We start from the raw sequence: 57,671 nt of genomic DNA on the forward strand, positions 1-57,671 counted from the left end.
TTATACCGCCACAATAACCGGTGCCTTACCTGGTGTTCCTATTACCTACAGTTTTTGGGTGTTAAATTTAGATACTACAGATGCTCCTGATATAGGCATTCGTTTAAGACCTGATATTTTGGTAGAATTCAGAGATGTTAACAATAATGTTTTAGCTTCAATATCTACTGGAGATATCCCCCCTTCTGTTAATGGTGACCCAGCAAATAGCTGGCATAACTTTACAGCAGATTTAACATTAAATGTTAGTGAATTTTATGTGTATTTTATTAATAATGAAACTGGTGGACTAGGAAATGATTTAGCCATAGATGATATTGTTATTTCTCAAACATTATGTGATACTGATGGCGACCAAGTTGCAGATGTATTTGATTTAGATTCTGATAACGATGGCATCCCAGATGTTGTTGAAGCTGGTTTAGGAACTTACAGCGAAGGAACAGCTACACTAACAGAGGTAGCCTCTTGGGTAGACGCCAATGCTAATGGTATGCACGATGCTACCGAAGGAAACATACCCCTTGATTCTGATGGCGATGTAGTTCCTAACTATCTTGATTTAGATAGTGATAATGATACTATTTTTGATGTTGACGAATCTGGTGCGGGTAACACAGCCGAACCACTCTATCAAAATGGTGATGGTGACATTACAGGGGATGGCGTTGGAGACGGTCCTGACACAGATGCTGTTAGAGAAACCGATATTGATTCTGATGGAACACTAGAATACTTTACCGATGGCATTTTAGATATCTATGATTTTTTTGAAGGTAGCTCTATGGCTACTGGCTATGGAAACAGTAACCAAGGATTAGGAAACACATATTATGTATTAGATAGCGATGGAGATGGCACTCCTGATTATATGGATATAACATCTGATGGAGTTACTTTTGATATATCGCACACCTTATATGCCAACTTAGATGCTGATAATGATGGTATAATTGACGATGGTAGCGACGCCGATGGTGATGGTATTATAGATTTGTTTGATACAGATGATGCTGCCTTTGGCTCTCCTAGAGATTTAAACCAAAAATTTCAACTGTATTTTGATGGAAGAAATGATTATGCCGATGAACCTACTATTATAGACAATACTTGGAATGAAGCTACCTTAATGAGTTGGATAAAAATTGATCCATCATCTACTGGTGATCAAATCATTATAGGGCAAGATGAATTTTACATTCAACTAAACGCCGATAAAACCCTTACCGTTTATGCAGACGGAAACACCTTAAACTACAGCACACCATTAACCACAAACCAATGGATTCACGTAGCTGCAACCTTTGAATGCGACTGTTTAGATACTGGTTTCAACCTCTATGTAAATGGTGTTTCAACAGCAAGTGCTACCCCTAGTTCTGGTAGTTTCAACGCAGACACCTCTAGTTTTACAATTGGAAGGCAACCAGATACAAATAGTAAATATTTCCACGGATCTATCGATGAAGTTAGAGTTTTTAATAAAGCTTTAACCGAAAATGAAATTCAAAAAATAGTCTATCAAGAAATTGAAGATAATAGTGGTTTTATTAGAGGAAGCTTCTTACCAAAAGATATAACCCATTTTGATTATGTAACCGAAACCTCAACCCCTTTAAACTGGACCAATTTAGTACGCTATTACAAACTAGACACCTATAAAGATGATATTATTGACGATTTAACAACAACAAGCATTGATGTTGGTAGTGGCGCAAAAATTTACAATACAAAAATAATTGAACCACAAACTACACCTTTGCCCTTTATTACCAAAACAGGATGTAGTGGAGATTGGACAGATTCTAACAATTGGCTACATGGCGATGTTTGGGATATTGATAACACTCATTCAGATTGTGCTATTGTTCATATAAAAGGAGATATAGAAACCAACACAGACCACAAAACCACAGGATTAATAATAGACTCTGGTAGCAATTTAGATATTTTAGACAGTTCTGAATTAAATGTAAGTTGGTATTTAAAATTAGATGGAAAAATAGATTTAGAAGGAGACTCTCAATTAGTACAAGGCGCAGAAAGCACCTTAGATGCTACAAGCGAAGGTACTCTTGAAAAAGATCAACAAGGAACTGCCGATACTTACACTTACAATTATTGGTCATCTCCTGTTGGAATATCAAATAATACAACAAACAATAACCCTTATAATGTAACACAAGTATTTAGCAATGTAACGTTTGCTACATCAGGGTATAACGGAACTCCATCGCCACTAACTATTGCAGATTATTGGATTTGGAAATTTAATAATTTACCAACGGGCGACTATTCTTCATGGCAACATGTAAGAAGCACAGGGACACTTAAAATAGGTGAAGGCTTCACTATGAAAGGCCCTGGAAGTGGCCCTATTTCTGCAGAACAAAATTATGTACTAGAAGGCAAACCAAACAATGGAGACATTAGTTTAGACATTGATGCAGGTAACGATTATCTAGTTGGAAATCCCTATCCATCAGCCATTGATGCTGAAAAATTTATTTTAGATAACGGCAATACCATTGCTGGGTCTGGCTCTACTACCGGAACGTTATATTTCTGGGAACATTGGGGCGGAGGCACTCATAACTTAGGAGATTACCAAGGTGGATATGCCACTTACTCGCTTTCTGGCGGTGTTCCCGCTGCTGCTATAGGAACTAATCATCCTGATGTTGGCACAGGTGGCACGCCTACCAAAACACCAGGTAAATATATTCCTGTTAGTCAAGGATTTTTTGTAACCGCTGAAAATAGCGGAACTATTAAATTTAAAAACAGCCAGCGAGTATTTCAAGTTGAAGATGGTTCTAATTCGCTTTTCATGAAAGCTGAAAAAGAAAAACTGGCAACCACATCAAAAAGTACACAAAACAGTGATGACAGATTAAAACTTAGACTTGGTTTCTATTCTGTTAACACCATTCGTAGGCAGCTTTTAACTACTGTTGATAAAAACAGCAGTATTGGGTATGATTGGGGATATGACGCCCTTTACAATGACACCCAAGTAGATGATATGTATTGGATAGTTGATGATGAAAAATATGTAATTCAAGGTATAGACACCATTACACAAAGCACTGTGTTACCGCTAGGAATTCACACAAAAAATGATGGTATTAATAATATAACTATTGATGATTTAGAAAATACTCAAGACAATTTAGAAATATATTTACATGATAAAGAACTAAACGTTTATCACGATTTAAAAGCAAGCGATTATGAAGTTTTCTTAATAGCTGGAGAATATTATAACAGGTTTGAAATTACATTTTCTAGTTCTAGTACTCTTAATACTGAAGAAGTTAAAAACACACCTTTACAAGTTTATTTTTCAAACGAAATAGACAGTATTGTAATTCTTAACCCAGAAGAAAAAAATATAAAATCTGTTGAAGTACTAAATATGTTAGGACAGTCTTTATTTAAATTTAATACTAATACAACATCAAATCATATAAAGTATAAAGCAAGCCAATTTGCAACAGGTTATTACATTTTAAATATAGAAACAGATTTTTCTAAGATATCAAAGAAAGTTTTAGTAAAGAAGTAATTTATTTGTTTAGTTTATTAGTTAGTTGAATTTAGTTAGTGTAGAACCCCAAATCTACCATAATCTTTACTAAACATTAGAGCCCTAAAATTTAGGGCTCTTTTTTTATTGTATTGCTGTAATTAAATCTTCTAATGAGAGTTTAGATTGTTCACCAGATACCATATTTTTTAAAGTATAAGTATTAGATTTTATTTCTTCATCTCCTACTAAAACAACAAATGGTATATTACGTCTGTTAGCATGTGTCATCTGTTTTTTCATTTTAGCAGCATCAGGGTATAATTCCGCATTTATACCTTCATTACGCAATGTTTTTATAGCTTTTAGACAAAATAGCGCCTCTTTATCTCCAAAGTTTATAAAAAGTACCTCAACATTTTTATTTACCGTCTCAGGGAATAAATTCAATTCTTCTAAAACTAAATAAATACGGTCTAAACCAAAACTTATACCAACACCACTAACATCTTTCATTCCAAAAATACCAGTTAAATCGTCATATCTACCACCGCCACCAATTGAACCTATTTTTACGCTTTTTGGTGCAGATACTTCAAAAATAGCACCGGTGTAATAATTTAATCCGCGCGCTAGAGTAACATCTAATTGTAAGGTTGCTGTTGTTAATCCTAGTTCAGAAATAGCATTATTTATAAAGGTTAATTCTTCAATGCCTTTTTTACCTTCTTCAGAAGTTGACAAAATAGATTTTAAACTGTTTATTTGAGATTCAAATGTACCAGACAAAGTAAATAATGGCTGAAGTTTAGATATTCCTGTTTCTGAAATACCTTTAGATAGCATTTCTTCTTTCACCTTCTCCTCTCCTATTTTATCAAGTTTATCAAGAGCTACTGTAAAATCAATTAATTTATCAGAAGCGCCAATAACTTCGGCAATACCAGATAGTATTTTTCTGTTATTAATTTTAATAGTTACACCTTCTAATTTTAACTTTGAAAAAACGGTATCATACAATTGAATAAACTCTACCTCTTGCCATAAACTTTTGCTACCAACTACATCGGCATCACATTGGTAAAACTCTCTAAAACGTCCTTTCTGTGGTCTATCGGCACGCCATACGGGTTGAATTTGGTAGCGCTTAAACGGAAATTCTATTTCGTTTTGGTGTTGTACTACGTAGCGTGCAAATGGCACTGTTAAATCGTAGCGTAGGGCTTTTTCGGAGATTTCATTTGCTAACCCTTGTGAATCTAACTTTTCATAAAGTTCTTTTAAAACAAAATTTGAAGCATTTTCAGATATTCCAGGTAAAACAAACTCTTCAAAGTATTCAAACTCTTTTTCACAATAAAAGGCTGCTATAAACCCTTGATTTTTTAAGATATATTCTATTAAAATATCTCTATATTCTCTAATATTCCCCTTACCATTAGCTATTAAAAATCCTTCTATATTACTTTCAATAAAACTCATTACAATAGGGTATTCTGACTCGACTTTGGTGTTTAAGTAAGAAAAGAAATCCTTTAACATAGAACCAACTTCAACATGAATTCCTTTATTTCCTATTATTTTTGAGATACTTTTTTCAAAAAAATCCCCAGAATTAAGAATCTTAAAAATCAATCTATCTCCTTCATCGCCATATTTCCCCATTAAAGTGCTAGAGTTTTCAAAACTTGGTGTTTCAATAGGTTGAAATCCAAATGTTTTAAACGCACTACGAATAGTATTAAAAATGTAATTACGCTTTGCTACTTGTTCTGGATTAAAATCTCTGGTGCCTTTTGGTATGCTTGGTTTTTGAGCCATATTTAATTACCTGCAAACAGGTGGTCTTTAAATTTTAAAATATCCTCTCAACAATATTACATCTGTAATGTTGGTATGAGGAACAACAAAAATAATATAATTGATTATGTGATTGCGTGCTTTTAATACAAAAAAGCCAACCTTTTTAGTTTATTAACTTATTAAAATAACGGTACAACTCGCCTTTAGTAATGGATGCGCCTTGTTCTATCATTTTAAATTTGTCAAGGTTTTTATCTTCAGAGTAGTCTTTATCTGCTTGTAAAAACTCAACTCTATCATCCATTAAATTTTCGCGAAGCCAATTATAACCTTCTTGTGTTGTAATATCTATATCTTCATTTTTAACATTTACAACAATGGCATGCATTTTATCTTCTTTTAAATGAAATAAATACATGTGTTGCGGAGCAAAGTGCTCTAAATATTCGGCTTTGTTTAAAACACCTTCCCAAATTAAATCACTAAAAACATCAAGTTCAGTTTCTGCTAATTCTGGTTTATTTTGTTTTAAATTGTCCCACTCATCGGCTGTAATTTGTTGTGTTGCCAAAAAATTTATGAATTCTTGGTGTAATTCTTCAAATTGCTCTTTTGTAAGTCTTGCGTATTTCATTCCCTTCATAAATTATAACAAAAAAACCGCTTAGAAGTATCTAAACGGTTTTTATATATTAAAAATTTGAAATTATTTTGCTTGTGGAATAACTTCAAATGGTAATTCTACAGATACTTCTCTATGTAAACGGATAACGGCAGTATACTTACCTAAACGTTTTACATTACCACCAATTACATTGATGAATTTTTTATCTATATTATGACCTTCTTTTTCTAAAGCAGCTGCAACATCAATGTTATTTACAGAACCAAATAATTTATCGCCTGCTCCTACTTTAGATGCTATTTTAATTTCTAATGCTTTTAATGCTTCAGCAATTTTATTAGCATCATCAACTATTTTCTTTTCTTTAAAAGCTCTTTGCTTTAAGTTTTCTGCTAATACTTTTTTAGCAGATACAGTAGCTAAAATAGCTTTCCCTGTTGGGATTAAAAAATTTCTACCGTAACCGTTCTTAACTGTTACAACATCGTCTTTAAATCCTAAATTCTCAACGTCTTGTTTTAATATAAGTTCCATTGTTATCGGTATTTTACTTTAATAAATCTGCTACGTATGGCATTAAAGCTAAGTGGCGTGCTCTTTTTACAGCTACAGACACTTTTCTTTGGTACTTTAATGATGTTCCTGTTAAACGACGTGGTAAAATTTTACCTTGCTCATTTACAAACTTTAATAAAAAATCTGGATCTTTATAATCTATGTATTTAATACCAGACTTTTTAAAACGACAGTATTTCTTTTGTTTGCTAGTTTCAATATTAAGAGGAGTTAAATATCTAATTTCTCCGTCTTTTTTACCTTTTGATTGTTGCTCTAAAGTTGCCATAATTAAGCTTTTTGTTTAAGTTTTTCTCTTCTTCTTTCTGCCCAAGCTATTGCGTGTTTATCTAACTTTACAGTTAAATAACGCATAAAACGCTCATCACGTCTAAACTCTAACTCAAGGCTATTAATTACTTCACCAGCAACGGTGTACTCAAATAAGTGATAAAACCCACTTTTTTTGTTTTGAATTGGGTAAGCTAATTTTTTTAGTCCCCAATCTTCTTTAGATATCATCTTAGCGCCGTTAGAAACAAGAAAATCTTCGTATTTCTTTACTGTTTCCTTTATCTGATCTTCAGATAAAACGGGATTTAAGATGAAAACAGTTTCATAATGATTCATAAAAATCTATTTAATTGTTAAAAATTGGCTGCAAAAATAGTTATTATATACATATAAAACAACAAAATATTTACTATATTGTTTGCGGTAATTACGCTGTTAAAATTTTGTTAAAAACGGTTGTTTATCGATGTTTTTTGGTTTTTGGCGGAATTTTTCGTACTATTGTCGATATCTTAACCGAAATAATACAAATGTTATGACTTTAAACTGTGTAGTAGTAGACGATTCAGCAATACAACGTCTCTCTATTGTTAAGTTAGTAGAGAATCATCCTTCACTTAACTTAATAGCAGAGTACAGTAGTGCTTTAGAAACTAAAAATGGTTTAAATACGCATCAAGTTGACCTTATCTTTTTAGATATTGAAATGCCCGTTTTAAACGGATTTGAACTTTTGGACGTATTAAACAAAAAACCTCAAATTATTTTTGTAACCGGTAAAACCGAATATGCTTTTAAAGCATTTAATTACGATGCTACCGATTATTTACACAAACCAATTACCCGAGAACGCTTTAATGCTTCTGTAGAAAAAGCTTTAGAACAACATAGATTGTTAATGAACCAAAACGAAGAAGAAGGTGAACATATCTTTGTTAAAAGTAACCTTAAAAAACGTAAGGTTTATATTAAAGATATTAAATGGATTGAAGCTCTTGGTGATTATGTAAAATTAGTTACAGAAGAAACAAGCTTAGTAGTGTTATCTACAATGAAAGCTTTTGAAGCAGAATTACCAGAAGGTAAATTTTTAAGGATTCATAAATCATATATTGTAAATCTTGATAAGATTGACAGATTTAACAGTAAAAATGTTGAAGTTGGTGCTTATGAAATTCCTTTAAGTAGAAATAAAAAGACACAATTGGTTGACGCTTTAAATAATATTTAAAACATTTAACTAGAAGTTATCTACATTTAAAATTACCCTAACCGACCGATAATCTTTTATACTCAAGAAGCTATTATTTATTTTAATGATAGCTTCTTTAGTTTTTGATAGCGATTGTTTTTTAGGAATTTTTACCAATATATTTTTATGAAACTGATTTCTAATTCTAGAAATTGGTGGTGATTCTGGGCCTAAAACAGCTGCTCCAAAAAACTGTCTTAGTGATTTTGCATACCAAATAGAAGCCTCTTCTACCCTATTATAATCTTTATGTTTTAAAGTAATTTTTATCTGTTTATAAACGGGCGGATATTTAAAATTAAACCTATCATTCATTTGCTCATTATACATATCTGTATAATTATTGGTAGATACTTGCTGCAATATATTATGATATGGGTTATACGTTTGAATAAGCACTTTACCTCTCTCTTGAGTTCTACCGGCTCTACCTGATACCTGAACCATAAGTTGAAAACTACGCTCATGAGCTCTAAAATCTGGAAAATTTAGCATGTTATCGGCATTCATAATACCAACCAGTTTTACATGTCTAAAATCTAATCCTTTAGTAAGCATCTGCGTACCCACTAGTATATCTATTTCTTGCTGCTCTAAGGCGGTTATTATTTTTTCATAGCCATATTTACCTCTGGTGGTATCTAAATCCATTCTAGCTACCTTAGCATCAGGAAATAACAATTTAGCTTCTTCTTCAATCTGTTCTGTTCCAAAACCTTTACTATCTAAATCTGGACTTCCGCAAGCCATACAAGTTTGAGGCATAGACATATTATATCCACAATAATGACAGCGCAACTGGTTTCTATATCTGTGATATGTTAAACTTACATCGCAATTAGGGCACTGTGGTGAGTGCCCGCAAGTATTACACTCTACAATTGGCGAAAACCCACGCCTATTTTGAAATAAAATAATTTGCTTACCTTCTTCTAAAACTTCGATTATTTCTTCAATAAGTCTATCGCTAAAATGCCCTTTCATACGCTTGCGCTTATGCTTATCTTTTATATCTACCAATTCAATATCTGGCATTAGCACATTATTATACCTATGCGTTAATTCTACCAAAGCATATTTATTTTGTTTAGCGTTATAATAACTTTCTAAACTAGGTGTTGCAGAACCTAACAAGGTTTTTGCTTTATGAAATGCTGCTAAAACTACAGCCGTGTCTCTTGCATGGTAGCGTGGTGCAGGGTCAAATTGCTTAAAAGATTGTTCATGTTCTTCATCAACAATAATAAGACCTAAATTATTAAACGGTAAAAATATAGATGAACGCGCACCTAATACTATTTTCGCCTTAGAGGAATTATCTAATACGTTATTCCAAACCTCAACACGCTCATGTACAGAATATTTAGAATGAAAAATAGCAACCTGATCTCCAAAATAATTTTGTAATCTATTAACCAACTGTGTTGTTAAAGCTATTTCTGGTAATAAATACAACACTTGTTTACCGCTTTGTATAACATCTTCAATAAGTTTTACATATATTTCTGTTTTACCAGATGATGTAACCCCATGAAGTAGTGTTACATTATTTATTTTAAAAGATTCTTTAACCTCTTTTAATGCAGTTTCTTGATATTCATTTAAATGTTTAGATACCTCATTATCCTCACCTTCATATTGTACCCTATCGGTTTGTATATGATACTCTTCTAGTATTTCTTTTTCTACTAAAGTTTTGATAATTTGCGAAGAACCACCGCTTTCCTTAACTAAATCAGAAACCTTTACAGGTTTTTTAGTTGTTGCCGAAATTGAAAACAACGTCATTATAACTTCTCGCTGCTTTGGTGCTCTACTCATTTTTTCTAACAAGTCTTGTAATGCTTTTTCAGAAGAAAAATTGGCATGTAACTTTACATACCTTACTAATTTTGGTTTATATTTTTCATAAACCTCTTCTTCTACAGAAACAGCTCCTTTTTCAATAAGTCTTTTTATAACAGGAAGAACATTTTTTTTATCAAGAATATTAGAAATATCATGAATTTTTAATGAAGACTGATGGTGCAACGCTTCGTAAATTAAAAATTCATCATCTTTTAAAACTGATTCATCAATGCGCTTAACAAGGTTTTTAGTAACTACCGTTTCACTCTCTAAAATAAAGGCACTTGGTAAAGCTGCTCGCATGACATCGCCCATAGTGCACATGTAGTATTTAGAAATCCACTCCCATAAATTTAATTGAATACCATTTACAATAGGCGTTTCATCTAAAATTTGTTGAATCTCTTTAGCTTCATAAACGGTTGGCGCATTATTATGAATATTATAAACCAACCCAGTATAGATTTTAGATTTCCCGAAAGGTACTGCTACACGCATCCCTTTTTTTAAAAAACTAGCTTCTGCTGAAGTTATACTATAGGTAAATAACTTTTGGAGCGGAATTGGCAGGATAACATCTATAAAATGGTGCATAAACTAAAATCTTTTACGCAACTTGTTTAAAGATGCATTTAACTCATAGCCCAGAAGTAAAATATTGGCATTTAGCCAAAGGTAAAACATTAAAATTAACAGTGCACCTATAGAGCCATAAAGCTTATTGTATTGCCCAAAATTCTCAATATAAATACCAAACAAATAAGATGACAATATTATAAGTAATGTTGTAAAAAGTGCTCCTATTGAAAAGAATTTTGAGTGTTTTCCTTCTTGAGTTCCATAATAGTATAAAGTAGCTGTTGCTAAATAAACCATTACTATAAAAAATACATATTGCGCTAAATTAGCCCAAAACACATTTTGAGAATCTACTGCAAAAGCATTAAGCAAGCCCTGTACTACATATATTTGAAAATATCCTAAAAAGGCTATAGTTAAAATAATTAAAAAGGCGAGAATTAAGGCAATGCCTAAGGCATACAAATATTGTTTAAAAATATTTCGTGTTAATTGTTCATGATACGAATATTCAAACCCTGAAAAAACTGCATTTACTCCATTTGCCATTAAAGCTATAGATAAAATAAAAACTGAAGATAACAATCCGCCTCTTTGGGTTTGATCTATGTTTTCAAAAATATTATGTAAAAAAAAATCTGATGTATTAGGAGGTAAAAACGATTCTAAAAAAACTAAAAAATCTGTTTTAAAACCTTCAATAGGAATGTATGGTATTAGTATTAAAACAAATAACAAAAAAGGAAAGAGCGCCATAAAAAAGCTAAAGGCAATAGCACTAGCTCTAGTAGTTAAGGCTCCTTTTGCTATACCAATAATGTATAATTCTAATAAATCGTACAATGATAACCCCTCTAAACCTGGAAGCTTAATTTTTTTAAAAAACCGCACCAAGACATTTATAACAGGAATTTTATCTAGTTTGTCTTCAATGGGTTTGGTCATAAATAACTTATCTTAATAGGTTAAGTTAATACAAAGTTATTAAATTATGACAGTAGAATAACTATTGAAAAAGAAACTATTTTATGGCTTTTAAACTTAAATCCATATTATGAACAGAATGTGTAAGTGCACCACAAGATATATAATTAACCCCACACTCTGCATAATGCCTAATAGTATCTTCATTTATATTTCCTGAAGATTCTGTTAAACATTTATCACCAATCATTTCAACTGCTTTCCGAGTATCTTCGTAATCAAAATTATCTAATAAAATTCTAAAAACGCCTTCGTTTCTTAAAATTTCTTCTACTTCACTTAAATTTCTGGCTTCAACCATAATATCTAAGTTTTTACCAGTTTCTTTTAAATATAGTTTAGATGTTTCTATGGCTTTGGTAATACCTCCTGCAAAATCAATATGATTATCTTTTAGCATAATCATATCATACAATGCAAATCTGTGGTTTTCTCCGCCACCAATTTTAACTGCCCATTTTTCTAAAACTCTAATTCCAGGAGTAGTTTTTCTAGTATCTAAAATTTTGGTATTTGTACCTTTAACCAAGTTTACAAAATGTCTAGTTTTAGTAGCAATTGCACTCATGCGTTGCATAGCATTAAGTACAGTACGCTCTGCTTTAAGGATAGATTGTGATGGCCCTTCAACATACATAACTACATCTCCATACGTTACTTCTGTGCCATCTTCAATACGTACATCTAATTTTAAATTCTTGTCTACGTATGCAAAAATTTTCTTTGCAAAGTTAACGCCGCCTATAACGCCTTTATCTTTAACTAAAAGTTTAGCTTTACCTCTAGCGTTTTCTGGAATACAAGCTAATGAACTATGGTCGCCATCTCCAACATCTTCTCGTATTGCGTTTGCAATTATAGCTCTTATTTCACTATCAAACTGCTCCTGTGTAATCATATTTTTTGTTGGTTTGCAACAAAAATAATAAATAGATTTACTTTTTTAAATTTTAGATTTACGAAATTACTATTTATTTCCATTTTAAATTAATATTTCGTAAACTGAAACCAGAATTTTTAATATTATGACTATTAAGCTAATTGCCATTGGAAAAACAGATAACCATGAATTACAGACACTTATAAACAATTATATAAAACGTTTAGGCTTTTATATTAGGTTTTCTTTTGAAATTATTCCAGATATAAAAAATTCTAAAAATTTAAGTGAAGAACAGCAAAAACTAAAAGAAGGCGAACTGATTTTAAGTAAATTAGCCCATTCTGATACTTTAGTGCTCTTAGATGAAAAGGGAAAACAGCAATCTTCTGTTGAGTTTTCTAGATATTTACAAAAACACATGAATTCTGGTATAAAACAACTTGTTTTTGTTATTGGTGGTCCTTACGGATTTTCTGAGGCCGTTTATAAAAAAGCAAATGGTAAAATATCATTATCTAAAATGACATTTTCACATCAGATGGTTAGGTTATTTTTTATTGAGCAACTTTATAGAGGTTTTACAATTTTACGTAATGAACCTTACCATCATAGGTAATTTAATCTCAGTCTCAGTTATCAGTTTTCAGTTTTCAGTTATCAGTTTTCAGTGTGTTTACTCAGGCAACTTTAGTTTTTGTTACAGCAAAAAAAAGATGATTAAAACTTAGTTCTAATCATCTTTTAATGCAATTATTTGGTTACCTACCGTAAGGCTTCCATCAATTTTAATGCGTTTTATAAACTTCTTTTCGTTTTTTAAGTTGACGCTCTAAATCACTTATGGTTTCTCTAACAGATACTTCAAAGTTTCGTTCATTAGAGGTTGCAAAAATTCTTGGTCCGGGCAAACTCAATTCTATATTACAAATTTTACCCTCTTCGTGTTGATTTTCATCTTGTTTAAAATGAACCGTTGCACTTATTAAAAACTCATATCTGTTAAATAATTTACTTAATTTTTCTTCAGTAAAAGCTGAGAGCGTTTCACTTACATCTACATTTACATACTGGAAATTTACTGTCATATCTTATTTTTTTATATCATTAAATTTAGTTTTATTTTTTTTATTTCATCATGATTTTTATCATAAAATTTACTTTGTTTTAGCTTTAACACCTTTGTTTTAAAGCCTAATAAAACACCTATACATTCATCACACAAAAACTTTTAGACATTAAAACATTAGGGTTAAATAATACTTTTTTAGAAAATGATAAGTTACAGAATGCTTTCTATTAAAAAAAATAATTAAGCGTTTTAACTAAATTATAACTGTTCACTTTGCTCCAAAGACTTTAAGATGGACTTTAGTTCTCCTGATTTTATGGGTTTAATGATATAATCTGAAATTTCACTAATGCTTTTTGCTTTTTTAATATCAACCGGATCTACAGAAGAAGACACCATATAAATTATTATTTTCTTACCTACTTTGGGCTTTATTTTTACGTATTCTTCCATAAACTGGAAACCATCCATAATAGGCATATTAATATCTAACAATACTACATCTGGAAGTTCTGTTGATTTATTTAGATTCTCTATGAAAAAATTTAAAGCCTCTTCTCCGTCAGAAAATGCAATAATTTTTTTAGCCAATTTAAGAGACTCCAATGTTTTAATTACAGTAAATTGATATATATCATCATCATCAATAATGCAGATGTTGAAAGGGTTATTCATAAATATAGTTTTAGTTTATTAATTAAAAATTTATATAAAAAGTAGTACCTTCATTAACTTTACTTGTTGCCGAAATGGTTCCCCCCATTGCTTCAACTTGCATTTTAGTAATAAATAACCCTACTCCTTTGGCTTCGGGATGCCTATGAAAGACTTTGTTTAATCCAAATAACTTATGCCCATGTCTTTCTAAATCAATTCCTAACCCATTATCTTTAAATTTTAGTTTTATTTTTTCATTCTCTATTTCAGATTCAATAAAAAGTTCTGGTGAACGATTCTTATCTCTATATTTAATTGCATTACCCACTAAATTAAGAAAAATACTTTCCAAATAAACATTGTTGTAAGAAACACTGTTTATTTTAGAGAAATCACTTATAATTTTAGCGTTTGTTTTTAATATTTCTCCTACTAGCATTTCTTTTGTTTTATTTAAAACATCATCAAACATAATAACTTCTGATTTTTTTGATGTTTCATTTTTAATCTTTATAGCGTTAACCAAAGTATTTAGTGTTAAAGTAAGATGATGAATAACTTTTTCAAACTTCTTAAAAAGTTTAACTTTATCTTCTTCATTGTCTGATTCATTATAAAAATCTAAAAGTGAGTTAAGGTTACTTACTGGAGCACGTAAATTATGAGAGGTAATATGTGCAAAATCTGCTAATTGTGTATTTTGAGCAGTTAATTTATTTGCCAGTACTTCTAAATTTTCTTTTGCTTTAATTATTTTACTTTCTGCTAATTTTTGTTCAGTTATGTCTCTTATTGCTGCAGACACTAATAATCCTTCTTCTGTTTGTAACGGACTAAGGCTTATTTGTATAGGAATTTCTAACCCGTTTTTATTAACCCCATATAGTTCTTTTCCTTGCCCCATACTTCTTGTTTTGGGACTAGTAAAGAAGGTGTCACGATAGCCCTGATGCATTCCTATAAAACGCTTTTGAATGAGTATTTCTACTGGCTTTTCTATTAACTCTTCTGCAGCATATCCAAACAATTTTTCTGCCTGTTTATTAACAAGTTGTATTTTTCCTTTTTCATTTACTATTACCATAGCATCAGGAGCAGACTCTAACAATCCTCTAAACTTCTTTTCTGCCATTTTTTGCTCTGTTATATCCTGACAAGTTCCTATTATTTCTAGAATTTCTCCCTTATCATTAGTAATGGCTTTTCCTGAAAGCTTAACCGTTTTTACTTTTCCGTTTGTTGATATGCGGTGTGTAAAATTTTCAAATACTTTCTCTGAATTGTTTTTTTTATGGCGTTCTTTTACTATAGTTATATCGTCTGGGTGAACATAACTAAGATATGTTTTAAAACTTAAGTTTTCTGCACTCTCATTTGCTTCTAACATATTATATAAATTTCTAGACCACAACATTTTATCTGTAGACCGATTCCATTGCCAATGCCCTAATAATGCAATTTCTTCTGCAAGGTTTAGTAACTGATTTTTTCTTAAAAGTTCATTTTCTGCTTTCTTTCTTTTAGATATATCTGAAGAGACAGCTAAGAAACCTATTTTTTCACCTTCCTCATTTTTTAGTGCTGTTAACGTTAATTGAACAGGAATTGTTGAACCATCTTTTCTTACATATGTCCACTCCCTAGCATCATATGCATTTTGTTTTGATAACTCTAAGAGCGGATTAAATCCTATTGGGTTTTTACCATATTGATTGGCAATATCATTTCTAAACTTATTTAACTCTTCTTTTATATGGTAAATTTCTGGTTTTTGTAACCCTATCATTTCTGAAGCCGAATAACCTGTTAAAATTTCTGCTCCACGGTTGAAATGATTAATAACACCATTATTATCTGTAGTTACAATGGCTATTGGTTTAGCGTTAAATATAGCTTGCAATTCTCTATGAGCTTTGTTTAAAGCTAATTCTGATATTTTTTTATCGTTTATGTCTTGAAAAACTCCAAAAATACGTACACATTTACCATCTACAATTTCAGCTTGCCCTATAGCACGTGTCCATATTACATTTTTTTTAGCCGTTACAAGCTCTACTTCTACATCATAAGGAGCACCATATTCTATAGCTTCTTTAACTACTCTTTCAATGGTATCTCTACTTTTTCCTTCTTTAAAAAAATTAATGGCAGTTTCTAAATCTGGTTTATAGTTTTTAGGCACTTCATGTATCTCACGCACCATTCTACTCCAGAAAATTTTATCTTTTACTAAATCAACATCCCATGTTCCTATTCTAGCAACTTCATTTGTGCTATCTAGTATTTTCTCTATTTTAATTTTCTCTTCATCTTTTTCTTTTATATGAGTAACATCTCCTGTATGCATAATTAACCCCCCAATATTACCTTTTGAAATATACCAAGGACGCACATCCCAAAATATCCATTGAACTGTTCCATCTGCTCTAGTAAAAGGAGCTTCATCACAAACATCTATAGCTCCATTAAGGCATTTTTGATGTTTTGCTTTCCAGTCTTCGCCTATTTCTGGAAAAAGTTCGTAATGTGAACGACCAATAATTTCTTGCCCGTCCATTTTATAATCTTTTATCCAGCGTTTAGACACGGCAATGTATTTCATATCTGTATCTAGCATAGCAATAGCTGTAGGAGCTTGCTCAATAAAAGCTTTATTATAATTTTCTTTTATCTCTAAATCTGTTTTGAGTTTTGTTAACTCTAACATATTTGCCTTTATCTTATTTTCTGAAATAGCTAAATCATTATTAGTTTTTACAAGCTTATTATTTTTATTTAATAATTGTTTTAGGGCAGGTTTTAAAACAAATATAAATTCGCCAATTAATATTAAAGCTGCTATTAATGCTAAAAAATAAATACTGTTTATTAACTTTTGAAGTTTGTTTTCTGCTGCTTTTTGGTATTCGTTAACCACAGCATCCATAGCCGATAGATAAAAAGGTTCTGCTGATGCAATGTTGTCTACATATTGCTTAATTAACTTTGGGTTGGAGTTTTCTACAATTTTTATGCTTGAAAATGTTATTTTTTTTAAATATAACTCACTAACTTTTAGTAACGAATCTACCTTACTACTTTTATCATTAAGTCTATTCTCTGAACAAAGATATTCATGAGCATTTTCAAATTCGTTTGTAAAGCTTTTTAATGAATTTATAGCACTAGGCTTTAAAGTTTCATCTGTGTTTTCTTCAATAAAATATGCTGTTTTAGCTATACTTTCACAAAGCATACGTTGCTTGCCCAACACATTAACCATTAAAATGTCTTTTTTTTGATTTTTAACACTCTTATGGATAACAATCAAAACCACTATAATTAAGAGTATAATGGTAGATATAAATAATATATATCTTTTTTTAATTGACTTCTCTAGGCTATTCATCATTAGTTTTTATTTGTCAACTAATTAAAACTGATTTATCTTAAACAAAATTTAATTCTTATTTTGATTCTTCTTGTAAATCATTATGACACAACCAATAGAGTTAAGTCACATATTTTCAATGAAATATGACCAAAATAAATGAATGAGAGAATGTGAGAGTGTGAAAATAAATTATTACTTGGGGCAACAAATATTCTTATAGCAGTTGCAAAACTATGAAAATTAAAATAATTATAAGTGTTTTTTTTCACTAACCTAAACTTATTGTTACTTTGTAATATCAAAAAAAAAATCTTTTTTAATGCAACTTGTTTTCGCCACCAATAACCACAATAAACTTAACGAAGTTCAAGCTTTAATGCCAAAACACATTAAACTTTTAAGTTTAAAAGATATTAATTGCTTAGAAGATATTCCAGAAACCCAAAATACTATTGAGGGAAATGCAATACAAAAAGTAGAATACATTAAAACCCATTATGGGTACAATTGTTTTGCAGATGACACTGGGTTAGAGGTTGAAGTTTTAAACGGTGCACCTGGAGTTTATTCAGCAAGATACGCTGGTAACCAACGAAATAGCGATGACAATATGAACAAATTACTAAATGAGCTAAGTAATAAAGAAAACAGGAATGCCCAATTTAAAACTGTTATAGCACTTCACTTAAATAACAAAATTTACACCTTTACAGGTATTTGTAAAGGCATTATTACTAATACTAAACAAGGTAAAAAAGGATTTGGCTATGACCCCATATTTAAACCTCAAGGTTACAAAGAAACCTTTACTCAAATGGATCTAAACCTAAAAAACAGCATTGGGCATCGCGGAAAAGCAATTAAACAATTAATTAATTTTTTAAATTCTTAAAACTTTACAAAAAATTGTCATCTAGTTGGCTGTTAATATTCTTTATATTACTTTTAATCTATGATGACAGAAGAAGCTATTGAAATAGAAAATGCAGCCATAACAAAAGCCTACAAAGAACTTTTAAAGGTAAGCTACACTACGCTTTCTGATGACGATAAAAAACTAATAAGAAGTGCCTTTGAAGTAGCTCTTGATGGACACAAAAACCAGCGTAGAAAGTCTGGTGAAGCTTATATTTTTCACCCGCTAGCTGTAGCTAAAATTGTAGCACAAGAAATTGGACTAGATGGCACTTCTATTGCTGCTGCATTATTGCATGATGTTGTTGAAGATAGTCCAGATTACACTATTGAAGATATTGAAAAACTATTTGGCAAAACCGTAGCAACCATTGTTGATGGTCTTACTAAAATATCATCTTTAAGTAAAGAAAAAGACATGGATGTGTCTTTACAAGCAGAAAATTTTAGAAAAATGCTGCTAACACTTAATGATGATGTTAGGGTTATCATTATTAAAATTGCAGATAGACTTCACAATATGCAAACTATGGATTCTATGCGTCCAGATAAGCAAGAAAAAATAGCCTCAGAAACCCTTTATATTTATGCTCCACTAGCCCACAGAATAGGACTTTACAACATTAAAACTGAACTTGAAGATTTAGGACTAAAATATACTGAACCAGATGTTTACAATGACATTCTTAGTAAAATAAAAGAAAGTAAAGAAGAACAAGACGAGTATATTAATCAATTTAGTGGTGTTATTAAAAAATCTTTAGATAAAGAAAATTTTCAATACACTATTAAAGGGCGCCCAAAATCCATTTTTTCAATACGAAAAAAAATGCAAAAACAAGGGGTGACATTTGATGAGGTTTATGACAAGTTTGCAATTAGAATTATATATAAAAGTGATTTAGAAAACGAAAAGTTTTTTGCTTGGAAAATATACTCAATTGTAACAGACCACTTTAGACCAAACCCTATACGATTAAGAGATTGGATTTCATCCCCTAAATCTACAGGCTATGAGGCACTTCACATTACCGTTATGGGGCCCAAAGGGCGCTGGGTTGAAGTTCAAATTAGAAGTGAACGTATGAACGAAATAGCCGAAAAAGGCTATGCCGCTCATTATAAATACAAGCAATCAAACGAAAAAGAAGACAGCTTAGATACATGGATAAACAGGCTACAAGAAGCCCTTGAAAATCCAGAAACCAATGCCGTAGATTTTGTTGAGCAATTTAAACTCAATTTATACTCAAAAGAAATCTTTGTTTTTACACCTAAAGGCGATTTAAAATCACTACCAAAAGGTGCCACTGCCCTAGACTTTGCTTTTGGTATACATACAGAAATTGGCATGAAAACCAGAGGAGCAAAAGTAAATGGGAAATTAGTTCCGTTAAGTCATGAATTAGTAAGCGGGGATCAAGTAGATATTTTAACATCAGAAAGTGCTAAACCTAATTCAAACTGGTTAGACTACGCAACCACCGCAAGAGCTAGAAGTAAAATTAAATCGGCTTTAAGAGAAGATAAAAAACGTATTGGTGAAGAAGGAAAAGAAATTCTTAGAAGAAAACTTAAACAACTTAAAATAAACTTAAATGAATCATCAATTAATGAGCTAGTAAACTTCTTTAAACTTAAAACAAGTTTAGATTTATTTTATAGAGTTGGCATTGGTACTATTGATAATACTATGCTCAAAAACTTTGCTTCATCTAGAAGCAATGCGTTAATGAGCTTTATTAAAAATAAAATTACTAGAAAATCTACCATTAAAAAGGAAGATTTAGAAAAAGAAGAAATAACAAGTAATTATGATTCTTTAGTTTTTGGTAAAGAACAAGAAAAACTAGATTATAAACTATCTAATTGTTGTAACCCCATACCCGGAGACCCTGTTTTTGGTTTTTTAACTGTTTCAGATGGGATTAAAGTTCATAAAAAAAACTGTCCTAATGCCGTAAGTTTACAATCTAATTATGCTTATAGAATCTTACCTGCTAAATGGGTAGATTCTACACACCAAGTATTTGTAGCTAAAATTGTTATATCTGGAATTGATAATATTGGTCTGGTAAATGAAATTACACAAATAGTATCTTCTAACATGAGCGTAAACATGAAAAGTCTGAATTTTGAAAGTAATGACGGGCTTTTTTCTGGAAAAATTAATATAGAAGTTAAAAATAATACTATTATAAAAAAGCTAATTGAAAAACTTAAAAAAATTAATGGTATAGATAAGGTTACTAGAGTGTAAAAAAAGTGTAAATTTGCCATGGAATTATGACCGCAAAAGCAGACAACAAAAATCAGGAAATAGTTAAAAGTGTTTTTACCGGCTTTTTAGAAAGTAACGGACACAGAAAAACACCAGAGCGTTACGCTATACTACAAGAAATCTATAATAGTGATGAGCATTTTGATATAGAGTCTCTATATCTTAACATGAAAAACAAAAAATATAGAGTATCTCGTGCTACACTTTACAACACCATAGAATTACTTTTAGAATGTGGTTTAGTTAGAAAACACCAGTTTGGACAAAACCAAGCACATTACGAAAAATCATATTTTGATAAGCAACATGATCACGTAATTCTTACCGATACCGGAGAAGTTATAGAATTTTGTGATCCAAGAATTCAATCTATTAAAAAAACTATCGAAGAAGTTTTCAATATTGAAATTAATAATCACTCACTTTATTTTTACGGAAATAGAAAATCAAACAAATAACTAATTTTTTACAATGGCAGTAGATTTACTACTAGGACTACAATGGGGAGACGAAGGCAAAGGGAAAATTGTTGACGTACTAACAAAAGATTATAATATTATAGCACGTTTTCAAGGTGGTCCAAATGCAGGACACACCCTAGTTTTTAACGGAAAAAAACACGTGCTACACACAATTCCTTCAGGAATTTTTCATGATGACGCCATGAATTTAGTTGGTAACGGCGTTGTTATAGACCCCGTAATTTTTAAAGGTGAATTAGATAAATTAGCCGAACAAAACATAGACTATAAAAAGTCACTCCTTATTTCTCGTAAAGCACACATAATTTTACCAACACATAGACTTTTAGACGCCGCAAGTGAAGCTTCAAAAGGAAAAGCTAAAATTGGTTCTACCCTAAAAGGTATTGGACCAACTTATATGGATAAAACCGGAAGAAACGGTATAAGAGTTGGAGATTTAGAATTAGCTGACTGGAAACAACGCTACAGAGCTTTAGCAGACAAACACGAGTCTATGATAGACTTTTACAATGCAGATATAGAATATAACCTAAAAGAATTAGAAGAAGAATTCTTTAAAGCCATTGATGTTTTAAAATCATTAACCTTTATTGATTCTGAAGAGTACGTATATCAAGCTCAAAAAACAGGAAAAACTATTTTAGCCGAAGGTGCTCAAGGCTCTCTTTTAGATATAGATTTTGGTACCTATCCATTTGTAACGTCTAGTAACACCACTGCTGCAGGAGCTTGTACTGGTTTAGGCGTAGCACCTAACCAAATTGGTGAAGTTTTTGGAATTTTTAAAGCTTATACAACTCGTGTTGGCTCTGGCCCATTCCCTACTGAATTATTTGATGAGGATGGCGAAACCATGGGGCGTGTAGGTAATGAATTTGGAGCTACAACCGGACGAAGAAGACGCTGCGGATGGTTAGATTTAGTAGCCTTAAAATATGCTTGTCAGGTAAATGGTGTTACCCAGTTAAATATGATGAAAGGCGATGTGCTTTCTGGGTTTAAAACCTTAAAAGTATGTACCGCTTACAAATACAAAGGCGAAGTCATTAAGCATTTACCCTACAATATTGAACCAGAAAATGTAGAACCTGTTTATACTGAAGTAAAAGGTTGGGAAGCAGATTTAACAGAAATGACAGACGCTTCTCAGTTCCCTAAAGAGTTGAATGATTATATAAACTTCTTAGAAAAAGAACTTGAAATCCCTATTACTATAGTTTCTGTAGGTCCAGATAGAAAACAAACTATTTTCAGAAAATAATTTCTTAATTAAAAATAAAAAAACGCTCCAAAAATATTTTGGAGCGTTTTTCGTTTCAAAATAATCACACATCATAATTATCATTATTTTTGCCTCAAATATTTTTATTTTGAATAAAACACAGCTTAAATATTTTTTCTATTTCATTTGCTTTTTCTCGGTAATAAACGGTTACGCACAAGAGAAAAAAGAAGTTCAAATAAAATATTCTGGGTTTTTAACTACAGATGAAGAAAACTATCCGGGAGCAAGAATTTTAACTAGAGATGATTCTCAGCAAGTACACATTGCTCATGAGAGTATAGATTTATGGTGCGACAGAGCTATTCACTACGGAAAAGAAAATTTTATTGAAGCCTATGGTAATGTAAAAATGAAACAAGCCGATACCGTAAGCATGACTTCAAAATATATTGAATATAGTGGCATTACGCAATTGGCCTTAGCACGAGGAGAAGTAGTTTTAAAAGACCCACAAACCACAGTTTCATCTGATACTATCTATTTTGACAGGTTGAAACAAGAAGCATTTTATCGAAGTGGTGGCACCGTAGTAAAAGACACCACCGTTACTATTACAAGTAAAATAGGACGGCATTATATGCAAGAAAACAAATTTAAATTTGTTGAAAATGTTGTTTTGGTAAATGATAGTTCTACTATTAAATCTAATTATTTTGATTATTATTCAGATACAGGTCACGCATACTTATTTGGTCCCTCAACCATAACCACTCCAGAAAGTAAAACCTATTGTGAAAAGGGTTTTTATGATACTGAAAACGAAATTGGCTATGCACTAAAAAATGCTAGAATAGAATATAATAACAGAATAATTGAAGGCGATAGCCTTTATATGGATAACAATAAAAATTTTGCTTCTGCTTCTAACAATATAAAAGTTACAGACACCTTAAACCATAGTATCATAAAAGGACATTATGCCGAGGTTTATAAAAGCGAAGAAAAAGATTCTGTATTCATAACAAAAAGAGCCCTTGCCATAACCGTTCAAGAGAATGATTCTGTATACATGCACGCAGATAAAATTATGGTTACCGGAAAACCTGAAAACAGAATTATTAGAGCTTATTATAACGCTAGAATTTACAAATCTGATTTAAGTGGAAAAGCAGACTCTATACACTCTAATCAAAAAACAGGCTTAACAAAATTAATCAACTTAAATAAATTCAGTTCTTCAGACAAATTTGCTGTAACTAAAAAACCCATTCTTTGGAACCTAGAAAACCAAATGACTGGTGACACCATTCACCTAATTTCTAACCCAGACTCAGAAAAAATCGATTCTCTCTTAGTTTTTGAAAATGCCTTTATTATTAGTAAAGATACTATTAGTAAAACCGGCTTTAATCAAATTTATGGCATGCGTTTAAAAGGTCTGTTTAATGACCAAAACAAACTAAGGCAAGTAGATATTACCCAAAATGCCGAATCTATTTTTTATGCCAGAAACGACAAACAAGAACTAATAGGTATTGATAAAGCTAAATCTGGAAGCATTTCAATACTTTTTGACGAAGAAGGTATTGAAGAATACACAAGAATAAACCAAATTGATGGAACACTCACCCCAGAATCTCAGTTTCTAGAAAAAGATAAACTCTTAAGAGGCTTCGATTGGCGTGAAGAAGAACGTATAAATAGTGTTGAAGATTTATTTAAAGACGACCCTCCCTTAGATTTACCAATAATAAAAGGACTTGAAGATTATGTCCCTCAAGATGCCTTTTTTGATGAAGACATGTTAGAACGTATAAATCAGGCTGGTAAACATGCCTCGGAAAGTATTATACTAAGTGAAAAGAATGATATAAATGGTATTAAATTAAAAAATCTTTTAAAATCTAGTAAAAATTTAGAATCCAACGATTGGAAAAAAACCAATTTAAGAGTAGAAAAGGTTGTTTCAAATTCTCCAAGCTTAACAAAAGTAAACAAACTAATCCCTTCAGTTGAAAAAAATGGTTATTTATATCAGGGAGTAGCTAATTCTAAATCACAAATAAAATTTTCAATTACAGCCAAGGGTAATGGGAAAATCACCATTTTTATTCGTGATAATGAAAACGGAAAAACTAAAGTACATCACAATCATATAGACCTAACTCAGTCTTGGAAAACTTTCTCTGTTAGCTGTACAAAATCTAGTATTGAAAATGATATTACTGTTGTAATAGGTGGTATAGATAAAAATGAAAATGTTTTTATTAAAAAAACTGATTTAATTGAAGTATTAAAGGAATAGAATGAAAACTAATTTCCTAAAATACCAAGCCCAAACAAGTCCACACCCTTTAGCTATGGAAATCTCTCATGCTAAAGGCTCTTATATATATGATACAAACCAAAAAGCTTATTTAGATTTTGTTGCAGGTGTTTCGGCTTGTCCGTTAGGCCATAATCATCCACTTGTTGTAAATGCCATAAAAGAACAACTAGATAAATACATGCATGTTATGGTTTACGGGGAGTATGTTCAAGAACCAGCTGTAGAACTCACCAAATTACTGGCCGATAAGTTACCCAATCCATTAAAAAAAACATATCTAACCAATTCTGGTACCGAAGCTATTGAAGGCGCCTTAAAATTAGCAAAACGCGCAACTGGAAGAAGTGAAATAATAGCAGCAAATAAAGCATATCATGGTAACACCATGGGTTCAATGAGTGTAATGGGCTTTGAAGAACGTAAACAAGCTTTTAGACCTCTTTTACCAGATATCAGGTTTATTGATTTTAATTCAGAAAAGGATTTAGAACAAATTACAACCAAGACAGCCTGTATAATATTAGAAACCATTCAAGGTGGCGCTGGCTTTATAGAGCCCAAAAACAACTACTTAGAAAAAGTTAGAAAAAAATGTAATGATGTTGGAGCTTTATTAATTCTAGATGAAATTCAACCAGGAATAGGAAGAACAGGTAAGCTTTTTGGGTTTGAAAACTACAATTGCATTCCAGATATTTTGGTAACAGGAAAAGCTTTAGGCGGAGGCATGCCCATTGGTGCTTTTACTGCCTCTAGTAAATTAATGGATTTGCTTATGGACAATCCAAAACTAGGACACATAACTACCTTTGGAGGGCACCCAGTAATTGCTGCATCTGCTTTAGCAACACTAAAAAAAATCACTCAAAGTAATTTAATGGATTTAGCTCTAAAAAAAGAAAACCTTTTTAGAAAACTATTAGTCCATCCCCTAATTAAAGAAGTAAGAGGTAAAGGCTTAATGCTTGCTATTATAACAGACTCAGCAGAAACAACCAACACATTGATATTAAAATCTCAAGACCAAGGATTAATACTTTTTTGGCTTTTATTTGAACAAAGAGCGGTTAGAATTACCCCTCCTTTAACTATTTCTGAAGAAGAAATCACCAAAGGATGCTCTATAATCATCAGTATTTTAGATGAAATAACCCAACAACAAACACCATCCAAATCATTGTAAATCAAAACAATAAAAACTAAAAAGACAAAGCCAAACTATACCTGTTCATTACTTTGTTAAAAACATTTACAAAATCCAGTAAAACAAAACAAATAGAAACTTAAATTTATTCTAGTAGAACCTTACAAATGTGCTTATGGAGTTTAGTCATAACGACAACAACAATTTACCTCTCACTAAGTTTGAATCGATGTTAAAAACAAATCATATTTTGTTCTTCGATTCTGAAGAATTCGAAAACATTATCCATTATTATCTTAATCAAGGGAAAATTGCACTCGCCAAAAAAGCCATTAAACTAGGGCTAGATCAACATCCTACTTCTATTAACTTAAAACTTTTTAAAGTTGAAGTTTTTGTTTTTGAAGATAAACTAATAGAGGCTGATAATTTACTTAATGAACTTTATAGTATAGACCCAAAAAATGAAGAAATCTATATTCAAAAAGCTAATGTGCTATCTAAAAGAGATGAACATCAACAAGCTATTGATGTACTAAAAAGAGCTTTAGAATTAGCCGATGATTTAGTTGATTTATACTCTTTAATAGGAATGGAATATCTTTTTCTTGATGAATATGAAAATGCCAAAACCTATTTCATGAAATGCTTAGAAGCAGATCTTCAAGATTATTCCGCGCTTTATAATGTTATTTACTGTTTCGAGTTTTTAAACCAGAATGAAGAAGCAATTTCTTATTTAAATACATTCTTAGATAAAAACCCATATTGTGAAGTTGCATGGCATCAATTAGGAAAACAATATATGGTTTTAAAAAATTACCAAAAAGCCCTTGCCGCTTTTGACTTTGCCATTATATCTGATGACACTTTTGTTGGAGCCTACCTAGAAAAAGGAAAAGTTTTAGAAGCTTTAAACAGATATGAAGATGCTATTGAAAGCTATAGCATTTCTTTAAAATTAGATGACCCAACATCATTTGCCCTATTACGAATTGGCGCCTGTTATGAAAAATTAAAAAATAATGAGCTAGCTGTACAATACTATTATAAAACAGTACATGAAGATCCCCTTTTAGACAAAGGCTGGATTGCCATTACTAAATTTTACAACAAAAATAAAAATTACCAAAAGGCATTATACTACATTAATAAAGCCATAAATATTGATTCTGAAAACGTAAATTACTGGAAACTATATGCCCAAATAAACCAAAGACTAAACTTATATGAAGAGGCAGAAAGAGGTTTTAAAAAAGCTTTAGATCTAGGTAATTACGAATTAAACACTTGGCTATCAAGAGGCGATTTACTTATTAAATTAGGAGAACCAGAGGCCGCTATTAAAAATTTTGAACAAGCCATTGAATTCTACCCAGAAAATGCAGAATTAGAATTTAGATTGGCTGGTTTGTTTTTTCTAAAAAATGAAATTAGAGAAGGTGAATTTCATCTAAAAAATGCTATCAGTCATAACGGTGAATTTTCTTTTATTTTAGAAGAGTTATTCCCTTCTGTTTCTAATAAAATTCTCGTAAAAAACCTACTAAAACAAAACTTATAGTTTAAAACGTTGATTTAAATTGCATACCTTTGATTTTTGTGCAAAAAAAAAATTAAACTATGCAAAGACGTTTTATTGATTATTTTGTAATATCATTAAAAGGATTAGCCATGGGAGCTGCCGATGTAGTACCAGGTGTATCTGGCGGAACTATAGCTTTTATCTCTGGCATTTATGAAGAACTAATAACTTCACTTAACAATATTAGCTTTTCTTTATTTAAAACCCTAAAAAATAACGGATTAAAATCTACTTGGAAGCAATTAAATGGTAATTTCTTATTAGCCCTTTTTATAGGTATTGGCATTAGTGTTTTATCTCTCGCTAAAGGTTTAGAATGGGCTATACATAACCACCCTATACTAATTTGGTCATTCTTTTTTGGTCTAGTTTTAGCTAGTATTATTTTTATTGGTAAACAAATAAAAAAATGGCGACTCATCACAATAATAGGTTTAATTCTTGGAGCATTTGTAGCTTATTACATTACATCTATACCCTCTTTAAGTGCATCTAGCTCTGGTTACTGGTTTATGTTTTTGGCAGGTGCTTTAGCCATTTGCGCTATGATTTTACCTGGTATATCTGGAGCTTTTATCTTAGTTTTATTAGGAGCTTACCAACCTGTTTTAGAAGCCCTAAACAATAAAGATTACAAAACAATTTTAGTAGTTGGCATTGGTGCTGTAGTTGGGTTGCTATCTTTTTCTAAACTTTTAAAATGGTTATTTAAAAACTATCATAATCTTACATTGGCTATTTTAACTGGCTTTATTATTGGCTCATTAAACAAAATTTGGCCTTGGAAAGAAACCTTATCATTTAGAACCAATTCAAAAGGAGAACAAATTGCCTTTTTAGAAAAAAGTATTTCTCCATTTTCCTTTGAAGGAAATAACCAATTAGCATTAGCCATAGTTTTAATGATTATAGGGTTTGCTACTATTTTTATTCTTGAAAAACTTGGATCTAAAAAACAGTAATGCAAAGTACTAGAACATTTACAGATAAAATTTTTCTAGTTTTAAAAGGACTAGGTATGGGAGCTGCTAATAAAGTTCCAGGTGTGTCTGGAGGTGTAGTGGCTTTTGTTGCAGGGTTTTATGAAGAATTTATTTATTCACTTCAAAAATTTAATGGTAAAGCCTTTAAACTTTTAATAAACGGACGTTTTAAAAGCTTTTTTCGCTACATAAATGGAGTCTTTATTAGTCTTTTATTTTTTGGAATGATTATTAGCTACTTTAGTATTTCTAAATTATTAGACTACCTCATACTTCATTATGAATTGTATGTTTGGAGCGTATTCTTCGGAATGATAATTGGCTCTATTTACTACATAAGTAAAGATTTTGAGGGATGGTGTACTAAAGCATACATAGCCCTTGCAATAGGTATTATTATAGGGATTAGTATTAGTTTTTTAGACCCAGCAAAAGAGAATGACAACCTTCTTTTTGTCTTTTTCTGCGGAATGATAAGCGTTTCTGGCATGACACTACCTGGCTTTTCTGGCTCATTTATCTTAATATTAATGGGAAACTATGTTTTACTTTTAGTAGACTCTGTTAATGCTTTATATGATACTATTTTTGACATGATATCTGGCGATTTTTCATTTATTGATAACCCAGAAAGAATTAAAATGCTAAAAGTTTTAACTGTGTTTACTTTAGGATCTGTAACCGGTTTAGTAACATTTTCTCATATATTAAATTATGTTTTAAAACACTTCAGAAACATTACACTTTCACTCTTAACAGGTTTTATTATAGGCTCTTTAGGTGTAGTATGGCCCTGGAAAAGAACTGTTTTTCAAACTAATCCAGACGGTTCTTTTGTTTTTGATTCTAGTGGTGAAAAAATTGTAGAAAATTACCAAAGATTTTTACCAAAATTAGAAGGCGATACTTTTTTAGCCATAGGCTTTATTATTATAGGTGTATTTATTGTATTGGCATTAGAGTGGTACGGACAAAAAACAAGAAAAATTAAACAATGAATAAATTAGGACTTTTAGGAAAAAACATTTCTTATTCATTTTCAAGAACTTACTTTAAATCTAAGTTTGAAAAAGAACAAATAACAGATACAACTTATGAAAATTTTGATATTGAATCTATAGATCTGTTTCCTTCAATTATTAAAAACACTAAAAATTTAAAAGGTATGAATGTAACTATTCCTTATAAAGAAGTAGTTATGCCTTATCTTGATAAAATAAATAAAAAAGCTGCCAAAATAGGTGCTGTAAACACAATTAAAGTAACAAAAAAAGGAAAATTAGTTGGTTACAATACAGATTATTATGGGTTTAAAAAATCTATTGAACCCCTCCTAAAATCTCATCATAAAAAAGCCTTAATTCTAGGTACAGGAGGTGCTAGTAAAGCCATAGCTTACAGCTTAAAAAAACTAGGAATACGTTTTCAGTATGTTTCAAGAAAACAATCTAAAGGTGTTGGTTTTACATACCAAACATTAACAACAGATGATATAAAAAATAATACGGTAATAATAAATTGTACTCCTTTAGGCACTTTTCCTAATGTAGAAGAATGCCCAAATATTCCGTACAACGGAATTACTAACAAACACATTTTGTTCGATTTAATTTATAACCCAGAAGAATCTACTTTTTTAAAACACGGCAAAGAAAAAGGTGCTACCACTATTAATGGTTTAAAAATGTTAGAATTACAAGCCGAAAAAGCTTGGTCTATTTGGGGTTTAGAATAAAATAAGCTTATTAATTTTTCCCAAATAATTCAAATATCTTAGCTTTAAACGCAACAATAAAAACAGAAAATTATTCACAAACATTAAATCGGCATTCTAAACTTTGTAAATCAATTTAGTTGTTAGTATCTTTAGAGACTTAACAATTTTTTTTGAACCTTAACATTTTTATAAAATGTCTGATGATAATAACAAACTGCAGAACACAGAAAACGCTGATAAAAGTAATTTAAACGTAAACGCTAATGATTTAAACACTAATAAATCATTAGAATCTTCTGATAAACAAATAGCCGAAAACACAACCCCTGAAGCTGAAGTTTCAGATAATAAAGTGGTTGATGAAACTAACACTGAGTCTGATAAAGAAGAAAAGGTTTTAGAATCTACCAATAAATCAGACGATGAAGTTATAAATGAAATAGAAGAATCTAATGCAGAAGACGCTGAAGATGAAGGCAATAAAGAACGCCATACCATTGAGGTAAAAGACTATGATTCTATGTCTTTAGAAGCTTTAGCTATTGAGTTAGAAAAACTTTTAAAAAATGAAAAAGTTCAAGCCATTAAATCACACGTTGATAAAATTAATGGTGTTTTTAAAACTAAATTTCAAGCTTTAGTAGATGAAAAGAAAGAAGATTTTATAAATAATGGCGGTCATGAAATAGACTTTTACTACTCATCTCCCGTTCAAAAAAGATTCAAAACAGCCTATAGAGATTATCGTAAAAAACTTAACGAACATTACCAAAATATAGAAAAAAACCTCAAAGATAATTTAGCTAAAAAACTTAAAATTATTGAAGAGTTAAAAGGCTTAATTAACGTTGAAGAAAACATAAATACCACCTACAAACATTTTAAAGAACTTCAAGAAGAATGGCGTAATACAGGACCTATTCCTAGAGATAAATACAACAATGCTTGGAATAGTTACCACCATCATGTAGAACGTTTTTATGATTTTCTGCATTTAAACAGAGATTTACGCGACCTAGATTTTAAACATAACCTTGATAAGAAACTAAAAATTATTGAGCGTGCTGAAGAATTGGCAAAAGACGACAATGTATTGCGTGCCTTTAGAGAACTTCAGGAGTTACACAAAATGTGGAAAGAAGAACTTGGTCCGGTTGCAAAAGAACACAGAGAAGTTATCTGGGAAAAATTTAAAGCAGCCACCAAAATAATTAATGATAAACGTCAAGCATACTTCAAAGAAATTGATAAAGTTTACGAGAAAAACCTTGAAAAAAAGCTTGAAATTATTTCTGAAATTGAAGCAATAACCAATCAAGAAAATGCTAACACTCACAATGCTTGGCAAAAGAAAATTAAACAAGTTGAAAGCTTAAGAAATGATTTCTTTAACGCAGGAAAAGTTCCTATAAAAGTAAATGAAAGTACTTGGGCTAAATTCAAAGAATCTGTTAGAAAATTTAATAGAAAAAAGAATGCCTTTTATAAAGATTTAAAGAAAGAACAATATACCAATCTTCAGAAAAAACTCGATTTAATTAAGGTAGCTGAAGATAATAAGGATAGTGACGATTTTGAAACCATAACCCCTTTGATGAAAAAAATTCAAAGTGATTGGAAAAAAATTGGTCATGTGCCCAGAAAAGACAGCGACAAAATTTGGAAACAATTTAAAAATGCCTGTAATCATTATTTTGATAGATTACACGCTACCAGAAATGCTGCCAATAAAGAAAATATTGAAGCTTTTAATAAAAAGAACGAACTACTTAACAATTTAAAAGCAATAAAACTTAAAGGTGATAAAGAAGAAAACATTAAAACCATAAAAGACCAAATTAACCAATGGAAATCATTAGGCAGAGTACCTAATGATAAACGCTACATTGAAGGTAAATTTGAAAAAACCATTGATGAATTACTTTCTGGTTTAAATATGGATAAAAATGAAATAGAAATGATTAAGTTTGAAAACAAACTTGACAATCTAAACAATCCTGAAGACACTAGAAACTTAGACAATGAACGTGCTTTTATTAGAAAAAAGATTGATGAAGTTAAAGGTGAAATTAACCAACTTGAAAATAATTTACAGTTTTTTACTAATGTTGAAGATGATAACCCTTTAGTAAAAGAAGTACGTAATAATATAAAAGCTCATAAAGAATCTTTAAAACTTTGGAAAATTAAGTTACAAAAAATTAAAGAGCTTTATTAAAAGCTCTTTAATTTTTGTTTACACGCTTTACGGGATAGTTAGTGTCCACACTTTACGGGATGTATCTTAAAAAGACACTTTAGTACCAACCGCTTTACCTTCTATAATATCTATTATAGTATTTTCTTCTTTTCCATTTGCAATAAAAGTAGGAATGTTATTTGCTGCCGTTTGTTGTGCATAATCTAATTTAGAGCCCATACCTCCTCTACCTTCTCCTTCTGCTTTATTACTTTCTTTAATGTATTTATCTAAATCTTCATTAGGTTCAACATTCTTTATTAAATTGCTATTTTCTTCTTCTGGGTGTCCTGTGTAAACGCCGTCTATATCAGTTAAAATAATAAGTTTATCAGCATTTATAAGTTGCGCTATTAAACTTGCCAACTCATCATTATCAGAAAACATAGACATAGTTACTGAAACAGCATCATCTTCATTAGCAATAGGAATAACACCTTCTGCTAGTAAACCTTCGCAACAATTAATCATATTTTGTCTATGAATTCCTGGGCTAAAATCTCTTTTTGTTGGTAAAACTTGTGCACATTTCATTCCATAATCATGAAAAATATTATAATAAAGTCGCATCATACGAGGTTGCCCAATAGCAGAATACACCTGACGCCTTTGTGTTTTATCTTCTATTTTAGATTTTCCTAAAACTTCTTTACCCGCTATAACAGAACCTGAAGACACTAAAATTGTCATAATATCACGTTCATAAAGTTCTGCTATTTGCCTAACCAAACCATTTAAAACAGGTCTAACAATGCGGTTGTCTTTGTTGGTCATTACATTAGTACCAACTTTAATAACTATTTTTTGTTTATACATTTTTAGTATTCTTTTCCTAATTCAATTGCGCGGTTAAATGCAGCAAAAGCGGCCTCTTTTATTAATTCATTTAGGTTATTATCGTCCATAGAATCTAATGCTGCCCGTGTTGTACCTCCTTTTGATGCTACACGTTCCATCCATGAATTTGGTGATAAATTAGACTGGTTAAATAATTCTACGGCACCTGTAAAAGTTTGACTTACTAAAACAGTAGAATCGTTTTTTGAAAATCCCATTTGAAGTGCTGCTTCCATCATACTTTGCATAAAATAAAACACATAAGCTGGCCCGCTACCAGAAATACCTGTTGATGCATCTATTAACTCTTCATTAGACACTTTTATAGACTTTCCTGTTGTATTTAAAAGACTTTCTACTGTTAGTAATTCTATACGAGACACATCATTAGATGCTACATAAGAGGTTAACCCCTTACCTATTTGTGCTGGTAAATTTGGCATTGCTCTAACAATTTTTTTTAAACCGGTTATTTCGTTAATTCTTAGAATAGATACTCCTGCCATAATTGAAATAATAATTTGCTGTGGTTTTACCAAGCCTTTAATATCTTTAAATACTTCTTCGGCATGATAAGGTTTTACTGCTATAAAAATGATATCGGCTTTGGGTACGCAGTCTTCTAAAGCATCAAATGCATCAAAATGTGCTATTTTGTTTAATACTTCAAGTTTTTCTTCAGACTTATCTAAAACCATTATATTTTTCTTTTTTAAAAGTTTGGATTTAGACATTCCCTCTGCATAGGTAAGCCCCATATTACCTGCTCCTATTACTAGTACTTTCATGTGTTTTATTTAGTATGATTTATATTTATATGAATAGCATAATATCATTACAATCTTTAACTTCTCCATAGTATGTTTCTCTGTATTTATGCAATGTTTTTATAGGTAAACCCAAAAAATATTTTTTAATGTAGGTAACCTTTGTGGTTAATTCTCCCATTTTCACTGTATGTCTTTTTTCGTATGTTGTTTTTCTTTTTACTTTTAAAATTTTCATGTTTTTTAATTTGATTTTCGTTCTAATCGCATTTCTATATTTCTTGCTTTAAAACCTTGATTTTCAAATAAACCTATTACAGGATTATCTTTATTGATGTGTATTGCTATATCTCCTTTACAATACTTTATGGTATGTTTAATTAGTTTTTTAGCAATTCCTTTTTTTCTAAAACCCTTTTTTACAGCTAAATACACTAATATATTTTCTGAGAGGTATTCATTCATACCGGTTCTGTTTACTACTACAGCTCCTAGAATTTCATTTCTATCTTCCATAACAAACACGTAACCACCTAAACCTGGTAGTTCTTTAGCAGCATACTTAATAGACTTTAGTATGGCACTTTTAGAGTCTTTAAATGTTCCAGAATTATCGTATATAAAGTTTGTGATACTATTAATATCAATTATTGATAGCCTTGAAAAGGCATCAAAGGTTTTTATAATCATTATATAATTAAGATTATGATTAAGTCTATAAAACAAATAGACCCAATAGAAAGATTTGCTAAACTAAATGATATAATTTGCTTAATACCTTAAGCAAATAAAAGTTACGCTAGTATGAATTAATACTGTAATTTATAATGCAGGAGGAATAAATTTATCTGACTGATTTCTAAAAACTAGAAAATTAAAGTTGAAGATTCTGTTATTTCTATTTTCATTTATTCCTTTTACCATACTGCAAAGCTACAAAAACAAGCCCCTAATAGCAAATTAGTAATGTTAAGATGGTTTTAAATCAATTAAAATGTAGCTTTTGGGCATTAAATACTCTTTTTTATTGGTGCTTAAAAACATTAAAGTTTTTTGGCTTCTTCCCAAAACACATCCATTTCTGCAAGCGTCATATCTTTTAATGGCTTGTTTAAAGATTTGGCTTTTTCTTCTAAATATTGAAAACGTTTTGAAAACTTTTTGTTTGTACGCTCTAGCGCGTTTTCTGGATTTATATTTAAAAATCGGGCATAATTAACCATAGAAAACATAACATCTCCAAATTCACTTTCCATAGCATCTTTATTTCCTAACTTAATTTCTTGCTGAAATTCTTGTAATTCTTCCTGTACTTTTTCCCAAACTTGTTCTGGTTTTTCCCAATCAAAACCTACGCCTGCTACTTTTTCTTGAATACGGTTAGCTTTAACCAAAGCTGGTAGACTCTTAGGAACTCCTTGAAGTACACTTTTATTTCCTTCTTTTAATTTTAAATTTTCCCAGTTACGTTTTACATCGTCTTCATTTTCAACATCAACATCAGCGTAAATATGTGGATGTCTGCTTATAAGCTTTTCACAGATTTGATTGCAAACATCGGCTATATCAAAATCATTGGTTTCACTTCCAATTTTAGAATAAAATACTATATGCAATAACACATCACCCAATTCTTTTTTTACTTCTTCTAAATTGTTATCTAAAATAGCGTCTCCAAGCTCATAAGTTTCTTCTATGGTAAGATGCCTTAGTGTTTCCATGGTTTGCTTTTTATCCCACGGACATTGCGCTCGTAATTCATCCATTATAGTTAACAATCTATCAAAAGCTTGTAATTGGTCTTGTCTGCTGTTCATGCTATTAGTTTTTTGTAAAAGTAGTATTTTTGATGAGTTTGATTAAAGAAATATATGGTTAAAGCATAACAAAATGCTTAACTGCAATTTTTTGATTTCACTAAAACATCACTTCTTGGTTTAAGGTTGAAACCAAACTTAAAAATGAAACAAAAAAAATCCAACGACACTAAGAAAATAGTGTTGTTGGATTTTATATATTGAATTTTACTATTATTCGTTTACAACAAGTCTAAAACCTTCACCATGAATGTTAAGTATTTCTACTTTTTCATCAAGTTTTAGGTACTTACGTAATTTGGCAATGTACACATCCATACTGCGCGATGTGAAATAATTATCGTCTCTCCAAATTTTTGTTAATGCTAATTCTCGTGGCATTAAGTCGTTTTCATGTAATGCCAACAAGCGTAACAATTCATTTTCTTTAGGCGATAATTTAACGGGCTCTCCACCATTAAAGCGTAAGAAACGTAGTTTAGAGTTTAAATGAAATTTACCTATTTTAAACTCAAATTGTTTACTGTCAGAAATGGTTTCTGTGGCTTTACGTTGTATTATTGCTTTTATTTTCATTAATAGCACTTCGCTATCAAAAGGCTTGTTTAAATAATCATCTGCACCTACTTTATACCCTTTTAAAACATCTTCTTTCATTGTTTTAGCGGTTAAAAATATGATAGGTACATCGGTATTTTTCTCTCTAATTTCTTTAGCCAATGTAAAACCATCTTTATAGGGCATCATCACATCTAGAATACACAAATCGAAATCGTCTTTTTTAAATTTCTCAAAGCCTTCCATTCCGTTCTTTGCATGAGTTACCTCATAATCATTCATCATTAAATAGTCTTTAAGAACGGTTCCGAAGTTAGGGTCGTCTTCTACTAATAAAATTCGTTTTTTTTGTTCTTCCATTTTTATGATATTAAGGGAAGCTTAATTATAAAAGTGCTTCCTTTTCCTTTTTCACTTTCTACTGAAACATAACCTTGATGATCATCTACAATACGTTTAACGTAAGCTAAACCTAATCCATGACCTTTTACGTTATGTATATTTCCGGTGTGTTCTCTGTAAAATTTTTCGAACACTCGTTTGGCAGCTGCTTTACTCATACCGCTACCATGATCTTTTATTTTTAGTAAAATATTGGTTCCAACATTTTCTGTATATACTTCTATTTTTGGTGCATCTGGAGAATACTTTATAGCATTATCCAGTATGTTAACTATAACATTGGTAAAGTGGGTTTCATTAGCTAAGACCGATGATTTACTAGCATCTAAAAAGGTTTTTATATAACCTTGTCTGTCTTCTACAATAAGTTGTACATGAGTAATAGCATCTTCTATTAAATCATGCAACTTTACCCTGTCTTTACTAATATTTAGTTCATTTTTTTCTAGTTTAGATATTCTTAAAACGTTTTCAACTTGAGCATGCATGCGCTTGTTTTCTTCCTTAATCATTAAAAGGTAACGTTTTACTTTGTCTTTATCATCAATTATTGCGGGATTTCTTATAGCATCTAAAGCCAAATTAATGGTGGCTATAGGTGTTTTAAACTCATGTGTCATATTATTAATGAAATCTGTTTTTATTTCAGATATCTTACGCTGTTTTATAAGCTGGTACAATGCACTTGAGTATGCTATTACTATAATGGAGGTAAATACTATTGATAGCAAAATCATGCCAATAATAGATGATAAAATAAAGCTTTTATCATTGGGGAAATTTACTAAAAGTTTATATTGACTTTGATTGTTTTCATCATAAAACACAGGTACTTTAAAAGTAGACTCTTCATTATTTTCAAAGTTTTCGCTCTGTACTTTGGTTGCTAAACCGTTTCCGTAAATGGCAAATTCAAAGTCTAAATCAATGTTATCTTCTTTTAGTTTTTTAGACAACATGTCTTCTATAACTTCTTTTGAAACCCTTTTATGAATAGGAATGGTTTTTGCCCAAGCTTTAAAATTCTTTTCAAAGTAATTTTTTTCAGCTTCTTTAATCCTACCACTATTCATGATATTAATAATAGGATTTTTACTTTTACTTAAATCTTTATCGCTTATCAAGTCATCACCTTTATAAACTTCTAAATTTGATGTTCCCGTAATTCTTTGAATTGCAACACTATCTAAACCGATGTCAAAGAGCGACGAAGTTAATTTATAGTTTTCTTCTAAAACTCCACTTCTATAAATAAGCGCTTCTTTTGTGTTATTGTTTTCTTGATAAATAAATAATTGAGAAACTGCCGTTGAATCAACTTCATTTTCTTGAGAAATTAATTTTTGGTATGTTTCAAATTTTTCATCAAGTTCATTAGTTTCTATGGTGTTAGAAACATAATAAAGCGCATTATTTACATTAAAATTAAAACGTTCTTTTTCATTTTTAACAGAATCGTTTATAAAATAAGCCTGAACGAAAATTATCCCTATTAAAGATAGACTCATTAAAATTACCAATAGGATAAATTTTCTTTTGCTCATCAATCAAAATTAACATTTTAACATTTAGCTTACCTATGTTTTAACCTTACCTTAACAAAAATGTTAAAGTCTTAAGTTAGTCATTTTTTTTTAAAAGTATTTCATGAATTCTATCCGCTTGATTTAGTGCGTTTTGTAGTTTAGTGTTTTCTATAACAAAATCTGATAGTTTTACTTTTTCTGCATCTGTCCATTGATTTTTCATAATGGCTTCTATTTTTTCTTTAGTAGTATTATCTCTTTTTAAAAGCCTTACTACCCTTATTTCTTTTGGGGCTGTTACAGTTATAACAAAATCACATAGCTTATACCCTCCGTTCTCAAACAAAATAGCTACTTCTTTAATTACGTATGGTGACTCTTGTTTTAAAGTCCACTTTTCAAAATGTCTTGCTACTCTAGGGTGTACAATAGCATTCATTTTTTGTAAATACGACTTATCATTAAAAATAATATTAGCAATAAAGGGCTTATTGAGTTTACCATTAACGTAAGCTTGCTCTCCAAAAAGCTTAATAAGTTTTCGTTTAATAACTTTAGACTTGTTCATTAGCTTTTTAGCTTCTTCATCGGCAATATAAACTGGAACTCCTAAACTTTTAAAATGTTTAGCAACTGTAGTTTTACCACTCCCTATTCCTCCTGTTAATCCAACAATAATCATTTTGTAATTATAAATTCTATTTGATGCTGGTTGATTTTGGCATTTTTAACTATGCTTGGATATGAAACCAATTCTGGAACCAAAACCGATTGATTACTTGTTATTTTTGCATAATCACAAACCACATTAAAGTCATTAATTTTTATAGTATTAAAGTTATTTAGACTTACATAATAAGATACGTTAACCTCTTTAGGAAAATATTTTAAATTAACCCCCTCTGGAATATTAATAACTTTAACAGGTATTTTTAAAGTTCCCTCTGTGAATTTTTCTACAGTTGCTTTTAAGTTTACAGAGGTATTAGAAAACTTTAAATCTGAACTGTTATCTGGCAGTTGTATTGGGGCTTTTTCATTTAAATTGGTTCTTATATCATTTAATACAATTTCTTTAGTCTCTAAATATTCTATTTTAGAAACCAAAACATGCGGGCCAATTACTGTAATAGAATCTGGCTCTAACAAAATAGGATTATTAGTGCTATAACCTGCGCTAAATTTTATATTACCATTTAACTTTACTGGAACTTTTTTTACCATATTAACATCATATCTAAAAATTAAGGTATCTGGAGAGATGCTTAATATTTCTACTTGTTTGTCAAATTGGGTATTATTTAAATACGCTTTAGATTTATTGTATATGTATTTTGAGTCTTTTTTGGTTACATCTTTAGAAAAATCAATAGTTACTTTAGGTTTTTTAAAGTAATAATTAAGCCATTTAAAACCATGTGTTTTAAGTGTTATATCTAATGTTGCAGAATCATTTAAAATAACTTGTTCTTGAGGAACATTTACTTTATCTATTCTAAATGAAATTGTATTGGTATAATCTTTTGATAACTTAGAAAAAATTAAAATTATAAATGAAAACAGCAAGAATAACAAAAAAACATTGATTCTTTTATTCTTGATGGATTTTGATATTTCTGATTTTATTTTTTTTATCATTACCGCTTAAAAAACAATTTTGGGAAATACGTTTCTGGGTTTTTATTTAAAACACTTACAGCCCAAGTAGATTTTAAAAACCCATATCCATACCCTGCAAATTGAATACAAATTGCTACTATAGCTTGTATAGAAACTATTAAACTTTTTGTATTTATTGTAGCCAATACAAAAGCCAATACAAAGTACAATAAATATAAATAAAAGAGCCACTTTAAATTGAACAAAAAGAGCACCAAAGCCAACACAAAACCAACGCAAAACACAGTTGGAAACCAATAAGTTATTTTTTTAGTAGAAGGATGCCATTTGTTTAAAATGGGTCTTACCAGTCCAAATTTATTAACTTGAGTATAAAATTTAGACCATGAAATTCTGCGTTTATGATATACTTTAGCCCCTGGAATGAGTTTGGTTTTAAAACCTAAATTCCAAAGCCTAATAGATAAATCGGGATCCTCACCAGGGTGAATACGTCCAAAACCTTTTGAAGCATTAAACGCCTTTTTTGAAATACCCATATTAAAACTTCTAGGTTGAAAAGTGTTTACACTACTTTTATTTCCTCTTATACCACCCGTTGTAATAAATGAGGTCATTGAAAAATTAATAGCTTTTTGAAGATTGGTAAACGATTCATGGGCTGCGTCTGGACCACCAAAACAATCTACATAGTTTTCTGTTAAACTTTTTTCAACCTCTGTAAGGTAGTTTTGGGGTAAAATAACATCGCTATCTAGTATAATAAAGTAATTGCCTTTTGCCTTTTGCATGCCGTAATTACGTGAATCTCCCGGACCTGAATTTTCTTTAAAATAGTATGATATATTCAATCTTTCATTAAATAGCTCTACTACTTTTTTTGAAGTAATTGATGAGCCATCTTCAACAATTACAATTTCAAAAGTTGTATTGGTTTGTAGCTCCTTAAAACTTTGTAAAAGTTCTTTAATTTCATCGGGTCTGTTATATACCGGAATTATAAATGAATACTGTAATTGCATGTAACGTTTAAGTTGTGTCTTTGCGTTAGGGATTGCAGCAAGTTACCATGTAACGCGGAAAGCCCGACCTGAAAGGTAACGCCCAAAAATATTTTTTATTTATAATAAATTGAATCTTCCTAAAAAATAGGTTAATAGCTTTAATAAAATTTAATTTATCTAGAGAAGTTTCTTTCTCTGTTTTTTGTGCATAAAGTTAGGGGTTTTCTTGTTAAGACTCAAATGAAGTCTTTTGTTATTATAGGCTTATATAGGTATTGCTTTCTACAGTAAGAATAATGTATCTATTCTTTGCATTATTTATATTCTATTTACTTTCTTGATAAGTTGATTTTGCAACATTTATTTATAGACTAAACACCATAAAATTTTAAACCTTAACTTTTTCAGAGGATTTTTTTTTGCAATAAGTTTGTTAAGGTCACAAAGTTTTAACGTCTTAAATAAAAAAAATTATGAAAAACTTAATAGCTCTTTTAATTATCACTATATGCTTTAACTGCAAAAACAATGCACAAACAAATAAAAAGCAAGAAAATGTTATTAACGCTAAACCTGTTGAAGTTCCAATACAAAACGGAAAAGCTAGAGCCTATTTTGCTAGTGGATGTTTTTGGTGCGTAGAAGCCATTTATGAAAGTGTTAAAGGTGTAGAAGAATCAATATCTGGTTATGCTGGCGGACACACAGATTTCCCAACTTACGAGGCCAGTAATACCGGACGCACAGGGCATGCCGAAACTGTTGAAATAATTTACAACCCCAGTATAGTGAGTTTTGAAACTCTGGTAGATGTGTATTTTGCATCACAAAACCCAACACAGGTAAATGGCCAAGGTCCGGATCATGGCTCACAATACCGTTCTATTATTTTTTACCAAAACGAAGCGCAAAAACAAATTATTTTAAAAAAGAAAGCAGCCTTAGCTAAAAAATTAAATGCTAAAATAGCCGCAGAAGTATATCCATTCCAAAAATTTTGGATAGCCGAAGATTACCATCAAAATTTTGAACGCTTACACCCAAACCACCCCTATATTCAAGGCACATCAATACCACGTTTAAATAAGTTTAAGTCTAAATTCCCTAAAGAATTACTTAAAGAAGAAGCTCATTAAATTCATTTTGTTTTGTAGGATTTTCGCTATATTAGTTTAACGACTGATTTGAGTTGTTAAAACAACTCATATTATTAAAGTTAGTTATAAGCTAAAAATGAAAAATCCGAATTCCATATTTGAAAAAAAATTGAGCGAAACTTATAAGCTCTTAGTAGAATTAGAAATATTAAAAAGTGATATTCAACATTTATCAAATACAGAAAAAGAATATTTTAAAATTGCTGTAGATAAATCAAAATTTCTTTATAGAACATATTTTAATTCAGTAAAAATTTTAGTCTTGGACATTCATAAAATATTGAATCCAGAGGAGCATTTTAGCTTAAAAAAGACCATCAATTTTGCAAAATCCAATATCAATAAAATTGAATGGAATAAACAAATGACTCAAACTGATTTGAGCCAAATAGAGTTTCAAATAGATGATTTAATTGAACGCAATCTTGAAAAGGTAAAAAAATTAAGAAATAAACAATATGCTCATCTAGATAAAAATAAAGATAAAATTGAATACGATTTACGGTTAATCGATGTGTATGAAACTATTGAAAAATCTGAGATAATTTATAAAAAACTTTTATCTCATTTCAAAGGATCTGATGTGATTTTCAATAAATGGAGAGAACCACCAAATGAAATAATTAGTTTATACAAATATCATAAGATAAGAAAACTGTTATTAGATAAATTTTTGAAAAATGAATGGAGTGATGATTTTGACCAAATTTGGAAAATATTAAATGAAAAGCTAACGTAGAGCACCGTATATAGTAAATAACAGAGCTTGTACATAAACCCAAATTTGATATATTTAGCTTGTTTATGGTAAAAATTAATCTTTATTTTGCCTGCTAATGCCATATTCAACACGTTAACAAATCACCTAAATAACACTAGCCTTAATTTCAAAAATTAAAGGATACAATTTATCTTTAGTTTCAAAGAGTCCTTTTTCAGTTTTAACTAAATTTGGCAGTACATTATAAGGACTTTCATAATATTCTTTTAAATACTCAATATGCAATCCTGCTTCGGTTAAAGCAGAAACTACTTCACCTAAACCATGATTCCAACCATATTCTTTACTAATCATCTTAGAGGCTTCATTTGCATATGTACCTTGGTATTCTTCATAAATAACATCTTTTTGCATGTAGCCATACTTCATAATTGGTTTATCATTTAAATAATCAAACATCCAAACTATTGGGTGAAATTCTGCCATATAAAACACGCCTCCTTTCTTAAGTTTTTCGGCAATCATTTGTCCCCAAGGTTTTAAATCTGGTAACCAACCAATAACACCATAACTTGTAAAAACAATATCAAAAGTATCTTTTACATATTCTGAAGTATCAAGCACATTGCAACAAACAAATTTAGCGTCTAAATTTAATTCAGTATTTAAAGATTTTGCAAGTTTAATACCCTCATCACTTAAATCTACTCCAGTACATTTAGCTCCCATCCTACTCCAACTTAAGGTATCTTGCCCAAAATGACATTGTAAATGCAATAAAGACTTGTTTTTCACATTTCCTAACGCATGCAACTCATAAGGCATTAATGATGTTTTTCCTTTTTTAAAAGCCTCTAAATCATACATGTCACTTTTGGCATGTACTTTAACTTTTTCATTCCAAGTAGCCTTGTTAGTTTTAAAATAATGTTCGGTATTACTCATGTTAATTATATATTTACAGAAATTCTAAATTATGAAAAACTTTTGTTTTGCTTTTATATTATTGATTTTAGGCTTTTCTTGTCAAAAAGAACCAACCGTTACTCAAAAAATAGCCAAAGCCCATGGATTTGAAAATTGGGATAAGGTTACCAATATGTCATTCACTTTTGGTGAAAAAAGAAGTTGGAAATGGTCTGTAAAAACCAATGACATCATTTTAACTACAAAAGAAGACACTATAAGCTATAACCAAACATTAGTAGATAGCACTTCTTTAACGGTAGATCGTGCCTTTATAAATGATAAATTCTGGCTTTTAATTCCGTTTCAACTAGTATGGGATAAAACGGCATCAATATCTCAAATGGTAAAAGAAACATCACCAATAAACAAAACAATAATGAATAAAATAACAATAACCTACCCAAACAATGGTGGCTACACCCCTGGTGATGCTTACGATATTTTTTTTGATGATGATTATATTATTAGAGAATGGGTTTTTAGAAGAGGAAACACTAAAGAACCTTCTTTAATTAACACCTTTGAAAACTACCAAAATTTTAACGGCATTAAAATTGCATTAAACCATAAAACTCTTGATGGTAAGCAGGTTGCACAACTTAAAAATATTACAATTAATTTAAAATAATTTTACTTCTAGCTGTAAGGTTAACATCTAAATACCGTCTAATAACGTATATAAAGAAAAATATAATTTTTCCGCATTAGCGTCTATATATATCAAAGCGCATCAATCAATGGTTGGTGCGCTTTTTCATTTGTTTTTTGTACTGTTTCTTTCTAACTTTATATTGCTTATTTTTGTTAATAACCGAAAACTAAAACACCTTGTCTACTTATAAATTAGGTCTAGATTACGCTTTAAAACTTGACCAAAATGACCCAATAGCACATTTTAGAAATAAATTTCATATCCCTAAAAATAAAGAAGGAAATGAACTTATTTATATGACGGGCAACTCTTTAGGACTTCAACCCAAACAAACCAAAGCCTATGTAAATCAAGAACTTGAAGATTGGGCTAATTTAGGTGTTGAAGGGCATTTTGAAGCCAAAAATCCGTGGTTATCATACCATGAGTTTTTAACTAAAAGTATGGCTAAAGTGGTTGGAGCAAAACCCATTGAAGTGGTGGTAATGAATACACTTACTGCTAACCTTCATTTTATGATGGTTTCATTTTATAAACCCACAAAAACACGTTATAAAATTCTTATTGAAAGTGATGCCTTTCCTTCTGATAAATACGCCGTAGAATCACAATTACGCCATCACGGATTTGATGATAAAGAAGGGCTTGTTTTATGGAAACCTAGAAAAAACGAAGAACTGCTTCGCTATGAAGATTTAGAAAATATTTTAAACCAACATGGTAACGAAATAGCACTAATATTGATTGGTGGTGTTAATTATTATACTGGTCAGTTTTTCAATTTAAAACGCATTACAGAACTTGGGCATAAACATGGTTGTATGGTGGGGTTTGATTGTGCTCATGGCGCAGGTAACGTTAAACTTAACTTACATGATTCTGGAGCAGATTTTGCTGTTTGGTGTTCCTATAAATATTTAAATTCTGGTCCTGGAAGTTTAGCCGGATGCTTTGTACATGAAAAACATGCTTATAAAAAAGATTTAAACCGTTTTACAGGTTGGTGGAGCCATAACAAAAAAACACGTTTTAAAATGCGTGATGAATTTGATCAACTACCAGGTGCTGAAGGTTGGCAATTAAGCAATCCGCCTATTTTATCTATGGCAGCTATAAAAGCTTCTTTAGATTTATTTGACGACGTAGGATTTGATAAACTTGTGGAAAAATCTAAAAAATTAACAGGTTACTTAGAGTTTTTACTGAAAAATTTAGGAGAAGATGTTATACAAATTATAACACCACAATCCCCTGAAGAACGGGGTTGCCAATTATCTATTCAGGTTAAAAAAGCCGATAAAGCATTACACAACAAATTAACCAAAGCTGGTGTGATAAGTGATTGGCGAGAGCCTGATGTCATTCGTTGTGCTCCAGTTCCCTTATATAATTCTTTTAAAGATGTTTATAATTTAGTTGAACGATTGAAAGGTATTTTAAATGCATAAAAAACAAAACATTCTTATTATAGGCGCAGGTTTATGTGGCTCCTTATTAGCCTTACGTTTAGGTCAACGCGGTTTTAATGTTACCGTTTTTGAAAAACGTCCAGACCTTAGAAAAGTTAATATTTCGGCAGGTAGATCTATAAATTTAGCATTTTCTAATCGTGGCAATAAAGCCATGAAACTGGTTGGTTTAGAAAGCAAAGTAAAACAACTTTGCATCCCCATGAATGGACGAATGATTCATGACATTCATGGCAATACGTTTCAATCAAATTATAGCGGTAAAGACCATGAATACATCAACTCCATTTCTAGAAGAGATTTAAACGCCCTCATTTTAAATGAAGCCGAAAAGCATGAAAATGTAAATATTTATTTCAATAAAAAATGTAAATCGGTAAACTTTGAAAAAACAACAGCTCTTTTTAAAGATAATCAAACAAAAAATGAGTTTATTGAAGATGCCGATGTAATTATTGCCACAGATGGTGTGGGTTCTATAATGCGTAAAAGTTACTATTTAGGTAAAAAATTCTTGTTTAGTTTTTCGCAAAACTATTTAACTCATGGGTACAAAGAACTGAGTATATTACCTAAGTTAAATGGTGAATATAAAATTCATAAAAATGCACTTCATATTTGGCCCCGTGGTAGTTTTATGCTCATTGCATTGCCAAATTTAGACGGTAGTTTTACAGTTACCTTATTTTTAAGTTATAATGAGGGCAAATATAATTTTAGCAATCTAACAACAAAAGCTAAGGTTTTAGAATTTTTTCAAAAAGAGTTTCCAGATGCATTAGCTGTAATGCCCAATTTATTAGACGATTTTTTTACCAATCCAACATCGCCTTTGGGCACTATAAAATGTTCTCCCTGGCACTATAAAGGTAATACACTTTTAATGGGTGATGCAGCTCATGCCATTGTGCCTTTTTACGGTCAAGGCATGAATGCTGCTTTTGAAGATGTGGTGGTATTTGATACTATTTTAGACCAACATAAAAACAATTGGGAAACTATTTTTAAAGCCTACGAAAACGCCAGAAAAAAAGACACCGATGCCATTGCAGATTTAGCTATAGATAATTTTCATGAAATGAAAGATCACGTAGCTAATCCGATATTTCAAGAAAAACGCAAAATAGAAATGGCTTTAGAAAAGGAGTTTCCAGAAGATTATGCATCAAAATATAGTTTAGTAACTTTTAATGAAAACACAGGTTATAGAGAGGCTATGCTAAAAGGACGCGCGCAAGATAAAGCCATTTTAAATATGTTAGCTGATAATAGCATTTCAATAACAGACAACATAAACATTATTTTAGAAAAAGTTAAAAAAGAAACCGAAGCTATTTTAGAAGACGATAGAATTGCTGGACTTAAATAAAATACTATGAATTTAAACTTAAATAACAAAAATGCCCTAGTATGTGGTAGCACACAAGGAATTGGTAAAGCTACCGCTATTGCATTAGCCCAAGAAGGCGTTAATGTAACTCTTGTTGCTAGAAATAGAGAGAAATTAAAAGCGGTTTTAACAGAATTACCTCAGCATAGAAATCATAGTTATATAGTTGCTGATTTTTCTAAACCTAGAGAATTACAAGAACAGGTTATAAAGTTTATTGACAAAAATTACGGATTTCACATTGTTGTAAACAATACAGGTGGCCCTAGAAGTGGTGATATTTTAAATGCTAGCTTAGATGAATTTGAAAACGCCTTTACCATGCACATTAAGTGCAATCATGTATTAGCCCAAGCTACCATTCCTTTTATGAAAAAGGAAGGATTTGGTAGAATTATTAATATTATTTCAACCTCTGTTAAAGAACCCATTCCTATGTTAGGAGTAAGTAATACCATTAGAGGCGCAGTGGGTAATTGGAGTAAAACTTTATCTACCGAAGTAGCATCATTTGGTATTACAGTAAATAATGTGCTACCCGGGTTTACTGAAACTGAACGACTCAATGAAATTATTAAAATTAAAGCCACTATTGAAGAAAGAACGCCTGATGAAATGGCACAAATAATGAAAAATTACACACCGGCAAAACGATTTGCTAAACCCGAAGAAGTAGCCAATGCTGTGGTTTTTTTAGCTAGTGATTGCGCTGCTTATATTAACGGAATTAACATACCCATTGATGGTGGAAGAACAAAAAGTTTGTAACTTTAAACATAGCAAATATTTGCGTGAAGGATTGAGGTATTGTTGAAGCTCTTTTTGTTTTAATACAAAAAAGCGACTACCGAAAGCCTGACCTGAAAGGGCACGCCAAAACACAAAAAATTATGAGTAAAAGTAAATTAGTTTCTCCTATAAATTTTAAAGCTTGGATTGATGAAAACCGCCACTTATTAAAACCTCCAGTAGGTAATAAATGTGTGTGGAAAGATGGAGAATACATTGTTATGGTGGTTGGAGGTCCCAACAACAGAAAAGATTACCATTATAACGAAACCCCAGAGTTTTTCTATCAAATAGAAGGTAATATGGTGCTTAAAATTATGAACAACGGGAAACCCGAAGATGTTCATATTAAAGAAGGCGATATATATTTGTTACCTGCAAAAGTACCACACTCACCACAACGTAGTGCCAATACCGTTGGTTTGGTAATAGAATATCCGAGGTCTAAAAAAATGAAAGACGCCCTAGAATGGTATTGCGAAAACTGTGATAATTTACTGTACCGTAAAAAATTTAAATTAGACGATATAGAAACCGATATGCCTGTGATTTTTGATAAATTTTACAGTAATGAAAAAAAACGAACTTGCAAAAAATGCGGTACTATTATGGAACCTCCTAAGAAAGTTTAGAACAGTTTAATGAAAAAAAAACTTAGAATAAACGGTCATTCACATTTACTTCCTTACCCAGAGGAAATACCCGACTATATGCGTGAAAAAGGGATTTTTTGGGTTGATAAAGACCGAAAATACATGCTTCAAAAAGATTGGAGCAGACCTGTAACAGATTCATCATTCTTTTTACATGAGAAGCTTGAATGGATGGAGCGCAATAAAATAGACCATGCTGTAGTACTTAATCTTTCTCAACTTTACGGTAATGGTTTGCGTGTTGAGGAGATGAAAAAAGCATTGCGTTTTCAAAACGACTTTAATGCTAAAATACAACATAATTACCCCAATAAATTTACTTGCGGCTTTGTGGTACACCCTGGTTTTGTAAGAAGTGCTTGCTGGGAAATTGAACGCTGTGTAGAAGAGCATGGTTTACAATTATTATGCTTACCTACACATTATATGGACACCATTGGAACATGGCGTTGTATTTATGATGAAGAAAATGAGCCACTTTTTGAATTGGCTAATAAATATAATTTAGCTGTAGAAATTCACCCCTATGATGGTGAAAAATTTATTAAGCTAGAAAATACTGCATGGCGTTTTCATTTAATTTGGATGTTAGCGCAATGTGCCGATGCTTATCATTTTTTAACATTAAACGGCTACCAAGAAAAATACCCAAATATGCGCACTTGTTTTGCTCATGGCGGACAGTTAGCACAAATTAACTTAGGAAGACGCATTCAAGGGTTTGATGGCAGACCCGATTTATTTAAAGGCAAACACCACCCAAGAAAAGCTGTAGGACATAAAAATATTTTCTTTGACACCTTAGTACATGATACGGGCGGGTTAGAATTATTAATAAAAAACCATGGTGCTAAACAGGTACTTATGGGACTTGATGATCCCTACCCTTTAGGTGAAATGGAAAGCGACAAACAATCATCTTACCCTGGTAAAATTTTAGATTTAGCAATGAAACGACATATTTTAAACCAAGAAGAATATGATGCTATTTGGGAAGATAATGTAATACAATGGCTTTGTGGAGACAATGACACCGCTAAAGAAAAACTAATAAACAGAATTTTATCTTAATGCATTTTTTACCTGAAGAATTAGACGCTTATGTTGTAGCTCACTCTGAAAACGAACCAGAACTTTTACAACAATTAACCCGAGAAACATACCAGAAAATACTACAACCACGTATGTTAAGTGGCCATTATCAAGGACGCTTGCTAAGTATGATTTCTAAGTTGGTTAACCCCAAAAATATTTTAGAAATTGGCACTTACACAGGATATTCTGCTTTGTGTTTAGCAGAAGGCATGCAAAAAAATGGTATTTTACATACTATTGATGTTAATGAAGAATTGGTTGATTTTCAAAGAAAGTATTTTGATAAATCTAATTATGGAAATCAAATCATTCAGCATTTAGGAAATGCCTTAGATATTATACCTAAACTTGACAAAACATTTGATTTAATTTTTATTGATGCTGATAAAGATAATTACCCTAATTATTACAATATTATTATTGATAAACTAAACCTTGGAGGCATTATTTTATCTGATAATGTGCTTTGGAGTGGTAAAGTAATTGAAGAACTAAAACCCAATGACACGTCTACAAAAGCTTTACTTGAGTATAATAAATTATTAAAGGAAGACTCTAGATTAGAAACTGTGCTTTTACCAATTAGAGATGGTTTAACTATTAGCCGAAAAACTGTGATTTAAGAAACCTTTTCTAAAACATTATTATATTTTTTACTATCTTGAATACTGGACAGTATCATTTGAAAAAACTCATTATTATCAAATGGTTTGGTTAAAATACCTGTAAATCCTATACCATTATAATTCTTTTTAACATAATCAATATCAGCAGCTGTTAGTGCAATTACTGGTATTTTTTTTCCCTTTTCTCTAATGATTTTTGTTGCCTCAATACCATTCATAATAGGCATATTAATATCCATTAAAACAAGGTCAAAAGATTGATTTTCTAAAGCTTTTATAGCTTCTTTTCCGTTTTCAACCACTACACATGCGTAATTTTGCTTAATTAATAAATTTTTAGTTACTATTTGATTTATTTTATTGTCTTCTGCAATTAAAACCTTATATTTTTGCTTTAGGTCTACTAATTTACTAACCGATTCTTTAATAGTTTCTTCTAGTTTTTTGTCATTATCAATTTCTAAATCTAAATCAAAACTAATAGTGGTTCCTACACCTAATTCACTTTCAAGTACAATTTTGCCACCAAAAAGTTCTACTAATCTTTTTGTTATAGAAAGCCCTAAGCCAGTACCTTGGTAATTAGTATTACTTTCTTGATCTAATTGTTGAAAATTCTCAAAAATAGTATTAAACTTGTTTTTAGGAATTCCTTTACCATCATCTTGAATTTCAAAGTGCAATCTTACTTTATCATTACTTAAATTTAGGGTCTTTACTTTTACATAAATGTAACTGCTCTCAGTAAATTTAACACTATTCCCTATTAAGTTAATTAACACTTGAGACAATCTAACACCATCACACTTAATATATTTAGGCACACTATCATCAATGGTAGTAATTATTTTATTATTTGTTTCCTGTAATCTATATTCAAATGAGTTAACATTATTTTGTATTAGCTCTCTTAAATTTACTGTTACTTTTTTTAGCTCTAATTTTTTAGACTCTATTTTACCAAATTGTAAAACATCATTTATTAAGTTTAAAAGGTAATCTCCAGAATATTTTAAAGATTCTAACATTTTATTATCATTAGCACTTAAATTATTGTTTTTAAGTAATAATGAGGTAATACCAACCACACCATAAAGGGGTGTTCTTAGCTCATGTGTTACATTAGATATAAAATTAGATTTTAACTCAGAAGACTTTATAGCCTCATTCTTTGCGTATTCTAAAATACTATTTTGCTCTCCTAAAACTTTATTTAATTTTCTTTTTGATCTATAACCATTAAATAATAAAACTAATGTAAGAACTAATAAAACCAACGCAATTGTTATTACAAAATTTGTAGCTTTAATTTCATCTGCTTTCTGTAGAAGAAGCACTTTTTCAGTTTCTGCTAATTGAGCATCATTTTTATAATCTTCTATAAGAAACTTAGATTTGGTAATAGCTTCGTAACTAATTCTTTTATCATTAATAAATTTGCTTTTATATTTATTGTGCTCTAGTAAAGCTAAATATGCTTCTTCATTTTTACCCGATTTTGCGTATGATTCAGACAATTTATCATAAATCTTCACAAATTGGATGTTTATTTTTTTACCATTTTTTGATTTGTTTTTTTTAAGAATATCTAGTGCTTCCTTAAATTTATTTTGAGCATTATTATAAAGTTCTTTATTCAAAAAATAAACACCATATAAATAATTAAACTCACTACTTATGTACGAGGTTTTAAATTTATTATTAGCATTAATTATTTCACCTAATTTTAATAGGTTTATTAAAGCTTTATCTAAATCTGCTTTGCCAAGGTATAATTCACAAAGATTAATTCTTGATTTTAATAAAACAGACTCAAATTGCATTTTATCATATTCATTCATTCCTAGATAATTGCTATTTGAAATATATGCTAAAGCTTTTTCTAAATGATTTAATGCAATTTCTGGAGATGCTACTTCTTTTTCAAACTCACCTAAACTTAAATAAGCTTGGGCTATTAAACTCATATCATTAGAGTTTTTGGCTGCCTCTAACATATCTAAATAACTAGCTTTGGCATTGGTAAATTCTTGCATTAAGAAATATATATTTCCCAAATTATAACTAGAAATAGCTTTACCATAACTATCATCAATAGAGTCTGATAACTTTTTAGCTTTGTTAAATTCTTTAAAAGAATCTAGTATTTGTTGATTGGAATAGTGTGAAATAGCTTTTGAATTTATACTGTCAATTCTTTTGACAATATCTCTTTCACTTTGACCAAAGGCCATAACAGTGCATGCAAGAAAACATGCTAATATCTTCGGTTTCATTAGGCTAAGTATTTAAGATTTGGTAATTATAAATTTATACGCCTTCAATCTACCGAAAGAAAATAATCGTTTATACGTCTTAAAATCCGTTAAAACGTATTTTGAGTCTGATAATGCATACAATTAACTAGATAAAAAGCAGTTGTATTACAATTTACGTTTTACAGAGCCAGTAAAATCTTCTAAATCGTCTTTTACTTTATCTAACTCTTTTTTTACATCATTAGTTATACTAGTGTCTATACCGTGGTTTTCTGCAGTTTTAGTTATTTCTTGCTTAACATCGTTGGTAGCATCTTTAAGTATACGCATACCTTTACCTAAACCACGAGCAATTTCGGGTAATTTATCTGCGCCAAAAACCATAATAACTATAAAGAGTATAAATGTTATTTCTGCGCCGCTTATAAATAAAAATGTAGGTTTATATATCACAGTACAAATATAGTGAGTTGTTTATAGAATAAAAAAGCCTACTTAAAAAAGTAGACTTTTATTATATTATTGTTTTACTTTACTTTTAAATTTTTCAAATTCACTTTGTTGTTCTTTTCTTGGCCAGTTATTATTACTGGTATCAATATCGGCTGTTAACAAATTTGGATCTATAACAATACTGATTATCTCTTTTTCTGATGCTATAACTTTTGAAACCTCTTTATCATTTTTTCTCCATATTTGAGCTGGATATTTTTCGGTTTTTTTAGTTCCATCTGCATAGGTATATTCAACAATAATTGGCATTACTAAGCCTCCTGGTTTTTCAAAAGTAATATTATAAAAGAACTTAGGTGTTTTAATTTGCCTTTGTTCAGCTGGTGTAAAATTATCCATAATATACTCTTTAAGAGGTGTTGAGTTTTCTAGTAATGATTTAGTTTTCATGTCTTCTGAAAAATCTTCACCTCCTTCTTCAACTAAATATACTAATGGTGGTAAATCATTTATATTTCCTCCTCTTTCATTTACTAAATCTTTAATAAACTTATTTGGTTTTGATGATACATAAAATTTCTTTACATCTTTTATACCTATATCTACCCAGTCTGTAGTGTAAAACCAACCTCTCCAGAACCAATCTAAATCTACTGCCGAGGCATCTTCCATAGTTCTAAAGAAATCTTCTGGGGTTGGGTGCTTAAACATCCATCTATTAGCATATTCTTTAAAAGCATAATCAAATAATTCATGCCCCATAATTGCTTCTCGTAAAATATTTAAAGCTGTTGCTGGTTTTCCGTAGGCATTGTTTCCAAATTGATATGTGTTTAAGCCTTTAGTCATTATAGGTGCCATGTAATCTTGATTTCCTCTCATATAAGGCACAATTAAATGAGCTGGTCCTCTATCTGATGGAAATTTATCATGCTGTGGCGATAATGCTTCGGGGTATTTTTCACCAAAATCTTGTTGGGCTAAATATTCTAAAAAGGTATTTAAACCTTCATCCATCCATGTCCATTGACGTTCATCACTATTCACAATCATTGGGAAAAAGTTGTGTCCTACTTCATGAATGATAACTCCCATCATACCGTATTTTACGCGGTCATTGTAAGTTCCGTCTTCTTTAGGTCTGCCATAGTTCCAGCAAATCATTGGGTACTCCATTCCTTGTTGTTTAGCATGTACAGAAACTGCTTTATGGTATGGATAATTAAAGGTCATTCTTGAATAGGTTTCTAGGGTACTAGCAACAGCTTTAGTAGACCATTCTTCCCATAGAGGATTTCCTTCTTTAGGGTAAAGAGATACAGCCATTACATCTTTATCTCCAATTTTAACCGCCATCATATCCCAAATAAATTTTCTTGATGTAGCAAAACCAAAATCTCTAACATTTTCAGCTTTAAATTTCCAAGTTTTTGTTTGTTTAGAAAATCCTTTTTCTGCAGCCTCTGCTTCTTCTTGAGTTACAATAAAAACAGGTTTTTTATATGATTTTTTTGCTGCTTCATAGCGTTTCATCATTTCTTTAGAAAAAACTTCTTTTCTGTTTAAAAGTTTTCCTGTAGCCTCCATAATATGATCTGCAGGAACGGTAATATCTACTTCATAATCTCCAAATGGTAGCGCAAACTCATCGCGTCCCCAAAATTGAGAGTTTTGCCAACCTTCTACATCATTATATACTGCCATTCTTGGAAAAAACTGTGCTATAACATAGGCTCTATTACCATCTTTTGGAAAATACTCATAACCAGAACGTCCGTTTTCTTTTACATGATCATTTATATTATACCACCACCTAATTGAAAAAGTAAATTTATCTCCTGTTTCAAGTGGTTCTGGCAATTCTACCCGCATCATGGTTCTGTTAATCATATATGTTAAAGGTTTATCATTAACATCTACTACTTTTTGTATATTAAAACCTCTTTCTAAAGGTTTTTTCATGAACTTAGAGGCAAATTCATTTGGTCTCATTACAGGCCTCACATTACTTTCTTCTATTAAGGGTGATTTTGAATCTTTAGCCCGTACATTTTGATCTAATTGCACCCAAAGGTATTTTAATTGGTCTGGAGAGTTATTAGTATAAGTAATAGTTTCATAACCAGCAATTCTAGCATTTTTATCGTCTAAAACAATATCCATTTTGTAGTCTGCTTGTTGCTGATAATAGGCGCTACCTGGAGCTCCTGATGCAGATCTGTACATATTTGGTGTTGCAAACTCATCATACAACTGCTTAAATTTGTTATTGTTGGTATGCCCAGTTTTAACTTGTTCTTTTTCTTGAGCCTGGGTAAAAACAGCTGTAGACACAAAAACTACAGACAATAAATAATACTTTAGTCTTTTCATTACTGAATTTTATGTTTTTTACTAGAAAAAGGTTACTATTTGCAAATAATAAACCTTTTCTTTATTTAAAAAGTGAACGAAATTAAGGATTTTAAGTAAAGATTAACGTGTTTTTAATTAAAATTTAACACCACTGTATCGTTCTGAGATACTAATATGAAACTCTTTTGTTTAGAGTTTATATTAGTTTTTATAATGTTTTGTTGGTCTTCAAACATATCAAACAAAACTTTGTTACTTATTTCAAAAGATGTTATGCTTTCTATATTTTTAATTTCAAGATAACATTTTACTATATCTAAATTGTACTCTTTACCAACAAACTTAAAATTAGCTTCCTCCCCGTTAATCTTTATTTTTAATTTATTTCTCAAGTATTTTTCAATATATATATTGGTTTCTTTAACGTATTGAGAATCATCTATAATTATAGAATTATTGTACCTTTTACGTAGTACATTTTCTAAATCATCTATGAATATTCTTGAGATAATTTGGACTGATTTTTCTTCTTCTACATACTCTATTTGGGTAACACTAATGTAATATTTATGAATACTTGTAAATGCAATTAAAGGAATTATTAAAAAGAAAAAAAATGGTTTAAAATGCTGCATTTATTAATTTTTTGCTAATGTAAACAGATTTTCAAAAAGTGTTCCAAAAAAAGATTAATCATCAGTAGATTGAAGGTTTTTCTTGTATTGATGTAGTTTTTCTTTTAAATATTGAAATACTTCTAAATCTGATTTCCCTTTACATCGGTTAGTAAAATTTGGGTCTTCTTTACAGAAGTAGAAAAAATCTGCTCTATATTCTTCATCTAACGGGTAATTAATAAAAAAATCTTCTGGTAAGTTGGATTTTATTTTTCTTAATAAATCTTCTTGTGTCTCTAGTTCTACTCTTTTTTTAAGCATTTTTGTTCTACCTGTAATAGCATTAATTATAGGTAAAATTGAAACCGAACCACCAAAACCAACTGAAGGGTTAAAACTTGCTGCTTCATCTAAACGTCTTTCACTTTGGGTAGCAGGTTTTCCGGTGTATCCTGGTATTCCTACATCATAAAAATTGATAGGTGTGTCTGTTTCTGCATTTTCAATGTCTGATAACAAATCGCCTGTAAGGACTTTACCTACCACAACCTCATCTAATTCATTTATCTGCTCATCTAGTTGAACCAACATAGTTTTTGATACCATAACACCTTTTGAAACAACTACATTTTTAACCCCTTGCTGAATAGATGAAAATTGAAGTGTATCATTAACCTTTGCCATTATTTTAAAGGCTCCTGCTTGGTTTGTTATGGTAAATGTTTGGGCTGTTTTATTAATTACATGAATATTTTCTACATCTGCTTTACTAATAACTTTTCCGGAAATTTCAACAGATTGCGAGAATATCAGATTGAAGAAGAACAAACAAAATAAAAGTAAAAAATAATTACTCTTTTGCATACTTATCTTTTAAGAACTGCTGACTTTTTTCGTATAAGAACTGCAAACACTTAATTTCATTTCCTTTTTTAAGAAGTTCTTTATCAAGATTATGCCCCTCTACATAGGCTACAAATTTTTCTACATCTTCTAAAGGAATTTCAAATACCTTACTTATATATTCATACGAATAAATATCAACTAATTCAATTGGTTTCTCAAACGTAAAACTTTCAGGATTTTTATATTTTTTATCTTTTGCTCCAAAAATTAATTTAGAAATTTTCTTTAAATCAAACCCATTGTACAACTCACCTTTATTAGTTCTAGATTTTAAGTCTGCCTCAATAGCTTTAGCATCATATTTTTTATCATCATAATATTCAAAATCAACATTCATACTACCCATATCTAAAAGAATAGGTTTTAAGTAATTAACATTAGCTATATCTGTGGCAATATTTCCAGAAAGCCCTGAAGAAATTAAAACGGCATCTAATTTATTAATCTGCTCTACTAAATGAATTTTTAGTTTTTTTGAGCTTATTACATCTTCAGTAATAGTAATTGAAATTGCTTTAAATTGAAGGGCTGAAATTTGAATGATATCATTAAGAGCTACTTCCATAGTAAACTCTCCTTTTTTATCTGTAATAGTCCCTATGGTCGAAGAGGTATTAAAAACAGTTACTCCCTCAACATCGTTGGCTTCGGCATAAATTTTTCCTTGAACTTCTAC

At 30.6% G+C, this 57,671-nt stretch carries 51 protein-coding genes (2 of these 51 running past the window's edge); 23 read left to right on the forward strand and 28 right to left on the reverse strand.

Going from position 1 to position 57,671, the window contains the following annotated elements; genetic code table 11:
• Nucleotides 1-3,568, forward strand: the 3' portion of a protein-coding gene (locus J1D01_RS03935) for a LamG-like jellyroll fold domain-containing protein (protein WP_421149912.1). The gene continues 1,325 nt to the left of window position 1, outside the view; only the last 3,568 of its 4,893 coding nucleotides appear in the window; its start codon lies off the left edge, out of view; the stop codon is at nt 3,566-3,568.
• Nucleotides 3,569-3,673: 105 nt separating this feature from the next.
• On the opposite strand, the gene hisS is transcribed toward J1D01_RS03935, so the two are convergent.
• The 5 genes from hisS to rpsF form a co-directional block, all read right to left on the reverse strand.
• Nucleotides 3,674-5,350 (reverse strand): histidine--tRNA ligase, encoded by a 1,677-nt coding sequence (gene hisS, locus J1D01_RS03940; RefSeq protein ID WP_421149913.1) that lies wholly within the window; start codon nt 5,348-5,350, stop codon nt 3,674-3,676.
• 145 nt (nt 5,351-5,495) lie between these two features.
• Complete coding sequence (locus tag J1D01_RS03945) at nt 5,496-5,966, reverse strand: DUF6495 family protein (RefSeq protein WP_372937848.1); 471 nt, start codon at nt 5,964-5,966, stop codon at nt 5,496-5,498.
• Nucleotides 5,967-6,038: 72 nt separating this feature from the next.
• Nucleotides 6,039-6,491 carry a 50S ribosomal protein L9 gene (gene rplI / locus J1D01_RS03950; protein ID WP_372937849.1) on the reverse strand — a complete coding sequence of 151 codons (453 nt, stop codon included), beginning with the start codon at nt 6,489-6,491 and terminating at the stop codon, nt 6,039-6,041.
• A 13-nt stretch (nt 6,492-6,504) separates the two neighbouring features.
• A complete protein-coding gene (gene rpsR, locus J1D01_RS03955; protein ID WP_372937850.1) occupies nt 6,505-6,801 on the reverse strand; it encodes a 30S ribosomal protein S18 in 297 nt (98 codons plus the stop codon).
• Between the two features lie 2 nt (nt 6,802-6,803).
• Nucleotides 6,804-7,142, reverse strand: a complete 339-nt coding sequence (gene rpsF, locus J1D01_RS03960) for a 30S ribosomal protein S6 (RefSeq protein WP_421149914.1) — start codon at nt 7,140-7,142, stop codon at nt 6,804-6,806.
• A gap of 199 nt (nt 7,143-7,341) precedes the next feature.
• Here rpsF and J1D01_RS03965 point away from each other — a divergent pair, with 199 nt between their 5' ends.
• A complete protein-coding gene (locus tag J1D01_RS03965) occupies nt 7,342-8,037 on the forward strand; it encodes a LytR/AlgR family response regulator transcription factor (protein ID WP_076700653.1) in 696 nt (231 codons plus the stop codon).
• 9 nt (nt 8,038-8,046) lie between these two features.
• Here the strand turns inward: J1D01_RS03965 and priA are convergent, their stop codons facing one another.
• The 3 genes from priA to nadC form a co-directional block, all read right to left on the reverse strand.
• A complete protein-coding gene (gene priA / locus J1D01_RS03970; protein ID WP_421149915.1) occupies nt 8,047-10,500 on the reverse strand; it encodes a replication restart helicase PriA in 2,454 nt (817 codons plus the stop codon).
• Between the two features lie 3 nt (nt 10,501-10,503).
• Nucleotides 10,504-11,430: a YihY/virulence factor BrkB family protein gene (locus J1D01_RS03975; RefSeq protein ID WP_372936579.1), complete on the reverse strand. Its 927-nt coding sequence runs from the start codon at nt 11,428-11,430 to the stop codon at nt 10,504-10,506.
• A 76-nt stretch (nt 11,431-11,506) separates the two neighbouring features.
• Nucleotides 11,507-12,367 carry a carboxylating nicotinate-nucleotide diphosphorylase gene (gene nadC / locus J1D01_RS03980; RefSeq protein WP_372936577.1) on the reverse strand — a complete coding sequence of 287 codons (861 nt, stop codon included), beginning with the start codon at nt 12,365-12,367 and terminating at the stop codon, nt 11,507-11,509.
• A gap of 127 nt (nt 12,368-12,494) precedes the next feature.
• Here nadC and rlmH point away from each other — a divergent pair, with 127 nt between their 5' ends.
• Nucleotides 12,495-12,968, forward strand: a complete 474-nt coding sequence (gene rlmH / locus J1D01_RS03985; protein WP_372936575.1) for a 23S rRNA (pseudouridine(1915)-N(3))-methyltransferase RlmH — start codon at nt 12,495-12,497, stop codon at nt 12,966-12,968.
• Between the two features lie 169 nt (nt 12,969-13,137).
• Here rlmH and hpf read toward each other — a convergent pair whose 3' ends face one another.
• The 3 genes from hpf to J1D01_RS04000 form a co-directional block, all read right to left on the reverse strand.
• On the reverse strand, nt 13,138-13,437 hold the full coding sequence (hpf, locus tag J1D01_RS03990; RefSeq protein WP_372936573.1) for a ribosome hibernation-promoting factor, HPF/YfiA family: 300 nt from the start codon (nt 13,435-13,437) through the stop codon (nt 13,138-13,140).
• A 242-nt stretch (nt 13,438-13,679) separates the two neighbouring features.
• Entirely contained in the window at nt 13,680-14,096 is a 417-nt protein-coding gene (locus tag J1D01_RS03995; RefSeq protein ID WP_372936571.1) for a response regulator, read from the reverse strand.
• Nucleotides 14,097-14,118: 22 nt separating this feature from the next.
• Nucleotides 14,119-17,388: a PAS domain-containing sensor histidine kinase gene (locus J1D01_RS04000; protein ID WP_421149916.1), complete on the reverse strand. Its 3,270-nt coding sequence runs from the start codon at nt 17,386-17,388 to the stop codon at nt 14,119-14,121.
• 382 nt (nt 17,389-17,770) lie between these two features.
• Between J1D01_RS04000 and J1D01_RS04005 the strand changes: the two genes are divergently transcribed.
• The 11 genes from J1D01_RS04005 to J1D01_RS04055 all read left to right on the forward strand — a co-directional run bounded on the left by J1D01_RS04005 (nt 17,771) and on the right by J1D01_RS04055 (nt 32,333).
• Nucleotides 17,771-18,343: a non-canonical purine NTP diphosphatase gene (locus J1D01_RS04005; protein WP_421149917.1), complete on the forward strand. Its 573-nt coding sequence runs from the start codon at nt 17,771-17,773 to the stop codon at nt 18,341-18,343.
• Nucleotides 18,344-18,406: 63 nt separating this feature from the next.
• Complete coding sequence (locus tag J1D01_RS04010) at nt 18,407-20,626, forward strand: RelA/SpoT family protein (protein ID WP_372936583.1); 2,220 nt, start codon at nt 18,407-18,409, stop codon at nt 20,624-20,626.
• Nucleotides 20,627-20,652: 26 nt separating this feature from the next.
• On the forward strand, nt 20,653-21,105 hold the full coding sequence (locus J1D01_RS04015; RefSeq protein WP_372936565.1) for a Fur family transcriptional regulator: 453 nt from the start codon (nt 20,653-20,655) through the stop codon (nt 21,103-21,105).
• Between the two features lie 13 nt (nt 21,106-21,118).
• On the forward strand, nt 21,119-22,393 hold the full coding sequence (locus tag J1D01_RS04020) for an adenylosuccinate synthase (RefSeq protein ID WP_372936563.1): 1,275 nt from the start codon (nt 21,119-21,121) through the stop codon (nt 22,391-22,393).
• Nucleotides 22,394-22,502: 109 nt separating this feature from the next.
• Nucleotides 22,503-24,662, forward strand: coding sequence for an OstA-like protein (locus J1D01_RS04025; protein WP_421149918.1), 2,160 nt, complete (start codon nt 22,503-22,505; stop codon nt 24,660-24,662).
• Between the two features lies 1 nt (nt 24,663).
• Nucleotides 24,664-25,869, forward strand: coding sequence for an aspartate aminotransferase family protein (locus J1D01_RS04030; RefSeq protein ID WP_421149919.1), 1,206 nt, complete (start codon nt 24,664-24,666; stop codon nt 25,867-25,869).
• A gap of 136 nt (nt 25,870-26,005) precedes the next feature.
• Nucleotides 26,006-27,394: a tetratricopeptide repeat protein gene (locus J1D01_RS04035; RefSeq protein WP_421149920.1), complete on the forward strand. Its 1,389-nt coding sequence runs from the start codon at nt 26,006-26,008 to the stop codon at nt 27,392-27,394.
• Between the two features lie 59 nt (nt 27,395-27,453).
• Nucleotides 27,454-28,377 (forward strand): DUF368 domain-containing protein, encoded by a 924-nt coding sequence (locus tag J1D01_RS04040; protein ID WP_372937308.1) that lies wholly within the window; start codon nt 27,454-27,456, stop codon nt 28,375-28,377.
• Entirely contained in the window at nt 28,377-29,396 is a 1,020-nt protein-coding gene (locus tag J1D01_RS04045) for a DUF368 domain-containing protein (protein WP_421149921.1), read from the forward strand. The genes J1D01_RS04040 and J1D01_RS04045 overlap by 1 nt, the downstream gene beginning before the upstream one ends.
• A complete protein-coding gene (locus tag J1D01_RS04050; protein ID WP_421149922.1) occupies nt 29,393-30,133 on the forward strand; it encodes a shikimate dehydrogenase family protein in 741 nt (246 codons plus the stop codon). Before J1D01_RS04045 ends, J1D01_RS04050 begins: the two co-directional genes overlap by 4 nt.
• 175 nt (nt 30,134-30,308) lie before the next feature.
• The gene (locus tag J1D01_RS04055) at nt 30,309-32,333 is read left to right on the forward strand and encodes a DUF349 domain-containing protein (RefSeq protein ID WP_372937311.1); all 2,025 of its coding nucleotides are present in this window, start codon (nt 30,309-30,311) and stop codon (nt 32,331-32,333) included.
• A gap of 66 nt (nt 32,334-32,399) precedes the next feature.
• Here the strand turns inward: J1D01_RS04055 and proB are convergent, their stop codons facing one another.
• The 10 genes from proB to J1D01_RS04105 all read right to left on the reverse strand — a co-directional run bounded on the left by proB (nt 32,400) and on the right by J1D01_RS04105 (nt 40,903).
• Nucleotides 32,400-33,170, reverse strand: a complete 771-nt coding sequence (gene proB / locus J1D01_RS04060) for a glutamate 5-kinase (protein ID WP_372937312.1) — start codon at nt 33,168-33,170, stop codon at nt 32,400-32,402.
• A 2-nt stretch (nt 33,171-33,172) separates the two neighbouring features.
• Nucleotides 33,173-33,979, reverse strand: coding sequence for a pyrroline-5-carboxylate reductase (gene proC, locus J1D01_RS04065; RefSeq protein ID WP_421149923.1), 807 nt, complete (start codon nt 33,977-33,979; stop codon nt 33,173-33,175).
• Between the two features lie 25 nt (nt 33,980-34,004).
• The gene (locus J1D01_RS04070) at nt 34,005-34,196 is read right to left on the reverse strand and encodes a hypothetical protein (RefSeq protein ID WP_372937314.1); all 192 of its coding nucleotides are present in this window, start codon (nt 34,194-34,196) and stop codon (nt 34,005-34,007) included.
• Nucleotides 34,197-34,201: 5 nt separating this feature from the next.
• A complete protein-coding gene (locus J1D01_RS04075) occupies nt 34,202-34,648 on the reverse strand; it encodes a GNAT family N-acetyltransferase (protein WP_421149924.1) in 447 nt (148 codons plus the stop codon).
• Nucleotides 34,649-35,001: 353 nt separating this feature from the next.
• Complete coding sequence (mazG, locus tag J1D01_RS04080) at nt 35,002-35,775, reverse strand: nucleoside triphosphate pyrophosphohydrolase (RefSeq protein WP_421149925.1); 774 nt, start codon at nt 35,773-35,775, stop codon at nt 35,002-35,004.
• Nucleotides 35,776-35,988: 213 nt separating this feature from the next.
• Nucleotides 35,989-36,693, reverse strand: a complete 705-nt coding sequence (locus J1D01_RS04085; protein ID WP_076700602.1) for a response regulator transcription factor — start codon at nt 36,691-36,693, stop codon at nt 35,989-35,991.
• A 2-nt stretch (nt 36,694-36,695) separates the two neighbouring features.
• Entirely contained in the window at nt 36,696-38,243 is a 1,548-nt protein-coding gene (locus tag J1D01_RS04090) for a sensor histidine kinase (protein ID WP_372937317.1), read from the reverse strand.
• 112 nt (nt 38,244-38,355) lie between these two features.
• Entirely contained in the window at nt 38,356-38,943 is a 588-nt protein-coding gene (gene coaE / locus J1D01_RS04095; protein WP_421149926.1) for a dephospho-CoA kinase, read from the reverse strand.
• On the reverse strand, nt 38,940-39,899 hold the full coding sequence (locus tag J1D01_RS04100) for a CdaR family protein (protein ID WP_421149927.1): 960 nt from the start codon (nt 39,897-39,899) through the stop codon (nt 38,940-38,942). The genes coaE and J1D01_RS04100 overlap by 4 nt, the downstream gene beginning before the upstream one ends.
• Nucleotides 39,899-40,903, reverse strand: a complete 1,005-nt coding sequence (locus J1D01_RS04105) for a glycosyltransferase (protein WP_421149928.1) — start codon at nt 40,901-40,903, stop codon at nt 39,899-39,901. The genes J1D01_RS04100 and J1D01_RS04105 overlap by 1 nt, the downstream gene beginning before the upstream one ends.
• Nucleotides 40,904-41,358: 455 nt before the next feature.
• On the opposite strand from J1D01_RS04105, the gene msrA reads away from it, so the two are divergent.
• Together msrA and J1D01_RS04115 are read left to right on the forward strand one after the other, a co-directional pair.
• The gene (gene msrA / locus J1D01_RS04110) at nt 41,359-42,021 is read left to right on the forward strand and encodes a peptide-methionine (S)-S-oxide reductase MsrA (protein ID WP_421149929.1); all 663 of its coding nucleotides are present in this window, start codon (nt 41,359-41,361) and stop codon (nt 42,019-42,021) included.
• Between the two features lie 97 nt (nt 42,022-42,118).
• Nucleotides 42,119-42,781, forward strand: a complete 663-nt coding sequence (locus tag J1D01_RS04115; RefSeq protein ID WP_421149930.1) for a hypothetical protein — start codon at nt 42,119-42,121, stop codon at nt 42,779-42,781.
• A gap of 126 nt (nt 42,782-42,907) precedes the next feature.
• On the opposite strand, the gene J1D01_RS04120 is transcribed toward J1D01_RS04115, so the two are convergent.
• The gene (locus J1D01_RS04120) at nt 42,908-43,708 is read right to left on the reverse strand and encodes a class I SAM-dependent methyltransferase (RefSeq protein WP_421149931.1); all 801 of its coding nucleotides are present in this window, start codon (nt 43,706-43,708) and stop codon (nt 42,908-42,910) included.
• Between the two features lie 31 nt (nt 43,709-43,739).
• Here J1D01_RS04120 and J1D01_RS04125 point away from each other — a divergent pair, with 31 nt between their 5' ends.
• The 7 genes from J1D01_RS04125 to J1D01_RS04155 all read left to right on the forward strand — a co-directional run bounded on the left by J1D01_RS04125 (nt 43,740) and on the right by J1D01_RS04155 (nt 50,403).
• A complete protein-coding gene (locus tag J1D01_RS04125) occupies nt 43,740-44,360 on the forward strand; it encodes a hypothetical protein (protein WP_421149932.1) in 621 nt (206 codons plus the stop codon).
• A 200-nt stretch (nt 44,361-44,560) separates the two neighbouring features.
• Nucleotides 44,561-45,832, forward strand: coding sequence for a kynureninase (gene kynU, locus J1D01_RS04130; protein WP_372937337.1), 1,272 nt, complete (start codon nt 44,561-44,563; stop codon nt 45,830-45,832).
• Nucleotides 45,825-47,222: an FAD-dependent oxidoreductase gene (locus tag J1D01_RS04135; protein ID WP_421149933.1), complete on the forward strand. Its 1,398-nt coding sequence runs from the start codon at nt 45,825-45,827 to the stop codon at nt 47,220-47,222. The genes kynU and J1D01_RS04135 overlap by 8 nt, the downstream gene beginning before the upstream one ends.
• A gap of 6 nt (nt 47,223-47,228) precedes the next feature.
• Entirely contained in the window at nt 47,229-48,011 is a 783-nt protein-coding gene (locus J1D01_RS04140; protein WP_421149934.1) for an SDR family oxidoreductase, read from the forward strand.
• Nucleotides 48,012-48,133: 122 nt separating this feature from the next.
• Nucleotides 48,134-48,664 (forward strand): 3-hydroxyanthranilate 3,4-dioxygenase, encoded by a 531-nt coding sequence (locus J1D01_RS04145; RefSeq protein ID WP_421149935.1) that lies wholly within the window; start codon nt 48,134-48,136, stop codon nt 48,662-48,664.
• A 9-nt stretch (nt 48,665-48,673) separates the two neighbouring features.
• Complete coding sequence (locus J1D01_RS04150) at nt 48,674-49,756, forward strand: amidohydrolase family protein (protein WP_421149936.1); 1,083 nt, start codon at nt 48,674-48,676, stop codon at nt 49,754-49,756.
• Nucleotides 49,756-50,403 carry an O-methyltransferase gene (locus J1D01_RS04155; protein WP_372937342.1) on the forward strand — a complete coding sequence of 216 codons (648 nt, stop codon included), beginning with the start codon at nt 49,756-49,758 and terminating at the stop codon, nt 50,401-50,403. The genes J1D01_RS04150 and J1D01_RS04155 overlap by 1 nt, the downstream gene beginning before the upstream one ends.
• Here J1D01_RS04155 and J1D01_RS04160 read toward each other — a convergent pair.
• The 6 genes from J1D01_RS04160 to J1D01_RS04185 form a co-directional block, all read right to left on the reverse strand.
• Nucleotides 50,400-52,682, reverse strand: coding sequence for an ATP-binding protein (locus tag J1D01_RS04160; protein ID WP_421149937.1), 2,283 nt, complete (start codon nt 52,680-52,682; stop codon nt 50,400-50,402). The two genes, J1D01_RS04155 and J1D01_RS04160, sit on opposite strands and share 4 nt — an antisense overlap.
• A 147-nt stretch (nt 52,683-52,829) precedes the next feature.
• Nucleotides 52,830-53,117 (reverse strand): Sec-independent protein translocase subunit TatA/TatB, encoded by a 288-nt coding sequence (locus J1D01_RS04165; RefSeq protein ID WP_372937344.1) that lies wholly within the window; start codon nt 53,115-53,117, stop codon nt 52,830-52,832.
• A 66-nt stretch (nt 53,118-53,183) separates the two neighbouring features.
• Entirely contained in the window at nt 53,184-55,490 is a 2,307-nt protein-coding gene (locus J1D01_RS04170) for a M1 family metallopeptidase (RefSeq protein WP_421149938.1), read from the reverse strand.
• Between the two features lie 113 nt (nt 55,491-55,603).
• The gene (locus J1D01_RS04175; protein WP_421149939.1) at nt 55,604-56,107 is read right to left on the reverse strand and encodes a DUF6702 family protein; all 504 of its coding nucleotides are present in this window, start codon (nt 56,105-56,107) and stop codon (nt 55,604-55,606) included.
• A gap of 54 nt (nt 56,108-56,161) precedes the next feature.
• Nucleotides 56,162-56,953, reverse strand: a complete 792-nt coding sequence (locus J1D01_RS04180) for a hypothetical protein (protein ID WP_421149940.1) — start codon at nt 56,951-56,953, stop codon at nt 56,162-56,164.
• A protein-coding gene (locus tag J1D01_RS04185; protein WP_372936320.1) for a carboxypeptidase-like regulatory domain-containing protein crosses the window boundary here: on the reverse strand, nt 56,940-57,671 show its 3' portion. It continues 72 nt past the right edge of the window; 732 of the gene's 804 nt are visible here — the last part of the coding sequence; the start codon falls outside the window, past its right edge — the gene reads right to left on this strand; it ends in the stop codon at nt 56,940-56,942. The genes J1D01_RS04180 and J1D01_RS04185 overlap by 14 nt, the downstream gene beginning before the upstream one ends.

The sequence above is a fragment of the Seonamhaeicola sp. NFXS20 genome (genome assembly GCF_049132085.1).
GTDB lineage: Bacteria > Bacteroidota > Bacteroidia > Flavobacteriales > Flavobacteriaceae > Seonamhaeicola.

Bases quoted from the DNA above. Each gene is read 5' to 3' on its own strand.
- hisS (WP_421149913.1), bottom strand. From the start codon at position 5,350: ATGGCTCAAAAACCAAGCATACCAAAAGGCACCAGAGATTTTAATCCA.
- J1D01_RS03945 (WP_372937848.1), bottom strand. From the start codon at position 5,966: ATGAAATACGCAAGACTTACAAAAGAGCAATTTGAAGAATTACACCAA.
- rplI (WP_372937849.1), bottom strand. From the start codon at position 6,491: ATGGAACTTATATTAAAACAAGACGTTGAGAATTTAGGATTTAAAGAC.
- rpsR (WP_372937850.1), bottom strand. From the start codon at position 6,801: ATGGCAACTTTAGAGCAACAATCAAAAGGTAAAAAAGACGGAGAAATT.
- rpsF (WP_421149914.1), bottom strand. From the start codon at position 7,142: ATGAATCATTATGAAACTGTTTTCATCTTAAATCCCGTTTTATCTGAA.
- J1D01_RS03965 (WP_076700653.1), top strand. From the start codon at position 7,342: ATGACTTTAAACTGTGTAGTAGTAGACGATTCAGCAATACAACGTCTC.
- priA (WP_421149915.1), bottom strand. From the start codon at position 10,500: ATGCACCATTTTATAGATGTTATCCTGCCAATTCCGCTCCAAAAGTTA.
- J1D01_RS03975 (WP_372936579.1), bottom strand. From the start codon at position 11,430: ATGACCAAACCCATTGAAGACAAACTAGATAAAATTCCTGTTATAAAT.
- nadC (WP_372936577.1), bottom strand. From the start codon at position 12,367: ATGATTACACAGGAGCAGTTTGATAGTGAAATAAGAGCTATAATTGCA.
- rlmH (WP_372936575.1), top strand. From the start codon at position 12,495: ATGACTATTAAGCTAATTGCCATTGGAAAAACAGATAACCATGAATTA.
- hpf (WP_372936573.1), bottom strand. From the start codon at position 13,437: ATGACAGTAAATTTCCAGTATGTAAATGTAGATGTAAGTGAAACGCTC.
- J1D01_RS03995 (WP_372936571.1), bottom strand. From the start codon at position 14,096: ATGAATAACCCTTTCAACATCTGCATTATTGATGATGATGATATATAT.
- J1D01_RS04005 (WP_421149917.1), top strand. From the start codon at position 17,771: ATGCAACTTGTTTTCGCCACCAATAACCACAATAAACTTAACGAAGTT.
- J1D01_RS04010 (WP_372936583.1), top strand. From the start codon at position 18,407: ATGACAGAAGAAGCTATTGAAATAGAAAATGCAGCCATAACAAAAGCC.
- J1D01_RS04015 (WP_372936565.1), top strand. From the start codon at position 20,653: ATGACCGCAAAAGCAGACAACAAAAATCAGGAAATAGTTAAAAGTGTT.
- J1D01_RS04020 (WP_372936563.1), top strand. From the start codon at position 21,119: ATGGCAGTAGATTTACTACTAGGACTACAATGGGGAGACGAAGGCAAA.
- J1D01_RS04030 (WP_421149919.1), top strand. From the start codon at position 24,664: ATGAAAACTAATTTCCTAAAATACCAAGCCCAAACAAGTCCACACCCT.
- J1D01_RS04035 (WP_421149920.1), top strand. From the start codon at position 26,006: ATGGAGTTTAGTCATAACGACAACAACAATTTACCTCTCACTAAGTTT.
- J1D01_RS04040 (WP_372937308.1), top strand. From the start codon at position 27,454: ATGCAAAGACGTTTTATTGATTATTTTGTAATATCATTAAAAGGATTA.
- J1D01_RS04045 (WP_421149921.1), top strand. From the start codon at position 28,377: ATGCAAAGTACTAGAACATTTACAGATAAAATTTTTCTAGTTTTAAAA.
- J1D01_RS04050 (WP_421149922.1), top strand. From the start codon at position 29,393: ATGAATAAATTAGGACTTTTAGGAAAAAACATTTCTTATTCATTTTCA.
- J1D01_RS04055 (WP_372937311.1), top strand. From the start codon at position 30,309: ATGTCTGATGATAATAACAAACTGCAGAACACAGAAAACGCTGATAAA.
- proB (WP_372937312.1), bottom strand. From the start codon at position 33,170: ATGTATAAACAAAAAATAGTTATTAAAGTTGGTACTAATGTAATGACC.
- proC (WP_421149923.1), bottom strand. From the start codon at position 33,979: ATGAAAGTACTAGTAATAGGAGCAGGTAATATGGGGCTTACCTATGCA.
- J1D01_RS04070 (WP_372937314.1), bottom strand. From the start codon at position 34,196: ATGAAAATTTTAAAAGTAAAAAGAAAAACAACATACGAAAAAAGACAT.
- J1D01_RS04075 (WP_421149924.1), bottom strand. From the start codon at position 34,648: ATGATTATAAAAACCTTTGATGCCTTTTCAAGGCTATCAATAATTGAT.
- mazG (WP_421149925.1), bottom strand. From the start codon at position 35,775: ATGAACAGCAGACAAGACCAATTACAAGCTTTTGATAGATTGTTAACT.
- J1D01_RS04085 (WP_076700602.1), bottom strand. From the start codon at position 36,693: ATGGAAGAACAAAAAAAACGAATTTTATTAGTAGAAGACGACCCTAAC.
- J1D01_RS04090 (WP_372937317.1), bottom strand. From the start codon at position 38,243: ATGAGTCTATCTTTAATAGGGATAATTTTCGTTCAGGCTTATTTTATA.
- coaE (WP_421149926.1), bottom strand. From the start codon at position 38,943: ATGATTATTGTTGGATTAACAGGAGGAATAGGGAGTGGTAAAACTACA.
- J1D01_RS04100 (WP_421149927.1), bottom strand. From the start codon at position 39,899: ATGATAAAAAAAATAAAATCAGAAATATCAAAATCCATCAAGAATAAA.
- J1D01_RS04105 (WP_421149928.1), bottom strand. From the start codon at position 40,903: ATGCAATTACAGTATTCATTTATAATTCCGGTATATAACAGACCCGAT.
- msrA (WP_421149929.1), top strand. From the start codon at position 41,359: ATGAAAAACTTAATAGCTCTTTTAATTATCACTATATGCTTTAACTGC.
- J1D01_RS04115 (WP_421149930.1), top strand. From the start codon at position 42,119: ATGAAAAATCCGAATTCCATATTTGAAAAAAAATTGAGCGAAACTTAT.
- J1D01_RS04120 (WP_421149931.1), bottom strand. From the start codon at position 43,708: ATGAGTAATACCGAACATTATTTTAAAACTAACAAGGCTACTTGGAAT.
- J1D01_RS04125 (WP_421149932.1), top strand. From the start codon at position 43,740: ATGAAAAACTTTTGTTTTGCTTTTATATTATTGATTTTAGGCTTTTCT.
- J1D01_RS04135 (WP_421149933.1), top strand. From the start codon at position 45,825: ATGCATAAAAAACAAAACATTCTTATTATAGGCGCAGGTTTATGTGGC.
- J1D01_RS04140 (WP_421149934.1), top strand. From the start codon at position 47,229: ATGAATTTAAACTTAAATAACAAAAATGCCCTAGTATGTGGTAGCACA.
- J1D01_RS04145 (WP_421149935.1), top strand. From the start codon at position 48,134: ATGAGTAAAAGTAAATTAGTTTCTCCTATAAATTTTAAAGCTTGGATT.
- J1D01_RS04150 (WP_421149936.1), top strand. From the start codon at position 48,674: ATGAAAAAAAAACTTAGAATAAACGGTCATTCACATTTACTTCCTTAC.
- J1D01_RS04155 (WP_372937342.1), top strand. From the start codon at position 49,756: ATGCATTTTTTACCTGAAGAATTAGACGCTTATGTTGTAGCTCACTCT.
- J1D01_RS04160 (WP_421149937.1), bottom strand. From the start codon at position 52,682: ATGAAACCGAAGATATTAGCATGTTTTCTTGCATGCACTGTTATGGCC.
- J1D01_RS04170 (WP_421149938.1), bottom strand. From the start codon at position 55,490: ATGAAAAGACTAAAGTATTATTTATTGTCTGTAGTTTTTGTGTCTACA.
- J1D01_RS04175 (WP_421149939.1), bottom strand. From the start codon at position 56,107: ATGCAGCATTTTAAACCATTTTTTTTCTTTTTAATAATTCCTTTAATT.
- J1D01_RS04180 (WP_421149940.1), bottom strand. From the start codon at position 56,953: ATGCAAAAGAGTAATTATTTTTTACTTTTATTTTGTTTGTTCTTCTTC.